Below are 57,671 nucleotides of genomic sequence, written 5' to 3'. Positions count from 1 at the left end.
TTCACGGCCATGATGGAAGTGGATGGCCGGGCGCAGAAAGAAGCGCCAGTGCAGCGGGGCGATCTGTTGCCAGTGATGGGCAATATCCGGCTCGATTTCCCCGTTTTCCTCATTTATCCGTGCCAGCCCGTTGAAGATTTGCCGCGCAAGATGCGTTTCCGAGCGGCGCAGCGGCGTCCCGGGCAGCAGATTCAGTAACGGACGGTAGTAGAGCACGCGCAGAATATGTTTACCCTGGCGGAAACTGCGGCCTAAATGGGAGAGCAGCATCTGACGTACGCGGTTTTTATCCCCCACCAGTTGCACCAGTTGGTCGATGCGGTCCTGTTCCAGTAAGTCCTCTGCCCGTTGTTGCTGTAACGCCAGCCCGGTATAACGGAAAGTGAGGCGTGAACGCTTGCCGCGTCCTGCCTCAGCCTGCCACTCCAGCCAGCCCTGATCCTGCATGGCATTCAGCAGGTTACGCATATGACGCCGGGAACAGCTAAGCTGTACCGCCAGATCGCTGAGCGTGGTTTCCTGTGGCTGGCCGTCGCAACATTGCCAGAGCCGGATAAATTGCTGCTGTAAACGGGGTGAGGACATAAAAGAGGAACCCTGTGTTAAAAGCTGTCTGTTTTTCCTGCCTTATATTACGGCGATAATGGCAACAGATGAAAGAGCGGGAGGCATTCTTCGGAATGGCGTTCAATCATTCACAGTGGCGTAAGCCCTGATTCTGAGTATGGTGCTTTTCACCAGCCAGCGGTAAGCCGCTGGCTTTTTTCGTCGGTTTTCTTCTAAGCTCTGAGTCTGTTCACTCTTATTTCAGCCAGTCGAGGCATCCGTCATGACATCGCTCCAACGCCGTCGTATTCATCCGGTCTATCTGGCTTTTATGGCGGTTTCTTTCATGGTTGGGATTGCCGGTGCGTTGCAGGCCCCCACTCTTAGCCTGTTTCTGAGCCGTGAAGTGGCGGTGCGCCCCTTCTGGGTTGGGCTGTTTTATACGGTGAATGCGGTGGCGGGGATCGTGGTCAGTCTGCTGCTGGCAAAACGCTCGGACAGTCGTGGTGACCGACGTATGCTGATCCTGTTTTGCTGCGTGATGGCGATAGGTAACGCGTTGTTATTCGCCTTCAATCGTCATTATCTGACGTTAATTACCGCCGGGGTCTTCTTGTCTGCGGTCGCCAGCGTGGCGATGCCGCAAATTTTTGCGTTGGCACGCGAATATGCTGACAGCTCTGCCCGTGAAGCGGTGATGTTTAGTTCAGTGATGCGCGCCCAGTTATCACTGGCGTGGGTAATTGGCCCGCCGCTCTCTTTTGCTATTGCGCTGAACTACGGTTTTACCACCATGTTTCTCGTCGCTGCGCTGCTGTTCGTGGTTTGTGTGGCATTAATCTGGTTTACCCTGCCGTCGGTGCCGCGCGTGCAGGCTGCGACAGCAGATGTGCCTATCACCGACGTCAGCGGCTGGAAGAGCCGCGATGTGCGTATGCTGTTTATCGGATCGGTCCTGATGTGGACCTGTAACACGATGTATATCATTGATATGCCGTTGTATATCAGTAGCGTGCTGGGAATGCCGGATACGCTGGCCGGTCTGTTGATGGGGACGGCGGCAGGGCTGGAGATCCCGGTGATGCTGCTGGCAGGGCACTACGTGAAACGCTTTGGTAAGCGTAATATGATGTTGCTGGCGGTGGCCTGCGGGGCGTTGTTTTATCTTGGTCTGGTGCTGTTCCAGAGTCGCACCGCACTGATGATATTGCAGCTGTTTAATGCGGTGTATATCGGCATTATTGCCGGGATTGGCATGATCTGGTTCCAGGACTTGATGCCGTCGCGGCCTGGTGCGGCCACCACGCTGTTTACCAACAGTATCTCAACCGGGGTGATCCTGGCGGGTGTGGTGCAGGGGGCGCTGGCGGAGACGTTCGGCCATCACTCGGTGTACTGGGTGGCGTTACTGCTGGCGCTGGTGGCGTTTGCGCTGTCGTGGCGGGTCAGAGAACAGCGCGTGGTATAAATACGGGCCGCGCATGCCTGGCTCGTACAGAGGTTCCAGGGGCTGACCTTCTTTTTCGGTCAGCCCGCAATATCAACGCAAAAACGCGTGCTGTTTTTGCTCGTACGCGGTGATATCGGCGTCGTGTTGTAAGGTCAGGCCAATCGCATCAAGCCCGTTAATCAGGCAGTGACGGCGGAAGCTGTCGATCTCAAACGGGTAGGTTTTATCCCCGGCCCGCACTTGCTGATTTTCCAGATCAACCGTGAAGCGAATGCCCGGTTCCGCTGCCACTAACTGGAACATCTCGTCGACTTCCGCTTCGCTCAGCGTCACCAGTAGCAGCTGGTTATTGAATGAGTTGTTAGCAAAGATATCGGCAAAACCGGAACCGACAATGGCCTGAATTCCGTAATCCGTCAGCGCCCAGGGGGCGTGTTCGCGTGAGGAACCACAGCCAAAATTTTCCCGCGTCAGCATGATGCTGGCCCCGCTAAACTCAGGCTTATTCAGCACGAATTCCGGGTTGGAAATTTGCCCTTCGGGGTCGGTATAACGCCAGTCATAAAAAAGGTTGCGGCCGAAACCGGTGCGCGTCACCATCTGCAAAAACTGCTTAGGGATAATCGCATCGGTATCAACGTTAGCCGCATCCAGCGGCACCACGATACCGCTGTGCTGCGTGAATTTTTTCGCCATAACAGTTCCTTAAATCAGCTCGCGGATATCAGCAAAGTGACCAGCGACCGCCGCTGCGGCGGCCATGGCCGGGCTGACCAGATGGGTACGTCCGCCACGGCCCTGACGACCTTCAAAGTTGCGGTTGCTGGTGGAGGCACAGCGTTCTCCGGGGCTGAGGCGATCGTTATTCATCGCCAGGCACATAGAACAGCCCGGTAAACGCCATTCAAAGCCCGCATCGATAAAGATCTTATCCAGACCTTCTTCTTCTGCCTGCGCTTTCACCGGGCCAGAACCCGGCACCACGTAGCCCTGCACACCCTGAGCAATCTTATGCCCTTTCACCACGGCTGCGGCCGCGCGTAAATCTTCAATGCGCGAGTTAGTGCAGGAGCCGATAAACACTTTATCCACCGGCACGTCGGTCAGACGGATACCGGGTTTCAGGTCCATATAGGCCAGCGCTTTTTCTGCCGAGGCACGTTCCACTGGATCGCTGAACGAAGCCGGATCGGGAATCGGGTCACTGACGGCAATCACCTGACCGGGGTTGGTTCCCCAGGTGACCTGCGGCGCTATATCTGCTGCATCCAGCGTGACCACTTTGTCGAAGTGCGCGCCTTCATCAGTTTTCAGCGTACGCCAGTAGTCGACGGCCTGCTGCCAGGCGGCATCTTTAGGGGCAAAACGGCGGCCATTGACGTAGTTAAAGGTGGTGTCATCGGGCGCAATCAGCCCGGCTTTGGCACCCAGTTCAATCGCCATATTGCACAGGGTCATACGCCCTTCCATGCTCAGCGCTTCGACAGCTGCACCGCAGAACTCCACAACGTGACCGTTGCCGCCACCGCTGCCGGTTTTACCGATAATGGCCAGCGCGATATCTTTTGCAGTAATCCCTGGCGCAGTCTGACCGCGTACCTCAACCTTCATGGTTTTCGCCCGTGACTGTTTCAGCGTTTGCGTTGCCAGTACGTGCTCCACTTCGGAGGTGCCGATGCCAAAGGCCAGCGCACCGAGTGCACCGTGGGTTGAGGTGTGGGAATCACCGCAAACAATGGTCATGCCAGGCAGTGATAATCCCTGCTCTGGCCCCATCACATGCACAATGCCCTGGAATTGATGGCTGAGGTCAAACAGCTGGACGCCAAAGGCCTCACAGTTTTTGATCAACATCGACATCTGAATCCGTGCCATCTCGCCGCTGGCATTGATGTCACGCGACTGAGTGGAGACGTTGTGATCCATCGTGGCAAAGGTTTTTGACGGCTGGCGCACCGGGCGACCGTGTGCGCGCAGACCGTCAAAGGCCTGCGCTGACGTCACCTCATGGACAAGGTGACGGTCGATATAGATCAGCGGCGTTTCATTGGGTGCTTCGTGCACGACATGCGCATCAAACAGCTTCTCGTACAGTGTTTTCATATTTTTATGCTTCGCGAATAAACCGGGCAATCACGCTGCCCATTTCATCGGTGCCGATCGCCTTGCCGCTGCCTGCCAGATCGCCGGTGCGGAAACCTTCTTCCAGCGCACGGTTAATGGCCTGCTCAATCGCATCAGCGGCATCGGCCGCATTCAGGCTGTAGCGCAGCAGCAGGGCCAGCGACAGGATCTGCGCCACCGGGTTAGCAATATTTTTACCGGCAATATCCGGGGCGGAGCCACCGGCCGGTTCAAACAGACCAAAGCCTTTTTCGTTCAGGCTGGCTGACGGCAGCATGCCCATCGAGCCGGTGATCATGGCACATTCATCGGACAGGATGTCACCGAACAGGTTAGAACACAGCATCACGTCAAACTGTGACGGCGCCTTGATCAGCTGCATGGTGGCATTGTCGATATACATATGGCTTAACTCGACGTCCGGGTAGTCCTGTGCGACTTCATTCACAATCTGACGCCAGAGAATCGAGGATTGCAGCACATTGGCTTTATCAATCGAGGTGACTTTGTTACGGCGTTTACGCGCGGATTCAAAGGCGATACGCGCAATGCGTTCGATTTCGAAACGGTGATACACCTCGGTGTCGAAAGCGCGTTCATGCATACCGCTGCCTTCGCGGCCTTTCGGCTGGCCGAAGTAAATCCCACCGGTCAGTTCACGGACCACCAGGATATCAAACCCCTGATCGGCAATATCACGGCGCAACGGGCAGAAATCTTCCAGCCCCTGATACAGGCTGGCCGGGCGCAGGTTACTGAACAGCTGGAAATGTTTGCGCAGTGGCAACAGGGCGCCGCGCTCAGGCTGCTCGGTCGGTGGAAGGTGTTCCCATTTTGGGCCACCAACAGAACCGAACAGAATAGCGTCAGCCTGCTCACAGCCTTTGACGGTGCCCTCAGGCAAGGGTACGCCGTGGCGGTCAATGGCGATACCGCCAACGTCATACTCGCTGGTGGAGATACGCAGATCAAAACGCTGGCGAATAGCGTCCAGGACTTTACTGGCCTGTGCCATCACTTCCGGGCCGATGCCATCACCGGGTAACACTGCGATATGGTAAGTGCGGGACATGTTATACGGCTTCCTTTTGGTCTTTGATCTGAGACTTACGCTGTAATTCCTGTTCAACCTGACGTGCGCGCCAGATAGTGTTCAGTGCGTTGACCATCGCTTTAGCCGAGGATTCGACGATATCCGTCGCCAGGCCCACGCCGTGGAATTTGCGGCCGTTGTACTGCACCACGATATCCACCTGACCCAGGGCATCTTTACCGTGACCTTGAGCGGTCAGCTGATAGTTGATCAGCTCGGTATCGAAGCTGGTAATGCGGTTAATCGCCTGATACACCGCATCCACCGGGCCGTTTCCGGTCGCCGCTTCAGTCTTCTGTTCTTCACCGCAGCCCAGTTGCACGGTAGCGGTCGCAATCACGCTGGAGCCGGACTGCACGTTGAAGGTATCCAGCGTGAAGTATTCTGGCTCTTCAGACTGTTTGTTGATAAATGCCAGCGCTTCCAGGTCATAATCGAACACCTGGCCTTTTTTATCGGCCAGCGCCTTAAATGCGTCGTACAGCGTATCCATATTGTATTCGCTGTCGGTGTAGCCCATCTCTTCCATGCGGTGCTTCACGGCAGCACGGCCGGAACGTGAGGTCAGGTTTAACTGCACCTGTTTCAGACCGATGGATTCTGGTGTCAGGATTTCGTAGTTTTCGCGATTTTTCAGCACGCCATCCTGGTGGATACCGGAAGAGTGAGCGAAAGCATTGGAGCCGATAATCGCTTTGTGGGCAGGGATAGGCATGTTGCAGATTTTGCTGACGGTCTGGCAGGTACGGTAGATCTCCTGATGATTAATCCGCGTCTGAACGTTCATCAATTGTCCGCGGGTTTTAATCGCCATAATCACTTCTTCCAGCGCACAGTTACCTGCGCGCTCACCCAGGCCATTCATCGCCCCTTCAATCTGACGGGCGCCCGCGTTAACGGCGGCCAGCGCATTACCTACCGCCATCCCCAGGTCGTCGTGGGTATGAACAGACAGAATGGCTTTATCAATATTCGGCACACGATCGCGTAATGCGCTAAAGATGTTGGCATATTCGTACGGCAGCGTGTAACCCACGGTATCAGGGATGTTGATGGTGGTGGCACCGGCATTAATTGCTGCTTCCACTACGCGGCACAGGTCATCAATGGGGGTGCGTCCGCCATCCTCGCACGAGAACTCCACGTCGTCCGTATAGTTACGTGCGCGTTTCACCATTTTGACTGCACGCTCAATCACTTCTGGCAGCGTGCTGCGCAGCTTGGTGGCGATATGCATCGGCGAGGTGGCGAGGAAGGTGTGAATACGGTAGGCATCTGCAACACGCAGCGCTTCATAGGCCGCGTCGATATCTTTTTCTACACAGCGTGCCAGGCCACAGACCCTGCTATTTTTAATCTGGCGGGCGATGGTCTGGACGGATTCAAAATCACCAGGAGACGACACCGGGAAACCGACCTCCATCACGTCAACGCCCATACGTTCGAGTGCCAGGGCAATTTGCAGTTTTTCTTTCACACTCAGGCTGGCCTGTAATGCCTGTTCGCCATCGCGCAGAGTGGTATCGAAAATAATGACTTGGTCGCTCATGGAATAGTTCCTTGTCTGGTTTACGTCGCCTGCTGCTGCGAGCATAAAAAAACCCGCGCATCGGCGCGGGTTTCTTAGGTTTTACAGGCCTGAATCAGTGATTGATTCCGCCCACCAGTCTACCGCGCAAAGAGGATGCGTTTAGTAGTAGACCGAGTAGGCGATGAGTGCGGATCATTGATTCAAACCTCATTAAATTCTGGCAGTGACTTTATTGATACCTGATAAAGACCGGGGCTGTCAACCTTCAATAACAATCCTCAAAGCGTGGGAATTATTTGGCGCGCCGGGCATTAAAGGCCACAAAGTTTTAATAACAAAACGATCACAATGCATATTTCTTCGTCGCAGAATAATCCGCTTTTAGAACGGGAAATCGTCAGTGTAATTGTCGATGGCAGGGGCAGGCGGGCAGAGCCTTAATTATCACTTTCCGCACATGTCGTAAGGTTTGCCGTTTGCCTGCCAACTTTTCTACGGTTATGGTATTTGCCATAACCTCAAAAAACTGGGGCTTCGCCCTGTACCTGGATTTTGGAAATGACTTCCACTATCTGAGCATAAAAAAAACAGGTTTTGACCTTATCTGCCGTCCGGTGACGTTATGCTGTCCGTGCAAGATAAATCAGCACCTTAAGCCTGGAGGCAAAAATGGAGATGTTGTCAGGAGCCGAGATGGTGGTCCGATCGTTAATCGATCAGGGCGTAAAACATGTATTCGGCTATCCCGGCGGAGCGGTCCTCGATATCTATGACGCTCTGCAAACCGTTGGTGGCGTGGATCATATCCTTGTCCGTCACGAGCAGGGTGCTGTGCATATGGCCGACGGCTACGCACGTGCAACCGGTGATGTGGGTGTGGTGCTGGTGACCTCAGGACCGGGTGCAACCAATGCGATTACCGGTATTGCTACCGCTTATATGGACTCCATCCCGATGGTCGTGCTATCCGGCCAGGTCATGTCTTCCCTGATCGGCTACGACGCCTTCCAGGAGTGCGACATGGTGGGTATTTCCCGCCCGGTGGTCAAACACAGCTTTATGGTGAAACGGGTAGAAGATATCCCGACCATTATGAAGAAAGCATTCTGGCTGGCGGCCAGCGGTCGTCCCGGACCGGTGGTGGTTGACCTGCCTAAAGATATGATGAGCCCGGCGAATAAGCTGCCGTATGTCTGGCCTGATGAAGTCAGCATGCGTTCGTACAACCCGACGACTCAGGGCCACAAAGGCCAGATTAAACGCGCGCTGCAAACTCTGCTGGCCGCGAAAAAGCCGGTAATCTATGCCGGTGGTGGCGTGATTAATGCCGTTTGTCATGACGAACTGCGCCAGCTGGCTGAAACGCTGAATATCCCGGTGACCACTTCACTGATGGGCCTGGGTGCATTCCCTGGCACGCACCGCCAGTGTGTGGGCATGCTCGGTATGCATGGCACCTATGAAGCCAATATGACGATGCACAACGCCGATGTGATCTTCGCAGTCGGTGTCCGTTTTGATGACCGTACCACCAACAATCTGGCGAAATATTGCCCGAATGCCACGGTGCTGCATATCGATATCGATCCGACGTCGATATCGAAAACGGTTGCAGCGGATGTGCCGATCGTGGGTGATGCCAAACTGGTTCTACAACAGATGCTGGAACTGCTGGCACAGAGCGATGTGCAGCAGAATTACGACAGCGTACGCGACTGGTGGCAGAGCATCGATCAATGGCGTTCACGTCAGTGCCTCGAGTTTGACCGTACCAGCGATAAGATCAAGCCGCAGGCGGTGATCGAAACCATCTATCGCCTGACAAATGGCGATGCTTACGTCACTTCCGACGTGGGTCAGCACCAGATGTTTGCTGCGCTCTATTATCAGTTTGATAAACCACGCCGCTGGATCAACTCCGGTGGCCTGGGAACGATGGGCTTTGGCCTGCCGGCTGCACTGGGCGTGAAGCTGGCTCTGCCGCAGGAAACCGTCGTGTGTGTCACTGGCGATGGCAGTATTCAGATGAATATCCAGGAGCTGTCTACCGCGTTGCAGTACGGCATTCCGGTACTGGTGCTGAACCTGAACAACCGTGTCCTGGGCATGGTGAAGCAGTGGCAGGACATGATTTATTCCGGTCGCCATTCGCAGTCGTATATGGAATCGCTCCCTGATTTTGTCCGCCTGGCAGAGGCTTATGGTCACGTAGGTATCTCCATCAGCCATCCTGATGAACTGGAATCGAAGCTGGCAGAAGCGCTGGAACATCTGGGCCGCGAGCGCCTGGTGTTTGTTGATGTTAACGTTGACGGCACGGAACACGTTTACCCGATGCATATTCGCGGTGGCGGTATGGACGAAATGTGGTTGAGCAAAACGGAGAGGACGTAACTATGCGTCGTGTATTATCGGTTCTGCTGGAAAACGAATCCGGCGCATTGTCCCGCGTGGTAGGCCTGTTCTCCCAGCGCGGCTACAACATTGAAAGCCTGACCGTGGCACCCACGGACGATCCGACGCTGTCGCGTATGACGATTCAGACCGTGGGTGACCAAAAGGTTCTGGAGCAGATCGAGAAGCAGCTGCACAAGCTGGTTGATGTGCTGCGTGTCAGCGAACTCGGACAGGGCGCTTTCGTCGAGCGTGAGATCATGCTGGTGAAGATCCAGGCCAGCGGCTATGGGCGTGAAGAGGTCAAACGCTGTGCTGAAATTTTCCGTGGTCAGATTGTGGATGTAACGCCATCGCTTTACACGGTTCAGCTTGCGGGCACCAGTGACAAGCTGGATGCCTTCCTCAGCGCCGTACGTGAAGTCGCGGAAATCGTTGAAGTTGCGCGTTCAGGTATTGTTGGTGTGGCGCGCGGCGAACGCATTATGCGTTGATAGCTTCCCACCCGAATCCCGAATGTTTGTTAACCCGGCGTAATGCCGGGTTTTTTTATTTTGTCACAAAGCCCCTGTCGCAGATGAAAAGCGGTTGCTCGCTAAACTATTCTGCGGTTAGATGTTACAAATACTAATCCATAGCGAATTGTGGGGTTATTGTGAAACTGGATGAAATTGCGCGCCTCGCGGGTGTTTCGCGTACGACGGCCAGCTACGTAATTAATGGCAAGGCCAAGCAGTATCGTGTCAGCGATAAAACCGTCGAGAAGGTTATGGCGGTGGTGCGTGAGCATAATTACCATCCGAATGCAGTGGCTGCGGGGTTACGCGCCGGACGCACGCGTTCGATAGGACTGGTTATTCCTGACCTGGAAAATACCAGCTACACAAGGATTGCGAACTATCTGGAGCGCCAGGCCCGCCAGCGAGGCTACCAGTTACTGATCGCCTGTTCGGAAGATCAGCCTGATAACGAAATGCGCTGTGTGGAACACCTGCTGCAACGCCAGGTGGATGCCATTATTGTCTCTACATCCTTGCCGCCGGAGCACCCGTTCTATCAGCGCTGGATTAACGATCCACTGCCTATCATTGCTCTGGACCGTGCGCTGGATCGTGAGCACTTTACCAGCGTGGTGGGTGCCGATCAGGATGATGCCGAAGCATTGGGTGCTGAATTGCGTAAGTTGCCCGCAAAATCAGTGCTTTTCCTGGGGGCGTTACCGGAACTGTCCGTCAGCTTCCTTCGTGAGTTGGGCTTTCGGGATGCATGGAAAGGGGACGAACGGCCGATCGACTACATTTATGCCAACAGTTTTGAGCGCAGTGCCGCAGCAACATTATTTGAAAAATATCTGGAAACCCATGACATGCCTGAGGCGCTGTTTACCACATCTTTCGGCCTGTTGCAGGGCGTAATGGATGTGACGTTGCGTCGGGAAGGGCGGCTGCCGCAGGATTTGGCCATCGCCACATTTGGCGACCATGAGTTACTGGACTTCCTCGATTGCCCGGTGCTGGCCGTGGGGCAGCGACACCGCGATGTTGCGGAGCGTGTCCTTGAGTTGGTGCTTGCCAGCCTTGATGAGCCCCGTAAACCTAAACCGGGTCTGACACGAATCCGTCGTAATCTTTATCGACGGGGTCGTTTAAACCGTAAAACAAACTGAAAACTCAGGGCAGCGAAAGCTGCCTTTTTCTTATCTGTCCAACAGGGTGGGCACAATTTAGCCATGATGGTGGAGAGAGGTCGGGTAAATAAAAGTAAAAAGATAGGCTGAATGTCAGCATCTGATTATAAAGCCTGACGTTTATAAATACTCTGTAACTTGCCAGTCACAGTACCCTGCGCTGTCACTGGGGTTGTGCTGGGAAAATTTTAAGAAATAACTTAAAATGCCGCCCACGTCGCAAAGCGGGCAGCTTATTTTTTGCGATGAATAGGTGGTAAGTTTTTGAGCAATTGACAGGCTTGTGAGAATTTCCTGCCATTATTCATTAGTTTATTTTTAAATTTCCTCTTAAGGTCGTTTGTTTTTAACTTCCCCCTATTTTACCTCACGAAGAAATAGTGCCATTCAGTCATTGCTGCGGCTTGACAATGTTTTCCTCTGCTCCGTACACTCTTTTGGTGGGAATTTGTGGAGTTAAGTGGTGATCTTGGGTAACTGGGGGGTGAGACTGGCATGTTCCGAGGGGCAACGTTAGTCAATCTCGACAGCAAAGGGCGGCTTGCCGTGCCAACGCGCTATCGCGAAACGCTGATCGGGGAATCACAAGGGCAAATGGTTTGTACCATTGACCTCCACCAGCCATGCCTGTTGCTCTATACCCTGCCCGAATGGGAAATTATTGAACAAAAGCTGTCTCGTTTATCCAGCATGAACCCAGCAGAGCGCCGTGTACAACGCCTGTTACTGGGGCACGCCAGTGAATGCCAGATGGATAATGCAGGCCGTTTGTTGCTGGCGAATACCCTTCGTCAACATGCGAGTCTGACAAAAGAAGTGATGCTGGTTGGACAGTTCAACAAGTTTGAGCTGTGGGATGAACAGACCTGGTATCAACAAGTCAAGGAAGATATTGACGCAGAGCAGTCCTCTCAGGCGCCTTTGTCTGACCGGCTGCAGGATTTGTCGTTATAGCTATGCAGGATACTTTTAAACACACCACAGTGCTTTTAGATGAGGCGGTAAACGGCCTCAATATTCATTCTGACGGCATCTACATTGATGGCACCTTTGGGCGCGGTGGACATTCACGCCTGATCCTTTCCCAACTGGGAGAGCAGGGACGTTTGTATGCCATCGACCGCGATCCGCAGGCGATTGCAGCCGCTGCTGAGATCACCGATCCGCGTTTCAACATCATTCATGGCCCTTTTTCCGCACTGGCGGAGTATGTCGAAGAGCGTGGGCTCACCGGAAAAATCGACGGGATCCTGCTGGATCTGGGTGTTTCTTCACCCCAGCTTGATGATGCCGAACGTGGTTTCTCCTTCATGCGCGATGGGCCGCTGGATATGCGTATGGACCCCACGCGCGGTCAGTCGGCGGCCGAGTGGCTGCTGAAAGCAGAAGAAACAGACATTGTCTTTGTGCTGAAAACCTTTGGTGAAGAGCGCTTTGCTAAACGTATCGCACGCGCCATTGTTGAGCGCAACCGCGAACAGCCAATGACCCGAACCAAAGAGCTGGCCGACGTGATCTATGCGGCAACGCCAGTCAAAGACAAGTTTAAACACCCTGCTACGCGTAGTTTCCAGGCAATCCGTATCTGGGTAAACAGTGAGTTGGAAGAAATTGAGCAGGCGCTGAAAGGTGCACTGAGTGCATTGTCTCCGGGTGGACGTCTCTCGGTGATCAGCTTCCACTCGCTGGAAGACCGCATTGTGAAGCGTTTTATGCGTGAACAGAGTCGCGGTCCTCAGGTGCCTCATGGTATCCCGATGACCGAAGCACAGCTGAACAGCCTGGGCGGACGTCGTCTGAAAGCCCTGGGGAAAATGATGCCTGGCGACACTGAAGTTGGTGATAACCCGCGCGCGCGCAGTTCCGTACTGCGTATTGCGGAGCGCACGGCGTCATGATCGGCAACGAACGTCACAGCCTGCCGGGAGTGATCGGCGGGGACCTGCTGCGCCATGGCAAGATCCCTCTGATCCTGCTGGTTGCCTCGCTGGTTTCAGCCGTGCTGGTGGTGACGACGGCACACAAAACTCGCCTGCTGACCGCTCAGCGCGAGCAGCTTGTGCTGGAACGCGACGCCCTCGATATCGAGTGGCGTAACCTGATCCTTGAAGAGAATGCACTGGGCGATCACAGCCGGGTGGAACGCACAGCAACGGAGAAACTTCAGATGCAACACGTTGATCCTTCTCAGGAAAATATTGTGGTACAGCAATAAGGACATACGGACTCAATGAGAGCCGCAACCAAAACGCAGAAGTCGAAACGCACTGAAGATCAGGCCAGCTTTGTAAGCTGGCGTTTTGCGTTGCTGTGTGGCTGTATTTTTCTGGCGCTGGCAGGCCTGCTGTTGCGGGTTGCGTATCTTCAGGTCATTAACCCTGACCGACTGGTGCGAGAAGGGGATATGCGCTCACTGCGCGTTCAGGCCATCCCAACCTCGCGCGGGATGATCAGCGACCGTGCGGGCCGACCACTGGCGGTCAGTGTGCCGGTCAATGCGATCTGGGCCGATCCGAAAGAGCTGCACGACAAAGGCGGTATTACGCTAGACAGCCGCTGGAAAGCCTTATCCGATGCGCTTTCTATCCCCCTTGACCAGTTGGCGGCACGTGTTAATGCCAATCCGAATGGCCGCTTTGTTTATCTGGCGCGTCAGGTGAATCCAGCCATTGGCGATTACATCAAGAAACTCAAACTGCCGGGTATCTTCCTGCGTGAAGAGTCACGCCGCTATTACCCTGCCGGGCAGGTGACCTCCCATCTGATTGGTTTCACCAACATCGATGGACAGGGCATTGAAGGCGTTGAGAAAAGTTTTGATAAGTGGCTGACAGGTCAACCGGGCGAACGTACGGTGCGTAAAGACCGTTTCGGCCGTGTGATTGAAGATATTTCCACGGTAGACAGCCAGGCAGCGCATAACCTGGCGTTGAGCATCGACGAACGCCTTCAGGCACAGGTCTATCGCGAATTGAATAACGCCGTGGCGTTTAACAAGGCGGAATCAGGTACGGCGGTGCTGGTGGATGTGAACACGGGCGAAGTGCTGGCGATGGCGAACAGTCCGGCCTATAACCCGAATAACCTGTCTGGTACCACCAAAGATGTGATGCGTAACCGTGCTATCACCGATATTTTCGAACCGGGTTCCACCGTCAAACCGATGGTGGTGATGACGGCGCTGCAACGTGGCGTGGTTCGTGAAGGTAGCGTACTCAACACGGTGCCTTACCGGATTAACGGCCATGAGATTAAAGACGTGGCGCGTTACAGCGAATTGACCCTGACCGGGGTACTACAGAAGTCGTCTAACGTCGGTGTTTCACGACTGGCGTTAGCGATGCCGTCCAATGCGTTAGTGGATACTTACTCTCGTTTTGGGTTCGGCAAAGCGACCAATTTGGGGTTGGTCGGAGAAAGCAGTGGCTTATATCCTCAAAAACAACGGTGGTCTGACATAGAGAGGGCCACCTTCTCTTTCGGCTATGGGCTAATGGTAACGCCGTTACAGTTAGCGCGAGTCTACGCAACAATGGGCAGCTACGGCATCTATCGCCCATTGTCGATTACCAAAGTTGACCCGCCGGTGGCGGGTCAACGCGTTTTCCCTGAAGCGCAGGTGCGCACCGTGTTGCACATGATGGAAAGCGTTGCTTTGCCCGGTGGCGGTGGCGTGAAAGCCGCGATCAAGGGTTACCGTATTGCGATTAAAACCGGTACGGCGAAGAAAGTCGGTCCGGACGGCAAGTACGTGAACAAATACATTGCTTATACCGCGGGTGTTGCGCCCGCCAGCAACCCTCGTTTTGCACTGGTGGTGGTGATTAACGATCCCCAGGCAGGAAAATATTACGGCGGTGCGGTATCTGCGCCCGTGTTTGGCGCCATCATGGGCGGTGTATTGCGCACCATGAATGTTGAACCGGATGCGCTACCCACCAGTGACAAGAACGAGATGGTAACTAACAAGAATGAGGGATCGAGTGACCGATCGTAATCTGCGCGACTTACTGGCCCCCTGGGTGCCTGGCGCACCGGAGCTCCCACTGCGTGAAATGACGCTGGACAGCCGTATTGCGGCATCCGGCGATCTGTTTGTGGCGATAAAAGGCCACGCGGCCGACGGGCGCCGTTTTATTCCTCAGGCGATTGCCCAAGGCGTGGCGGCAGTGATTGCCGAAGCCGAAGGTGAAGCAGAAGACGGACAGATCGTGCAGATGCACGGTGTGCCGGTGATCTTCCTCGCACAGCTTTCTCAGCGTCTGTCTGCGCTGGCCGGGCGTTTTTATCAGCAGCCAGGTGAGAAACTGAAGCTGATTGGCGTCACGGGAACGAATGGAAAAACCACCATCACCCAGCTGCTGGCTCAGTGGGCGCAGTTGTTGGGCGAAACCGGTGCGGTGATGGGCACGGTGGGTAACGGTGTCTACGGACAACTGGCACCTGCGGAAAATACGACAGGCTCGGCGGTGGATGTGCAGCACCTGCTGGCCTCGCTGGTGAACAAAGGCGCTACGCTGGCAGCGATGGAAGTCTCCTCACACGGCCTCGTACAGCATCGTGTGGCTGCTTTGCCGTTTGCGGCAGCAGCATTCACCAACCTGAGCCGCGACCACCTCGACTATCACGGTGATATGACGCGTTACGAAGCGGCTAAATGGCTGCTGTTCTCCGAACATCAGGTAGGCCAGGCGATCATTAATGCTGATGATGCTGTGGGCCGTCGCTGGCTGGAAAAATTGCCCGATGCCGTCGCGGTCACGATGGAAAATAATTTACAGCCCGGCTGCCGTGGGCGCTGGCTGAAAGCAACAGACGTTAACTATCACGATGGTGGGGCCTCTGTGCGTTTTGAATCCAGTTGGGGGAACGGTGAAATTGAAAGCCGCCTGATGGGGGCATTTAACGTCAGCAATCTGCTGGTGGCACTGGCTACGCTGCTGTCTCTGGATTATCCGCTGGCTGCACTGACCTCAACCGGCCAGCAACTGCTGCCAGTGACCGGGCGTATGGAAGTGTTCAGCGCACCGGGCAAACCAACGGTGGTGGTGGATTATGCCCACACGCCGGATGCTCTGGAGAAAGCGCTGGCAGCCGCGCGACTGCACTGTAAAGGTCAGCTGTGGTGCCTGTTCGGCTGCGGTGGCGACCGTGACAAAGGTAAACGTCCGCTGATGGGGGCCATTGCCGAGCAGTTTGCCGATGTCGTGGTGATTACTGACGACAACCCACGCAGCGAAGATCCGGCGGCGATTGTTGCCGATGTGCTGAGTGGACTGCTGGATGCGGGCCGTGCACGCGTGGTGATGGGACGTGCGCAAGCGGTCACTAACGCGGTAATGCAGGCGCAGGAAGGCGACATTGTTCTGGTGGCGGGTAAAGGCCATGAAGATTATCAGATCATCGGTAACCAGCGCTTTGATTACTCTGACCGTGTGACCGTCGCACGTCTGCTGGGGGTTCTCGCATGATTGCTTTTACGCTACGACAACTGGCAGACATCACCGGCGGCACGCTGTATGGCAGCGACCTGACGATGGATGCGGTCACCACGGATACCCGTAAGGTCACCGCAGGCTGTCTGTTTATCGCCTTGAAAGGCGAACGCTTTGATGCACATGACTTTGTTGCTGATGCACTCACCTCGGGTGCGCTTGCGTTATTAGTGAGTAAGCACTTACCTGTCGCCGTGCCGCAGGTGGTGGTGGCGGATACCCGTATTGCACTGGGCCAGCTGGCAGGTTGGGTCCGTCAACAATCGGGTGCCCGCGTTGTGGCGCTGACTGGCTCCTCTGGCAAGACCTCCGTGAAAGAGATGACGGCCGCTATCCTGCGCGAATGTGGTGAGACGCTGTATACCGCCGGAAACCTGAATAACGACATCGGTGTGCCACTGACGCTGCTTCGTCTGACAACCGATCATCAGTATGCGGTGATTGAACTGGGGGCTAACCACCAGGGCGAGATCGCATACACCACTGAACTGACCCGGCCGGAAACGGCGCTGGTGAATAATCTTGCTGCCGCGCACCTGGAAGGGTTCGGGTCGCTGGCGGGCGTGGCGAAAGCCAAAGGTGAGATTTTTAACGGCCTGCCGCTGCATGGCACTGCGATTATCAACAACGACAGCAACGACTGGCCGCACTGGCAGCAGGCGCTGCATGCCAAAACGGTCTGGCGTTTTTCGCCCGAGCAGCAGGCTGACAGTGATTTTTATGCCACGGACGTGACATTTAGCACTCAGGGCACGCAGTTCACCTTACATACGCCGAAAGGCGATGTGGCGGTGATGCTGCCGCTGCCGGGGCGTCACAATATTGCCAACGCGCTGGCCGCCAGTGCACTGGCGTTATCGGTTGGCGCGCCGCTGAGTGCAGTAAAACAAGGGCTGAGTTCGCTGCAAGCCGTTCCGGGGCGTCTGTTCCCGGTGATCTTGGGTGCGGACCAGTTGCTGCTGGACGACAGCTACAACGCCAACGTGGGTTCGATGACCGCCGCCGCACAGGTACTGGCTGAGATGCCGGGTTATCGCGTGATGATCGTCGGCGATATGGGCGAACTGGGGGCTGAGGCCGCCGAGTGCCACCGTCAGGTGGGTGCAGCCATACAGGCCGCCGGTATCGACAAAGTATTAAGTGTAGGTTCACTCAGCCAGGACATCTCTGATGCCAGCGGTGTGGGTGAGCACTTCCGTGATAAGGCAGCACTCAGCGCGCGTGCGCGTGAGCTACTGTCACAACATCAACAGATTACCGTATTGGTTAAAGGTTCACGCAGTGCTGCGATGGAGCAGGTTGTGCAAACCTTACAGGAGAAAGGCGCATGTTAGTCTGGCTGGCCGAGCATCTGGTCACATTTTATTCCGGCTTTAACGTCTTTTCGTATCTGACGTTTCGCGCCATTGTCAGCCTGCTGACCGCGCTGTTTATCTCCTTGTGGATGGGGCCGCGAATGATTGCCCGCCTGCAGGAAATGTCTTTTGGTCAGGTTGTACGTAACGACGGCCCGGAATCGCATTTCAGCAAGCGCGGCACGCCGACGATGGGCGGGATTATGATCCTCACTGCCATCACGATTTCAGTGCTGCTGTGGGCCTATCCTTCCAATCCGTATGTCTGGTGCGTACTGTTCGTGCTGTTAGGCTATGGCGCCGTTGGCTTTGTGGATGACTATCGTAAAGTCGTGCGCAAAGACACCAAAGGCTTGATTGCCCGCTGGAAATACTTCTGGCAGTCGGTGATTGCGCTGGCTGCGGCTTTCGTGATGTACATGATCGGCAAAGATACCCCGGCGACCGAACTGGTTGTGCCGTTCTTTAAAGACGTGATGCCGCAACTGGGGCTGCTGTATCTGCTGCTGGCTTACTTTGTGATTGTCGGCACCAGCAATGCGGTCAATCTGACGGATGGCCTTGATGGCCTGGCGATTATGCCCACCGTTTTTGTTGCTGCGGGCTTTGCCCTGGTGGCCTGGGCAACGGGTAACGTGAAGTTTGCTGAGTATCTGCATATTCCGTATCTGCGCCATGCCGGTGAACTGGTGATTGTCTGTACCGCGATTGTCGGTGCGGGCTTAGGGTTCCTGTGGTTCAACACTTACCCGGCACAGGTCTTTATGGGTGATGTGGGTTCACTGGCGCTGGGCGGCGCGCTGGGAACCATCGCCGTGCTGCTGCGCCAGGAGTTCCTGCTGGTGATCATGGGCGGTGTGTTTGTGGTGGAAACGCTGTCGGTGATCCTGCAGGTCGGGTCGTTCAAACTGCGCGGGCAACGTATTTTCCGCATGGCGCCGATCCACCATCACTATGAATTGAAAGGCTGGCCAGAACCTCGCGTCATCGTGCGTTTCTGGATCATTTCACTGATGCTGGTGCTGATTGGCCTGGCAACACTGAAGGTGCGTTAATTATGGCTGACTATCAGGGTAAAAAAGTGGTCATTATCGGGTTGGGTCTGACGGGCCTCTCCTGTGTTGATTTCTTTGTCTCACGCGGCGTAACGCCACGCGTGATGGATACCCGTGTCGTGCCACCGGGGTTGGAAAAGCTGCCGGAAAACGTCGAGCGCTGGTTGGGTTCGTTAAATGATGACTGGCTGCAAAGTGCCGATCTGATTGTTGCCAGCCCGGGTATGGCGCTGAGCCATCCTTCGCTGATGGATGCCGCCGATGCGGGGGTGGAAATCGTTGGCGATATCGAGCTGTTCTGCCGTGAAGCGCAGGCACCGATTGTGGCTATCACCGGTTCCAATGGGAAAAGCACCGTCACCACGCTGGTGGGAGAAATGGCGAAAGCGGCGGGCTGGCAGGTGGGTGTCGGCGGCAATATTGGTTTGCCAGCGCTGATGCTGCTGGACAACCCCGCGCAGCTGTATGTGCTTGAGCTCTCCAGCTTCCAGCTGGAGACCACCGTCAGCCTTCGGGCGGCAGCGGCCACGATCCTCAACGTCACTGAAGATCATATGGATCGCTATCCGCTGGGAATGCAGCAGTATCGCGCCGCTAAGCTACGTATTTATGAAAATGCCGCCGTCTGCGTGGTGAACGCTGACGATGCGATGACCATGCCAGTCCGCGGAGCGGATAAACGCTGTGTCAGCTTTGGTGCTGATGTGGGCGATTATCATCTTAATCGCCAGCAGGGCAGTGTCTGGCTGCGCGTGAAAGGCGAGAAAGTCTTAAACACCGACGAAATGCACCTCGTCGGTCAGCACAATTATACCAATGCCCTGGCGGCACTGGCGCTGGCCGATGCCGTGGGCCTGCCGCGAGCCACCAGCCTGAAAGCATTAACCACCTTTGGAGGCCTACCACACCGCTTCCAGCTGGTGCATGAACACAATGGCGTACGCTGGATTAATGACTCCAAGGCCACCAATGTCGGCAGCACAGAAGCTGCGCTGAATGGTTTACAGGTGAAGGGAACGTTGTGGTTGCTGCTGGGCGGTGATGGCAAATCGGCGGATTTCAGCTCGCTGAGCCGCTATTTGCAGGGCGACCGTATCCGTACTTACTGCTTTGGCCGTGATGGTGCGGCGCTGGCCGCCTTGCGTCCGGAGATTTCAGTGCAGACGGAAACGATGGCTGAAGCGATGCAACAGATTGCCGACCAGGTTCAGCCGGGTGATCTGGTGCTGCTCTCTCCCGCCTGCGCCAGCCTGGACCAGTTTAAGAACTTTGAGCAGCGTGGTGACGTCTTTGCTCAACTGGCGCGGGAGGCAAACTGATGCGTGTACCGGGTCTGAGCCTGGCCGGTGGCCTCTCCGAACGCCTGAAATCCTGGGTGATGGGATCGCGTGAAAGCGATACCAACTCTATCGTGTTGTATGACCGTACCCTGCTGTGGCTGACCTTCGGCCTGGCGATTATTGGTTTCGTGATGGTGACGTCCGCGTCGATGCCGGTAGGGCAGCGTTTGTCTGACGACCCATTTTATTTTGCCAAGCGTGATGCCTTCTACATTGCGCTGGCGCTGGGGATGTCGCTGGTCACCCTGCGCATCCCGATGGATTTCTGGCAGCGTTACAGCAACATCATGCTGCTGGCCTCCGTGCTGATGCTGCTGATCGTGCTGGTGGTGGGTAGCTCGGTCAACGGGGCTTCGCGCTGGATCGCTCTTGGGCCACTGCGTATTCAGCCTGCAGAATTATCGAAGCTGACGCTGTTCTGTTACCTCGCCAGCTACCTGGTGCGCAAGGTAGAAGAAGTACGTAATAACTTCTGGGGCTTCTGTAAGCCAATGGGTGTGATGGTGGTGCTGGCTGTGTTACTGCTGGCCCAGCCTGACCTTGGCACGGTGGTCGTGCTGTTTGTTACTACGCTGGCCATGTTATTCCTGGCGGGGGCGAAACTGTGGCAATTCCTGGCGATTATCGGCTCCGGCATTTTTGCTGTGTGTTTGCTGATTGTTGCTGAACCTTACCGAATGCGTCGTGTGACCTCCTTCTGGAATCCCTGGGAAGATCCCTTTGGCAGTGGTTACCAGTTAACCCAATCGTTGATGGCCTTTGGCCGAGGCGAATTCTGGGGGCAGGGATTAGGTAATTCTGTGCAAAAACTGGAGTATTTACCTGAAGCACACACCGATTTTATCTTCTCGATTATCGGTGAAGAACTGGGTTATATCGGTGTGGTTTTAGCCCTGTTAATGGTATTCTTCGTCGCTTTTCGCGCGATGTCCATCGGACGTCGTGCTTTAGAGCTCGATCAGCGTTTTTCGGGCTTTCTGGCGTGTTCTATCGGTGTCTGGTTTAGCTTCCAGGCGTTGGTAAACGTTGGGGCCGCAGCGGGCATGTTACCGACCAAAGGTCTGACGTTGCCGCTGATCAGTTACGGTGGATCGAGTCTGATTATTATGTCGACCGCTATCGTATTTTTATTACGCATAGATTATGAAACGCGCCTGGCGAAAGCGCAGGCGTTTAGCAGAGGGTAGTCGATGAGTGGAAAGCGACTGATGGTGATGGCAGGCGGTACTGGCGGGCATGTTTTTCCCGGGCTGGCGGTCGCACACCATCTGATGGCGCAGGGCTGGCAGGTGCGCTGGCTGGGTACCGCTGACCGGATGGAAGCGGACTTAGTGCCGAAGCATGGTATCGACATTGATTTTATCCGCATTAGTGGACTGCGTGGCAAAGGGATTAAAGCGTTGCTGGCTGCGCCATTGCGTATCTTCAATGCCTGGCGCCAGGCGCGGGCAATTATGAAAGCCTGGAAGCCCGATGTTGTGTTGGGTATGGGCGGTTATGTGTCCGGTCCAGGTGGCCTTGCGGCATGGAGCTGTGGGATTCCGGTGGTGCTGCACGAGCAGAACGGGATTGCCGGATTAACCAACAAATGGCTGGCAAAGATTGCGACCACCGTAATGCAAGCCTTTCCCGGCGCGTTTCCCAAAGCGGAAGTGGTGGGTAACCCGGTGCGGACCGATGTACTGGCTCTGCCGTTACCGGCGGTACGTTTAGCAGGACGCGAAGGCCCAACCCGTATACTGGTCATTGGCGGCAGTCAGGGCGCGCGCGTGCTCAACCAGACGATGCCTCAGGTGGCAGAGTTGCTGGGTGATGACATCAGTTTGTGGCATCAGGTGGGTAAGGGCGCGCTCGACGCGGTCAATCAACATTATGCTCGTGTGAACCAGACGCAACATCGGGTGTCGGAATTTATCGACGATATGGCCAGTGCTTATGCCTGGGCCGATGTGGTGGTGTGTCGTTCCGGTGCGTTGACCGTCAGTGAAGTGGCGGCAGCAGGCTTACCGGCGATCTTCGTGCCATTCCAGCACAAAGATCGTCAGCAGTACTGGAATGCCCTGCCGCTTGAGCAGGCCGGAGCCGCCAAAATTTATGAGCAGCCGGAATTTACCGCCGAGATAGTGGCTGCCACTCTGGCTCGTTGGGATCGTGCAACGTTATTGCAGATGGCTGAAAAAGCGCGTGCGGTGGCGATCCCGGATGCAACTGAGCGTGTCGCAGCTGAAGTCAGCAAAGCGGCAAAATAATTTCCAGGGGTCGGGCATACCCGACCTGATTGAGAATAGTAGGGGCCAGGCATGCCTGGCCCGCAGCAACACAGGTAAGAGATGAATACACAGCAACTGGCAAAACTGCGTTCGATCGTGCCCGAGATGCGTCGCGTCCGGCACATTCACTTTGTTGGCATCGGTGGTGCTGGCATGGGTGGTATTGCCGAAGTGTTAGCGAACGAAGGATATGAAATCAGTGGGTCAGACCTGGCACCGAATGCGGTGACGCAGCATCTGAGCGCGCTGGGGGCGACCATTTACTTTAACCATCGCCCGGAAAACGTCAGTGATGCCAGCGTCGTGGTGGTGTCTACCGCGGTATCGCAGGACAACCCGGAAGTGGTGGCCGCACGTGAAGCCCGTATCCCGGTGATCCGCCGTGCGGAAATGCTGGCTGAACTGATGCGCTTCCGTCATGGCATTGCGATTGCGGGTACGCATGGCAAAACGACCACCACCGCGATGGTGTCGAGCATTTACGCTGAAGGCGGCCTCGACCCGACGTTTGTTAACGGTGGCCTGGTGAAAGCCGCAGGGACGCATGCGCGCCTTGGCAGCAGCCGCTACCTGATTGCAGAAGCCGATGAGAGTGATGCATCGTTCCTGCATTTGCAGCCGATGGTGGCAATTGTGACGAATATCGAAGCCGATCATATGGATACTTACCAGGGCGACTTCGAAAACTTAAAGCAGACGTTTATAAACTTTCTGCATAACTTACCGTTTTACGGGCGTGCAGTGCTGTGTGTCGATGATGCGGTGATCCGCGATTTGATCCCACGCGTTGGCCGCCAGATCACCACCTACGGCTTCAGCGATGACGCTGATGTGCGCGTTGAGAACTACGAACAGCGCGGTGCACGTGGGCACTTTACGCTGGTGCGCCATGATAAGCCGCTGATGCACGTTACGCTCAATGCGCCAGGCCGCCACAATGCGCTGAATGCAGCGGCTGCAGTGGCAGTAGCGACCGAAGAGAACATTGAGGATGAAGATATCCTCAGTGCGCTGGAGAGCTTCCAGGGCACCGGACGTCGCTTTGACTTCCTTGGTGAGTATCCGGTGACGGATGCGAAGGGGCAGAGCGGTACTGCGATGCTGGTGGATGATTATGGCCACCATCCAACGGAAGTGGACGTAACGATTAAAGCAGCACGTGCAGGATGGCCGGATAAAAATCTGGTGATGATCTTCCAGCCGCACCGTTATACCCGTACCCGCGATTTATATGATGATTTTGCTAATGTTTTGTCGCAGGTTGATGTGTTATTGATGCTGGATGTCTATGCTGCTGGTGAGTCACCGATTCCCGGGGCAGACAGTCGCTCCCTGTGCCGTACTATTCGTGGTCGTGGCAAGGTTGACCCTATCCTGGTCTCTAATCACGATGCGGTATTGGAAATGCTGTTGCCAAAACTGTCCGGCAACGATCTGATTCTGGTTCAGGGTGCCGGTAACGTTGGGCGTATTGCCCGCACCTTGTCCGAGCAAAAGTTACAACTGCAGACGATTAATGAGGAACATCATGGCTGAGAAAGTAGCGGTATTGCTGGGTGGAACCTCCGCAGAACGTGACGTATCGCTGTTATCTGGCGCTGCGGTACTGAAAGGTTTGCAGGAAGCGGGTATTGATGCACATCCGGTAGATATCCGCGATGTGCCTGTTTTACAACTGAAAGAACAGGGCTTTGATAAAGCCTTTATCGCCCTGCATGGTCGTGGTGGTGAAGATGGGACATTGCAGGGCGTGCTGGAATTTCTCAACATTCCTTACACCGGCAGCGGTGTGATGGCGTCCGCAATCACCATGGACAAACTGCGCAGTAAGTATCTGTGGCAGGGGTGCGGTTTACCGGTTTCGCCGTTTGTCGCCCTGACGCGTAAACAGATGGATGACGGCCTGACGCCTGAGGAACTGGCAAGCATCGATGCGCTTGGCCTGCCGCTGTTCGTTAAACCGAGCCGTGAAGGGTCGAGCGTAGGTATTTCGCGGGTGAATGAAGCCTGGCAATTCCCTGCGGCACTGGATGAAGCTTTCCGTCATGACGATGAAGTGCTGGTTGAAGCATTTCTTAGCGGGCCGGAGTATACGGTGGGCGTGATTGGTGAAGAAATCTTACCTTCTATCCGTATTCAGACCGCCAGTGAGTTCTATGACTATGAAGCAAAATACATTTCTGACGATACTCAGTACTTCTGCCCATCTGGGCTGAGTGCGGAGCAGGAAGCGGAATTAAGTGAACTGGTGATCGCGGCATGGCGTGCACTGGGTTGCAGCGGCTGGGGCCGTGTTGATGTGATGATGGGTGGCGACGGGCGTTTCTATCTGCTCGAAGTCAATACTTCCCCGGGAATGACCAGCCACAGTCTGGTTCCGATGGCGGCCAAACAGGCTGGCATGAGCTTTTCACAGCTGGTGACGCGCATTCTGGAACTGGCCGACTGATATGTCTCAGGCTGCTCTGAATGTCCGCAACCGTGAAGCGCAAGAAAAAGCACGCCCCGGTACCGGGCGCAGCAACGGTTCGCGCCTTGCTGGGATCGTTTTCCTGCTGATGGTCATGGGTGTGATGCTGGCTGGCGGTTTTGTGGTGTTGAAGTGGATGAACGATGCCTCCAGGCTTCCGTTGTCGAAGCTGGTGGTCACCGGGCAGACGCATTACACCACGAACGATGACATCCGCCAGGCGATTTTGTCGCTGGGTGAACCCGGCACATTTATGTCGCAGGATGTGGATGTTATTCAGCAACAGATTGAACGCTTGCCGTGGATTCAGCAGGTGAGCGTACGTAAGCAGTGGCCGGACGAATTAAAAATTCATCTGGTTGAGTATGTCCCGGTTGCACGCTGGAATGATGTGCATATGGTTGATGCAGAGGGTAAATCGTTTAGCGTTCCAGCCAGTCATCTCGGCAAAGAAGTGATGCCAATGTTGTATGGCCCTGAAGGCAGCGAGTCCGAAGTGTTAACCGGCTTCCACCAGATGAGTGATGTTCTGGCGGCCAGTAAATTGAAATTGAAAGCGGCATCCATGACCGCACGGCGTTCATGGCAGTTGGTGCTAGAGAATGATATCCGGCTTGAGCTGGGGCGAAACGAAGACATGAAGCGGCTGCAACGCTTTATCGAGTTATACCCCACCCTGCAACAGCAGGCCCAGTTGGATAACAAGCTTATTACCTACGTTGATCTGCGTTACGACTCTGGCGCAGCAGTAGGATGGGCACCAGCACCTATCGTGGCCGCTGACAGTAATCAGCAACAGCAACAAACTCAGGCACAGGCACAGGCTAAACAACAATGATCAAGTCGACGGACAGAAAACTGGTAGTTGGACTCGAGATAGGCACCGCGAAGGTGGCCGCCCTGGTAGGGGAAGTTCTGCCTGATGGCATGGTGAATATTATCGGGGTGGGCAGCTGCCCGTCTCGTGGGATGGATAAAGGCGGGGTCAATGACCTGGAATCGGTAGTCAAATGCGTTCAGCGTGCTATCGACCAAGCCGAACTGATGGCTGATTGCCAGATTTCGTCTGTTTACCTTGCATTATCGGGCAAACATATCAGTTGTCAGAACGAAATAGGGATGGTTCCTATTTCCGAAGAGGAAGTGACACAGGAAGATGTGGAGAATGTGGTACACACCGCAAAATCCGTCCGTGTTCGTGATGAACACCGCATCCTCCATGTTATTCCGCAAGAATATGCGATCGACTATCAGGAAGGGATCAAAAACCCGGTCGGATTATCCGGGGTGCGCATGCAGGCGAAAGTGCATCTGATCACCTGTCACAATGATATGGCGAAGAACATCGTCAAAGCGGTAGAACGCTGTGGCCTGAAAGTGGATCAGTTAATTTTCGCCGGGCTGGCCTCCAGCTTTGCCGTATTGACTGAAGATGAACGCGAGCTGGGCGTCTGCGTGGTTGACGTGGGTGGCGGCACAATGGATATCGCTGTGTATACCGGTGGCGCGCTGCGCCATACCAAAGTGATCCCGTACGCGGGTAACGTGGTCACCAGCGATATCGCCTACGCCTTCGGCACGCCGCCGACAGATGCTGAAGCGATTAAAGTTCGCCACGGCTGTGCACTGGGTTCCATTGTCGGCAAAGACGAAAATGTGGAAGTCCCCAGTGTGGGTGGCCGTCCTCCACGCAGCCTGCAACGTCAGACGCTGGCAGAGGTTATTGAACCGCGTTACACCGAGCTGCTGAATCTGGTGAACGACGAAATCCTGCAATTGCAGGAGCAGTTACGCCAGCAGGGCGTTAAACATCACCTCGCGGCCGGTATCGTACTGACGGGTGGCGCAGCACAGATTGAAGGATTGGCGGCTTGCGCCCAGCGTGTATTCCACACGCAGGTGCGCATCGGACAGCCGTTGAATATCACGGGATTAACGGATTACGCGCAGGAGCCGTACTACTCAACAGCGGTTGGCTTACTGCACTACGGAAAAGAATCTCACCTTAACGGTGAGGCAGAAGTAGAAAAAAGAGCCTCAGTGGGTAATTGGTTCAAGAAAATCAACAGCTGGCTGAGAAAAGAGTTTTAATTTTTACCAAAGGGGATCATGCTGTACCTAAGCAATTTTTACGTTGCAGGTATAGACTTATTGGTGATCTCCAGGCGAACAGGCACATAACGGAGAGAAATTATGTTTGAACCTATGGAATTAACCAACGACGCGGTGATTAAAGTCATCGGCGTCGGCGGCGGCGGCGGTAACGCTGTTGAGCATATGGTGCGTGAGCGTATTGAAGGCGTTGAGTTCTTCGCGGTAAATACCGATGCACAGGCACTGCGCAAAACGGCAGTAGGCCAGACCATTCAGATTGGTAATGGCATTACTAAAGGCCTGGGTGCGGGTGCAAACCCGGAAGTGGGCCGTAACTCTGCAGAAGAAGATCGTGAAGCACTGCGTCAGGCACTGGAAGGTGCAGACATGGTGTTCATCGCCGCAGGTATGGGTGGTGGTACCGGTACAGGTGCTGCGCCGGTTGTGGCGGAAGTGGCTAAAGAACTCGGCATTCTGACCGTTGCTGTAGTGACTAAACCCTTCAATTTTGAAGGGAAGAAGCGCATGGCGTTTGCCGAGCAGGGGATTGCCGAGCTGTCGAAGCACGTCGACTCACTGATCACCATTCCAAACGACAAGCTGCTGAAAGTACTGGGTCGTGGTATCTCTCTGCTGGACGCATTCGGTGCGGCTAACGACGTGCTGAAAGGTGCAGTGCAGGGTATCGCAGAACTGATTACCCGTCCGGGCCTGATGAACGTCGACTTTGCTGACGTGCGCACCGTGATGTCCGAAATGGGCTACGCGATGATGGGTTCAGGCGTGGCGTGTGGCGAAGACCGTGCTGAAGAAGCCGCTGAAATGGCGATCTCAAGCCCACTGCTGGAAGATATCGACCTGTCAGGCGCACGTGGTGTGCTGGTTAACATCACTGCAGGCTTTGACCTGCGTCTGGATGAGTTCGAAACCGTGGGTAACACTATCCGTGCTTTCGCTTCTGATAATGCCACCGTTGTTATCGGTACATCGCTCGATCCAGAAATGAATGACGAACTGCGCGTCACCGTGGTGGCAACCGGTATCGGCATGGACAAACGTCCAGAAATTACCCTGGTGACCAGCAAACAGCCGACTCAGCCGCTGATGGACAACCGTTATCAGCAGCACGGAATGGCCCCGCTGCCGCAGGAACAAAAACCTGCTGCGAAAGTGGTTAATGATCCGGGTGCACAGACGAACAAAGAGCCTGATTATCTGGATATTCCGGCCTTCCTGCGTAAGCAGGCAGACTAAGAATAACCTGAGAAATTGGGATTCTTCGCTCTTTGTGTTAAAGTGTTTGCCCGTCAGTGAAGTAAACTGACGGTCGGATGACTAATTTTTGCGAGATAATACGATGATCAAACAACGGACATTAAAACGTATTGTTCAGACGACTGGCGTCGGTTTACACACCGGCAAGAAAGTCACGCTGACGTTACGCCCTGCGCCGGCTAATACCGGGGTCATCTATCGTCGCACTGACTTGAATCCACCGGTTGATTTCCCGGCTGATGCCAAATCCGTGCGTGATACCATGCTCTGTACTTGCCTGGTTAATGAGCATGACGTACGTATTTCAACGGTCGAACATCTGAATGCAGCCCTTGCGGGACTTGGCATTGATAATATCGTGGTGGAAGTGAACGCGCCTGAAATTCCTATTATGGATGGCAGCGCCGCACCCTTTATCTATCTGCTGATGGACGCGGGTATTGAAGAACTGAACAGCGCCAAGAAATTTGTTCGCATCAAGCAGCCTGTCCGGGTTGAAGATGGCGACAAGTGGGCTGAGCTTTCGCCGCACAACGGTTTCTCACTGGATTTCACCATTGATTTTAACCACCCGGCAATTGACTCCAGTTCACAGCGCTACCGCATGGACTTCTCTGCAGAAGCCTTTGCGCGTCAGATCAGCCGTGCTCGTACGTTTGGCTTTATGCGCGACATCGAAGCATTACAGTCCCGTGGCCTGTGCCTTGGCGGCAGTTTTGACTGTGCAATCGTGGTGGATGATTACCGCGTATTGAACGAAGATGGTCTGCGGTTTGAAGACGAATTCGTCCGTCACAAAATGCTGGATGCGATCGGTGACCTGTACATGTGTGGCCATAACATTATTGGTGCGTTTACCGCATTCAAGTCTGGCCATGCGCTAAACAACAAGCTGTTACAGGCTGTTCTGGCGAAACAGGAAGCCTGGGAATGGGCAACGTTTGAAGACGAAGCTGCACTCCCGGTGAAATTCAAGGCACCAAATCTGGTTCTGGCGTAAGCCTGAACTTACTTATTACGACTGGTTGAGCTGGTACCCTCTCCGGCCAGCGAGGCCAGTCGTTCTAATATTCTCTTCAGTTTTTCCGGGCTCTGGCTCGCGACACTTCGCAACATTTCTGCACTGTGCTCACTAATCTGTCGTAACGGCGGTTTTTCTGCGTCCTTTGCCTGATTGCTTCTTTCTTGTACAGATTCCTGACCTTTTGCCGCCAGCGAAGGATTTATCCTGATGTCGATTGACGTCAATGATGGTAATATTTGCGCACGTAAAGCTGACAGCAGACTGGATTGTTCATAGCGTAAGCGCATCAACCAGCTGGCATTAGCCGTTTCGATGACCAGAATCCCCTGACGGAAGTTTGCCACACGGCACCAGGGATGCAGTTGAGCGGGGATGACACCCTGCACTGCGCGATTCAATTTGTTCAGGGCAATGGCACGTTGCTGCACGTTTTGCAGCACGCTCTGGTCCTGGGCCATATCGAAAAAACTTTCAATTGATTGTGGGCGACTATCTCGCATAGCAAGCTCCGGCGGAACACAGTGATCGGTATTCTTAATCGTTGGCGACAATTTGGCAGACGCTATTTCTGGCCGCATCTCCTTTTGGGGATGGTCGCGGCGAGTCTTGGGCTGCCTCAAGCGTCAGCGCACGAGCGTACTACCTTAGCAGAAACCTCGTCACGAAGCCTGAATATTGGCACCGCCGCACGCTTTGACAGCCTGGCATTGCTCGAAAGTGCTCGACGCCCATCATTCAGCGTAGACTACTGGCATCAGCATGCTATCCGCACGGTCATCCGCCATCTGTCGTTTACGCTGACACCATCGGTGTCACCCGCAGCGGTTGCCGAACAGCCCCACGAAGCGCATAAACTGGCGCTGCTGGATACGCTCAACGCGCTGCTGACTCACGAAGCCAAACCGCCGGTCATTATTCGCTATACAGCCCAACGTCAGGTCGAAGCTGCACCCCGTCATCAAACCGGCCTCTGGCTGGCTCAGGTTCAGGGCATTCGTGCCGGACCCGTTCTCATCTCTTAATTCATAAAAAACAGTCTGTTTAAAATCAAACGTTAAGTGCCCATCATGAACAATGATGGCTGAGAGAAATTATTTATTATGTTAATCAAATTATTAACCAAAGTTTTTGGTAGCAGCAACGACCGTACACTGCGCCGTATGCGTAAATCTGTAGAACAGATCAACAAGATGGAACCGGATTTCGAGAAGCTGTCTGACGACGAGCTGAAAGCGAAAACCGTCGAGTTCCGTGCGCGTCTGGAAAAAGGCGAAGAGCTGGATAGCCTGATCCCTGAAGCCTTTGCAACCGTACGTGAAGCCAGTAAGCGTGTGTTTGCCATGCGTCACTTCGACGTACAGCTGCTTGGCGGTATGGTGCTGAACGATCGCTGCATCGCGGAAATGCGTACCGGTGAAGGTAAAACCCTGACCGCAACGCTGCCAGCCTACCTTAACGCGTTGAGCGGTAAGGGTGTTCACGTGGTGACCGTCAACGACTACCTTGCCCAGCGTGATGCGGAAAACAACCGTCCTCTGTTTGAGTTCCTCGGTCTGAGCATCGGCATCAACTTGCCAGGTATGCCCGCTCCAGCAAAACGTGCCGCTTATGCTGCTGATATTACCTACGGCACTAACAACGAATACGGTTTTGACTACCTGCGCGACAACATGGCATTCAGCCCGGAAGACCGTGTACAGCGTAAGCTGAACTATGCGCTGGTGGATGAAGTTGACTCCATCCTGATTGATGAAGCACGTACACCGTTGATTATCTCCGGCCCTGCTGAAGACAGCTCTGAGCTGTATATCAAGGTCAATAAAATCATTCCTAACCTGATCCGTCAGGAAAAAGAAGATTCTGACAGCTTCCAGGGGGAAGGCCATTTCTCTGTTGATGAAAAATCGCGTCAGGTTCACCTGACCGAACGCGGCCTGGTGGCCGTTGAAGAATTGATGGTCAGTGAAGGGATTATGGCTGAGGGAGAGTCTCTCTACTCGCCAGGTAACATCATGATGATGCACCACGTGACCGCTGCACTGCGCGCCCACGTGCTGTTTACCCGTGACGTTGACTACATCGTTAAAGATGGCGAAGTGATCATCGTCGATGAACACACCGGCCGTACCATGCAGGGCCGTCGCTGGTCTGATGGTTTGCATCAGGCCGTTGAAGCTAAAGAAGGCGTGGAAATCCAGAACGAAAACCAGACGCTGGCTTCAATTACCTTCCAGAACTATTTCCGTCTGTATAACAAACTGGCCGGAATGACCGGTACTGCCGACACTGAAGCGTTTGAGTTCAGCTCTATCTACAAGCTGGATACCATTGTGGTGCCAACCAACCGCCCAATGGTTCGTAAGGATCTGCCGGATCTGGTCTATATGACTGAAATGGAGAAGATCGGCGCGATCATCGAAGACATCCGCGAGCGCACCGCTAACGGCCAGCCAGTGCTGGTCGGGACCATTTCGATTGAGAAATCGGAAGTGGTGTCTAATGAGCTGACCAAAGCGGGCATCAAGCACGAAGTGCTGAACGCCAAGTTCCACGCACGCGAAGCGGATATCGTCTCTCAGGCGGGCCAGCCAGCAGCGGTTACCATTGCAACCAACATGGCGGGTCGTGGTACTGACATCGTGCTGGGCGGTAGCTGGCAGTCAGAGATTGCTGCCATCGAAGAACCAACGGCTGAACAAATTGAGGCAATCAAAAGCGCGTGGAAAATTCGCCATGATGCTGTGCTGGCCTCCGGCGGTCTGCATATCATCGGTACTGAGCGTCATGAATCACGCCGTATTGATAACCAGCTGCGCGGCCGTTCAGGCCGTCAGGGTGACCAGGGTTCTTCCCGCTTCTACCTGTCAATGGAAGATGCCCTGATGCGTATCTTCGCCTCAGACCGCGTCACCAATATGATGCGTAAACTGGGTATGAAGCCTGGCGAAGCGATTGAGCACCCATGGGTGACCAAAGCCATTGCCAACGCTCAGCGTAAAGTAGAAAGCCGTAACTTCGATATCCGTAAGCAGCTGCTGGAATACGATGACGTTGCCAGCGATCAGCGCCGTGCTATCTATACACAGCGTAATGAACTGCTTGATGTGTCTGACGTGTCAGAAACCATTGCCAGCATTCGTGAGGATGTGTTTAAAAGCACCATTGATAGCTACATACCGCCGCAGTCTCTGGAAGAGATGTGGGATGTTGCTGGTTTGCAGGAGCGCCTGAGCAACGATTTCGACCTCAATCTGCCGATTCAGGAATGGCTGGATAAAGAGCCAGAGTTGCATGAAGAGACGCTGCGTGACCGCATCATGGAGCAGGCGAAAGAACAGTATCAGCGTAAAGAAGAAGTGGTTGGCGTTGAAATGATGCGCAACTTCGAGAAAGGCGTGATGCTGCAAACGCTGGATTCCCTGTGGAAAGAACACCTGGCGGCAATGGACTACCTGCGTCAGGGCATCCATCTGCGTGGCTATGCGCAGAAAGATCCTAAGCAGGAATACAAGCGTGAGTCCTTCGCTATGTTTGCGGCAATGCTGGAATCACTGAAGTATGAAGTGATCAGCACCCTGAGCAAGGTTCAGGTGCGTATGCCGGAAGAAGTTGAACAGATGGAAGAACAGCGTCGTCTGGAATCTGAGCGCCTGGCACAGCAACAGCAGTTAAGCCATGTGGATGCCGATACCGAAGCGGCCCAGTCTCTGGCTGATCAGACCGGCGAACGTAAAGTCGGACGTAATGATCTGTGCCCGTGCGGCTCGGGTAAAAAATACAAGCAGTGTCACGGTCGCCTGGCGTAGTCAGCCACGAACGATAACACCAGGGGCCGGAAATTTTCCGGCCCTTTTTTTATGTGTTTTGCCAAAGGAACAGTATCCAGATCGCCGCTGCCAGCGCCGGGCCAAAGGGCAGTCGTGCCGACAGTGAGCGCTTAACCACCAGACGCGCCAGCATGAAAACAGTGATACCCAGAGATGAAGCCAGTAGTAGTAATGGCGGAAGGGTTTGCCAGCCCAACCATGCCCCTCCGGCAGCCAGTAATTTCGCATCGCCCCTTCCCAGACCTTCTTCACCACGCACGATCTGATAACACCACGCGAGTAGCCAAAATAACCCATAACCTAGCACGGCGCCGGCAATCCCCTGTTCCAGAGACACTGATGGCATCACTCCGGCAAGATGGCACAGCAGACCTACCCATAACAAAGCAAGCGTCAGGCTGTCCGGTAATAAAAAATGCATACTGTCGATGATCGCCAGCGCCAGTAATAGCCAACTCAGCAGCAGAGCGGCCAACAGCAGCAGTCCTGCAGGCAGGAGGCAGGCGACCAGTAATGTGATCAGCAGTGACAGACTTTCGATGGCGGGGTAACGCCAGGAAATGGTTTCCTGGCATCCTCTACAGCGCCCGCGCAGCCACAGCCAGCTAAACAGAGGAATGTTATCGCCCATCGTCAGTGTTATCTGACAGTGTGGGCAATAAGAGCGTGGAAATCCCAGGTTGAACCGGTGAGGGTCGTTTCGCTGTATCATTAGCGGAAGCCTGAAAACCACCACATTCAGCAGACTGCCTGCACACAGTCCAGACATCACCAGCAATGCCCAGTAAATCCATACTGATTCCGTCGCAAATTGCAGCATTATTTTCTCCCTCTCTCATCCATGATGCTGCGCACTATAGCGCCGGATACCGGGTGAAGGCAGGGCTGAATGCATTTGCACCATGTTACATTTCAGCCATGCGGCGAGGCTCGATCTTTCCGATCTTACCCGCATAACAACTTGTCATTGGGGGGCAACGCTGGAATAGTGGCGGGAAAAATAAGTCAGCCAGTGAAGTGAGGAAAACATGAAGCACCTGCAAGTGGCCGTTGGCATTATTCGTAAAGATGGAGAAATTTTTTTAGCGCAACGCTCCGCAGACTCCTATATGGCCAACCGCTGGGAGTTTCCTGGGGGGAAAATGGAAGAGGGTGAAAGCCCCGAACAGGCGCTGAAACGTGAGTTGCTGGAGGAAACCGGCATCGAGGTGGTGAATGCCACGGCGTACGATACTGTCGATCACACCTATGACGATTTGCGCGTTACGCTGCACTTTTTCATTGTCGATCGCTGGAATGGCGAGCCGTGGGGGCGTGAAGGGCAGCCACAGCGCTGGGTCAGGCAGAGCGAACTGGATGCGGAGGCATTCCCCCCCGCAAACGTTGAGATTGTTGCGCGACTGAAAGCCAGCGCTTAATCATTAATCGCGATCAAATGGCTGCTCACTCCAGTCATCGCTGTCAGTCTGGTCACCGCTGCTGGGAATACGTTTCTCTTCAGCGGCCCATTCACCCAGGTCAATTAACTGACAGCGCTTGCTGCAGAATGGCCTCCAGGTACTGAGTTCATCCCAGATAACCTGTTTACTACAGGTCGGGCAGTTCACTACGGTTACATCATTCATTACACTTACCTTAACAACAGGCCAGCTCGAAATCGAAGCGGGCAGGAACTTCACCACGTTCGCTGTCCAGTGGCAGAAAACGGATGGCATAACGGCTTTTATGGCCAGAAATCTGAGGATATAACGCATCATCCAACCGGAGTTGCATACGCAACAGGTCAGCTCCTTCCGCATTATCCTGGAAGAAACCATTCAGGCTGGTGTGATTACGGAATATCCCTGACTGGCGAATCAGATCGAGGATCATTGTCAGCGCCTGTTGTATCGGTACGAGCGATGCCATCCAGGTGGTCACCTGCTGGTCACGCAGGTGCTGTTCAATATGAAGCCAGATATGTAGCGTAGGCAGATCAAAGCTACAGCAGCCTCCTGGAATGCTCAGGCGCTGACGCACCAGGGCTATCAGCCGTTCTTCGCGTAAAATCTGGCCCATGCGGGGGGCGGACATCAACGTAGCACCGAAACTTTTAAGATCGCTGCGCAGTGTGTTAATACGCGCCATATCTACGCCAGGCACTTCCGCCCAGCCCAGCAGTTTCTGCTGCTGACGTTCAAGTTCTTTCAGGATATCTGTACGAAGCTCGCCGCGCTCAAAGACGTCCAGGAGTTCGGCAGCATTACGGAAAAAGGTCAGGGCACCCAAATGGTCGGTGATTTTCTGGCTGGCAGTCAGCTGTTTTAGTAAAAATTCGATACGCAGCCAGGTGCGCATTTTCTCATTCAGAGGGTGCTCAAATAGAACCATTGTACTCATACTGTTAATCCCGATAGCGTGTCGCAGCCAGCGCCAGATAACGCTGGTTGAGTTCGGCAACGTGCGCTGTCACCGTCTCAAGCGACCCGCAGTTATCAATAATATCATCCGCTACTGCCAGACGCGCTTCGCGTGTTGCCTGTGCAGCAAGAATATTCTCAGCCTGTTCACGGCTAATGTTATCACGGCTCATGGTCCGGGCCAGTTGCGTTTCACGGTCTACATCGACCACCAGTACCCGGTCAGCCAGATGCTGCAAATTATTCTCCACCAGTAGAGGAACCACCCACAGACACCATAGTGACTGGGTTAATGCTAGCTGCTGTCGGGTTTCTGCATGGATAAGAGGATGTAACAAATTATCAATCCAGCGTTTTTCCGCTGGAGAGCTGAAAATTTTCTGGCGTAATGCCGGCCGGTTTAACGAGCCATCCGGGTGCAGCACATCGTCGCCAAATCGGGCGTGAATAGCGGCTAGCGCGGGCTGGCCCTTTTCCACCACCTGACGTGCGATAATATCCGCATCGACAATATCAACGCCCAGTGAGGCAAAGGCATTCGCAATGGTACTTTTTCCGCTGCCGATACCACCGGTCAGCGCTACGGTATAGCGCATAGGTCTTGATTCTCTCTGCCTTGTCGTACTGGAATTTGCGCGTTGAAGGCAAATTTGAGGCACAGATCACAAGACAAATTCACAGGTAAATTTCTCGAATTGTAGCCTAAATAAATCAAATTTCGCAGTCTTGTCGGCGCGTTTTTAGCGCGTATGATAGCGTCACTGGAGCGGGCAATTTGCTTATGACCAAAAGTGTTGCCCGCAGAGTGCGTTATTGCACCAACGCCATCAACCAGGAAATCTGTTATGCGTATCGAAGAAGATATTAAGTTAGGCTTCAAAGATGTTCTTATCCGGCCAAAGCGTTCAACGCTGCAAAGCCGTTCTCAGGTTGAGCTGGAGCGTCAGTTTACCTTCAAGCATTCAGGTATTGCCTGGTCAGGCGTACCGATCATTGCCGCGAATATGGATACCGTCGGTACTTTCAGCATGGCACAAGCACTGGCCTCATTCGATATCCTCACCGCAGTGCATAAGCATTACAGCGTTGAGCAGTGGCGGGCATTTGTTGAGCGTTCCACGCCTGCGGTGCTTCAGCATGTCATGGTGTCGACCGGCACGTCTGAGGCAGATTTCCTGAAGTTACAACAAATCCTGGCGTTATCACCGGCACTCAATTTTATCTGTATCGATGTGGCTAATGGCTACTCTGAGCACTTTGTGGCTTTCCTGCGGCGGGCACGCGAAGCCTGTCCGGGGAAAACCATCTGTGCCGGCAACGTCGTGACGGGCGAAATGGTCGAGGAACTGATCCTTTCCGGGGCAGATATTGTGAAAGTCGGTATCGGCCCGGGTTCTGTTTGTACTACCCGAGTGAAAACGGGGGTTGGCTACCCGCAGCTGTCTGCCGTTATTGAGTGTGCCGATGCGGCGCATGGATTGGGCGGCCAAATCGTGAGTGATGGTGGTTGTTCGGTGCCTGGCGATGTTGCAAAAGCTTTCGGCGGCGGAGCCGATTTTGTCATGCTTGGCGGTATGCTGGCGGCCCATGATGAATGTGAAGGGACGCTGGTCGAAGAGAACGGCGAACAGTTTATGCTGTTCTACGGCATGAGTTCAGAGTCGGCCATGAAGCGTCATGTAGGCGGTGTTGCGCAATACCGTGCAGCTGAAGGAAAAACCGTTAAATTGCCGCTTCGTGGGCCTGTTGAGTTTACCGCACGCGATATTCTCGGCGGCCTGCGTTCAGCTTGTACTTATGTGGGCGCTGAGCGCTTGAAAGAACTGACCAAGCGCACGACGTTTATTCGTGTTAATGAGCAGGAAAACCGCATTTTTAACCGATAAGAATAGCCTTTAACGCCACAAGTGCTCCCGCCCAACCGGGCGGGGACATGGTTTTTAGCCGAGCGCATCCCCTAACCGGAACACGGGCAGATACATCGCCACCACCAGCGTGCCCACAATTCCCCCAATGACCACCATCATTAATGGCTCTAGTGCGGCGGCCAACTGGTCTGCCAACTGATGGGTCTGTTGTTCATGCCAGCTTGCCAGTCTTTCCAGTAACGTATCCAGTGACCCTGACTCTTCGCCCACCTTGACCAACTGATAACACAGTGGGGTGAACAACGTATGCGACTTCAGCGCCTGATGCAGCGGATTACCGGCAGCGATATGTTGCTGTAACTGCATGATGGCCTCACGCCAGAGTAGGGGCGAAAGCGTTTTCTCAACCGCCTGAAGGCTTTGCAGCAGAGTCAGCCCGGCACGCTGAGTCATGGAGAGCGTGGTAAATATCTGGGTCAACAGACTGCCCTGATACAGCGTGGCAATCAGCGGCAATCTGAGTAACAGACGCTGTTCTCGCCGCTGCCAGGCTTGGGATGTCCTGCGCTGAACGTTCCAAAAAACACCGATACTCACAATAAACACCATAAATATCAGTGCCTGTTGCTGTAGTAGCTTAGAAAATGCAATGACCGCGGAGGTAAAGGCGGGGAGTGGCGCGTTGAAGGTGCGGTAAATTTCGACGAACTCCGGTAACACAAATACCAGCATACCGATGCTGACCAGCAGGGCGACCGCCAGAATAAAGAGTGGATAGCGTAGTGCTTTTTTCACTTTCAGCTGTAGCTGTTGCTGCCGTTCTTGCTGGCTTGCCAGTTGCTGGCAGCACTCATCCAGCTCCCCTGTCAGTTCGCCAATGTGCACCAGTGCCGGAAACAGCGGTGGGAAAACATCCGGCCATGCAGCCAACGCCTGCGAGAAAGGTTCTCCGGCGGAAATGCTCTGCTTGAAGCCGCAACAACAGCGCCTGCCAGCCGGGTTCAGGGTGATCTTCGCCCAGCAGCTGTAAACTGCCCGTCAGGGGAATTCCCGCTTTCAGTAACGTTGCCAACTGGCGGACAAATGCGTTCTTCTGTTGCCACTGCCAGTGACGCGGAGCATAGCTGCGGCCACGGGCGATCTTTAACGGGAGCTGATGAACAGCCGCAAGATCCTCAATAATCTGCCCGGCGCTGGTGGCAAAACTGCTTCCCTGATGTAACTGCCCGTCGTCGTCAATCGACTGCCAGCGGAAAAGTGTTCGTTTATTCATCACTACCACCCGCTACACGGGTTAACTCTTCCAGAGTGGTATCGCCACGATTCACGCAGTGAAGCCCCTCAACAAACAGTGAGTTCAGTCCTTGTTGACGTGCAATATCTGCCAGCTCTTCCGGGCGTGCCGATTTTGCCAGCGCATTTTGCAGCCGCGCAGTGATGGGTAGTAGCTCAAACAGTGGCAGACGCCCATAGAAACCAGAAAAACAGTGTTCACAACCCACCGCACGCCAGTTCTGCACGGTACCCGGCCAGATATGAGGCGGAAAATGGGCCGTTGCTTCTGCGGGCTGGCGGCAGTGTTTGCACAGCCTGCGAACCAGACGTTGAGCAATCACCAGTTTGAGCGCAGAGGCCAGCAGATAGCCTGGCACCCCCATTTGCCCCAAACGTACCAGCGTTTCAGTGGTGGAGTTAGTATGCAGAGTCGATAGCACCAGATGTCCAGTTTGAGCGGCTTTAACGGCGATCTCAGCGGTTTCTCCATCGCGGATCTCACCGATCATAATGACATCGGGATCCTGGCGCAGCAGGGCGCGTAATACGCGATGAAAATCGAGCCCGGATCGGGCATGAATCTGGGTTTGGTTCACGCCTGCCAGGGGGATCTCCACCGGATCTTCCACGCTGCAAAGATTACGTGTGGCGACATTTAGCCAACTGAGGCCACTGTAAAGCGTGAACGTTTTTCCACTTCCAGTGGGGCCGGTGACCAGAATCATTCCCTGAGGGCGGGATAATGCATCACGGTAGCGCTTGAGAAGCGGGCCAGGCATACCGATATTCTCCAGTGCAATTGCCCGCGTATCGCTTTGCAACAGGCGCACCACCGCCTTTTCACCAAAGCGGGTGGGCAGCGTCGACAGGCGAAATGATTCCGTCGTATTGTTCAGCGCCAGTGAAAACTGCCCGTCCTGTGGGACGCGGCGTTCCGCAATATCGAGGCCCGCAAGAATTTTAAGTCGTGCGATGAGTGCTGCGCTATTTTCACAGCCTGTTGCCGGCAGCAGTTGCATGACGCCATCGACGCGCAAGCGCAGACGTAACCCATTTTCCTGTGGTTCGATATGCAGGTCAGAGGCACGTTTTTGCAGTGCCTGGGCCAGCAGATAATCCACTTTTTCTACCGCTGTACCGCTATGCTCTTCCGGGGCAGGTTCTTGCGCGGCTGTTGTCATTGTCTGTCGGGAAAACTGCTCCAGCCTTGCCTGTGGCCAGCATTCGACATTAATTGCGCTATGCGTAGCGAAGCGTAATTCAGTCATCATTTCATGACTGGGTGAGTCTGCCAGCGCAATGTGAAGCCGTTGCGGATTGCATTCAATAATTACGGCTTGGTAACGGTGGCAGATAGCCTCCAGCGCCCGCTGTGTCTCTACTGTCATGGCGTCTCATCCTCATCAAAACGGAATACATCCTGACAGGCGTCCTTCAGTCCGCTATTGGTGCTGCTACAACTGCGCTGCCAGCTTAACTGGCCATCATTGCTATTCCACTGGGGGCTCAGTTTCACACTCAGCCCTTTGAGGCTCTCCTGGCCGGTAAGCGTGATGACTCCTGCATTGGTGGTCAGTGCCGAAACATAGCGTGAGGTCCGTTGAGCCGGAACCCCGTTACTCCCCGCGCTACAGTTTCCACTGCCACCGCGTTCAATGGCGCACAGCTCTACGGCGGTTTTATACGGCATCGCCGTTTGCAGCATATCGGTGAGTGCGGCTTTTTGCAGATAGCCCTGGTAAGCGGGCAGGCCGATGGCGCTGAGAATGGCAATAATCGCGATGACAATCATCAGTTCGATCAGGGTAAAGCCCTCTTGGTAGTTCATGGTAAACCTCCTTGTGTATTGAGGCTGGCAACATAAACCCGGGATGTGCGGTCAGCCAGCGGCAAACGGCAGCTTTCAGAGGAGGGACGTAAAGAGTTTTGGGCGTTACAGAGAGTTGCGGGTAACCAGGAAGCCATCTCGCAAAACCGAAACGCAGGCAGAAAAAAGGCCAGCATGTATGGCTGGCCTGGGGTACAACGAGGACATTGTCTGACGCGATGTCTCTTAAGCGTCGTTACCTTTTAGCGAAAGCGCATCGACAGGTCGAGGGCACGCACATGTTTGGTCAGAGCACCTACGGAAATATAGTCCACGCCAGTTTCGGCAAAGGTCCGCAGGGTTTTATCCGTCACATTACCCGACACTTCCAGCAGTGCACGGCCATCGCTCAACGTGACGGCTGCACGCATCTGTTCAACGGTAAAGTTGTCCAGCATCACGATGTCAGCACCGGCCTGCAACGCCTGTTCCAGCTCGTCCAGCGATTCAACTTCCACTTCTACCGGTACATCAGGGCGCAGCCAGGAGGCTTTCTCGACCGCCTTGGCAATCGAGCCGCAGGCAATAATGTGGTTCTCTTTGATCAGAAACGCATCGGACAAACCCAGGCGATGGTTCGCTCCACCGCCGCACAGAACGGCATACTTCAGCGCAGTGCGCAGCCCCGGCAGGGTTTTACGCGTGTCGAGCAACTGTGTGCGTGTGCCTTCCAGCAGGGCAACATAGCGGCTGACTTCTGTCGCCACGCCCGAGAGCGTCTGCACAAAGTTCAGCGCGGTGCGTTCAGCCGTGAGGATCAACGGCGCCGGGCCGGTGACTTCAAACAGGATTTGATCGGCGGTGATCGCATCACCATCTTCAACGTGCCAGGTCACTTGCGCGTTGTCGCCCAACTGGATAAACACCTCTTCTACCCAGCGTTTACCACAAAAAACACCGGGTTCACGCGTGATGACTACCGCATGAGACAGGGTGTCGGCAGACAGCAGGCTGGCGGTGATGTCTTTACAGGGATCGATTTCCCCGCCCAGATCTTCACGCAGCGCCTGGGCAACGCCAGGGGGAATATCATCTTCAATACGGCCCATCAATTCAGCTCGGCGGCTGTCCGGATCGTAACGGCGGGAGGTCATGATCAAACTCCGAAAGGTCGGATAACAGAGGCTGACATGCTAGCGCGTTTACTGCACCCATACCAGCCAGCGCCACGTGATCATCCGTCATTCTCCACCGGCCAGTGAAAGGCGTTACCGCTGGCAAAAGACCAGTCCTCTGGCTGCGTAAAGCTCAGGGTGACCATCACATCCTCCGGGCGCACCGACAGTTCAGAGGCCAATCGGTGTGCCAGATGATGATAGAACTGATGTTTTTGCTGTGTCGAGCGGGGCCGGCCGGCAGTGATATGGAACCAGATAAATCCCTCCGAGCGTGGGCCGCCAAGATAGTGACGCGGGAACACGCGCTGGCCTGGTGCATATTCATCCAGTAGCTGAAAACAGTCGTCGGTGGGGACGTCGAAGAAGTCCACCAGGGTGCGGTGCAGAATCTCAGACAACGCCTGACGGAAAACAGGCGTTGTGCCTGCGGGCAGGGCAATACGGCTGAAAGGCATGTCGGTTACTCCTGAGGTTGATGACCGGGCTGGGTTAAATGGCCGAGGGCTGAGACGGCAGCGGGCCAGCCGCAGTAGAACGCCAGGTGCGTCATCACTTCGGCCAGTTCGGCGTTACTCAGGCCATGTTGCCGGGCAAAATCCAGGTGCCAGGGTAACTGCTGGTCTCGGCCGAGGGCGATTAACGCCGCCACCGTGATCAGGCTGCGCTCGCGCTTACTCAGTTCGGGTCTCTGCCAGATCGTGCCGAACAGTGTCTGCTCAGTTATCGCTGCCAGCGTGGGCGCGACGCTGGCCAGGCTGTGACGGTCAAGAGGGGTGGTCATGTTGCTGTTCCTGTAGTGAGGAAGAAGTCAGCAGCATAGAACGCGAAAATAGTTTATAAAATCGCATAGATTGGTATCAATAATCCCGAAAAACAGGATGATTAATGCAACCGTTTAAACGTATGACTTTCGATCTGGATGCGTTACGCACGTTTGTTCTCGGTATTGAACTGGGAAGTTTTGCGCAGGCGGCCGATCGCCTGAACCGCTCGACATCTGCCGTCAGCGCACAGCTTAAAAAACTGGAACAGCAAACGGGGTTACTCCTGTTGCAGAAAAGCGGGCGACGCCTGATGCTCACCGATGATGGAGAGTTACTGATGGCTTACGGGCGGCGCCTGCTGGCGCTCAATGATGAAGCGTTTAGCGCATTGTCCGGGCGGGATATTGCTGGCAACGTGCGCATTGGGTTACAGGAAGATTTTGGCGAGACGTTGCTGCCAGCGCTGCTGGGGCAGTTTTCCCGGGCACACCCTCTGATACAGATCTCCGCGCGCATCGGGCGTAACAGCGAACTACTTCAGGGGATTCGTCAGGGAGAGCTGGATCTGGCACTGTGCTGGCAGGGTGAGGAAACCTCACGTTTTATGCAGCCACTACCCGCTGCACCGCTGTGCTGGATAGGATGTGATGAGTCGCCGTTTACGCAATGGATGGAACAAGGTGATGTTTTACCGCTGCTGCTGTTTGATGCACCTTGTGTGATGCGGACCCGTGCTATTGATGCACTGGACCATGCTGCAATTCCGTGGCGGGTGGCATTTACCAGCCGGAGTCTGAGTGGAATCTGGGCCGCCGCTGCCGCCGGGTTGGGCGTGACGCTACGTAGCGGGTTTGGCCTGCCAGTCGGACTACAGCGACTGCAGCATCCGCTGTTGCCGCAAGTGGCCGATTTAGGCCTGGTGCTGCATCTGGGGCAGGAGATTTTACCTCCTGCCGCCGCTCGTTTACGCGAAATACTGCTTGCACAGCTGGCCCCGGTGTTGCCGCAGGCCAGCCTCGCTACAGCGGGATAACTTTACCGCTGTACAGTACGGGGCCGGTCGGCTGCCCGGTTGGGGAGCCACCGCGCGGTTCAAGACTGATAGCAAGCGTTGGCAGGCTGGCCAGCTGAATTTCCTTCACGGCCACCTGCTGAAGAGCTGAATGATCAATCAGCCCAAGCGATTGCGGTTTTTCCCCTGGCGGGATCAGCCACAGCTGCAAGCTGCGATCGGACTGCACGGCAGAGGCATTGATGGCCTGGACTGTGAGCTGCGTTTTATCCGGGCTGAGGCTGACCACCCAGGATCCTTGCTGGCTGTCACCGTTAAGGACCGCCACGGTCTGCGGTGCCGGAGGCACAGTAAACTGGTTATACAGCAATGCCCCGGCAAACGAGGCGGCCAGCGCCCAGCCGAGCCATGGCCAGCGCACACTGCTCTTACGCATTTTATCGGCAGGAAGCCCACGGGCGATGCGTTGCCACACCGCTTCCGGCGGGATAACAGGCGTAACCCGCTGATCCAGCTCAGAGAGTGAATTCTGCCAACGGCTGACTTCTGCCGCCAGCTCAGGTTCCTGCGTCAGGCGACGGGCAAAACGCTGGCGTGCTGCACCACGCAGGGTGCCAAGGGCATATTCTGCGGCCAGTGCTGAGTCAAAATCGCGTCTGCTTTTCATATGCCCACACACTCTTTTAGTTGAGTTAATGCACGGCGGATCCAGCTTTTAATGGTTCCGGCAGGCTGCTCCAGGTGCAGGGCAATTTCACTGTGCGACAGCCCCTGGTAATACGCCAGCGTGATGCTTTGCCGCTGTTCAGACGTCAACTGCGTCATACAGTCTGCCAGCCTGCGCGACTCCGAGCCTGAAGGTAACTCTGCTGGTGAACGGTCAACATCGAAAAGGGTGTCATCCTCTTCCAGTTCTTCAACGCGGTTGTCCTGCAGGCGCAGATAATCAATAGCGCGATTGCGCACAATATTGGTGAGCCAGGTCTTGGGGGCACTGAGCGCCGGGTCGAAGCTGCCAGCACGCTGCCAGACAGTAAGGAAACTGTCGTGCAGAACCTCTTCTGCCCAGTCGCGTCGGCGTAACATCCGCAATGCGATGGCAAAAAGGTAGGGTGAATAACGGTGGTAGGTCGCTTCAAAAGCCCGTTTATCGCCGGCCGCAATGGCCTTCATTAACAAAATCTGGCTATCTGTTACGTCGTCCGTCATGAAACGTCCTGAAAAAAAAGAGGTGCAGAAGGAGTATGAAAAAAACCTGCTGCACCAATTATATACCCTTTATTTTTACATCAGCGGGTATATTTAATTTTTCCCTTGGTGTTGGCACACGATGGATTAAGGCATCAGTACCGTATCAATTACATCAATCACGCCATTTTTTTGTTGCACGTCATAGGTGCTGATATTGGCAACATTGCCTTTATCATCTTTTACCTGAATATTGTGTGGGCCATTCATCATCAGCCACAACGGGGCGCCATTCACGGTTTTCAGCTCAGTGCTGCCGTTGCCTTGTTTGATTTTTTTCACCAGCGTCTTCATATCATACTTTCCGGCCACCACATGGTAGGTCAGCACGCTGGTCAGCGTTGCTTTGTTTTCCGGCTTCAGCAGGTTATCCACCGTGCCAGCGGGCAGCTTGGCGAAAGCGGCATTGGTGGGGGCGAAGACGGTGAAGGGGCCAGGGCCTTGCAGTGTATCCGCGAGGCCTGCCGCTTTTACAGCAGCGACCAGCGTGGTGTGATCTTTCGAGTTCAGGGCATTCTCAACGATATTATGGGAAGGGAGCATAGCGGCCCCACCCACCATCACGGTATTCTTGGACATCTCAGCCATTGATGCGGCACTGAACAACACTGAGAGACACAGAGCGGTACGGATGAACGTTTTCATGATGAATTCCTTTGGGTAAGAGAAGGCATTTTTGCCTTACATAGTCCCGTCATGTTTGAAGCGGCAACGGCATGAGCATCATCGGATGCTGGCCTGCTGTAACCCCAATTATGCTGGTTATATCTATCTACGGTTGAGAGTGGAAATCGGATGCAAAAAGATGAAAATATTTTTTGCCACAGTAAAAAGGCCGACAGATAAGTTTGATTAAGCTGAAAAAAACCATGTTAATCTGCGAGAGTCTGAACACAGGAGATCGGTATGCAGTTGCAAGATGGGTGGATCGCTGGCGTGCGGCATGTTCCGTCGCCGCATGTTAATCAGCGACCTGACGATGAAGCACCTTCACTGCTGGTGGTGCACAATATCAGTTTGCCGCCCGGTGAGTTTGGTGGCCCCTGGATCGATGCGCTGTTTACCGGTCAGCTTGATCCTGGCATTCATCCCTATTTCGCTGATATCTGTCATTTACAGGTGTCTGCGCACTGTCTGATCCGCCGCGACGGCGAGATCGTGCAGTATGTGCCTTTTCATCTGCGGGCATGGCACGCCGGGGTTTCTCGCTATCAGGGGCGTGAAGTCTGTAATGATTTCTCCGTAGGTATCGAGCTGGAAGGCACGGATACGCTGCCCTATACCGATGCGCAATATCAGGCGTTGCAGGCCGTGACGCAGCTGTTAATTGAACACTACCCGATGATGGCGCAGCACATCACCGGGCACAGCGATATTGCACCTGAACGTAAGACGGACCCTGGACCCTCTTTCGACTGGGCGCGTTTTCGCGCCGACCTTGGGCATAACACCCTGACCACACTCAATGGGAGTTAAGGCATGACGTTATTCAGCCTGTTGCTGGTTCTCGGATGGGAACGATTATTTAAAATGGGTGAACACTGGCAACTGGATCATCATCTGGTGCCACTGTTCCGCGCTCGTCAGCGTTTTTCTCTGGTGCGTACGCTGTTGATGGTTGTGATGATCATGGCTATCGTCGCTCTGTGCTTACTGGCGCTAAAAGGGCTGTTTTTTGGAGTGCCTAAGCTGCTGTTCTGGATACTGATCGGTCTGCTCTGTATTGGCGCCGGGTCGGTGCGTCTGCACTATCACGCTTATCTGAAGGCGGCCAGCCATAACGACACTGATGCTCATAACGCCATGATTGAGGAATTGACGTTGATCCACGGCGTACCCGGCGAGTGTAGCGAACGTGAGTTTTTGTCTGAACTGCAAAATGCGCTGCTGTGGATTAACTACCGTTTCTATCTGGCACCGCTATTCTGGTTCGTGGTGGGGGGGCCTTGGGGGCCGGTGCTGCTGGTGGGCTATGCGTTCCTGCGTGCCTGGCAGAGCTGGCTGGCGCGGCAGCAGAATCCGCTGGCGCGCGCACAGTCCGGTGTTGATGCCATTCTGCACTGGGTTGACTGGATCCCGGTACGGTTGGTGGGCGTAGCTTATGCCTTGCTGGGGCACGGTGAGCGTGCATTACCCGCGTGGTTTGCGTCTCTGGGCGATCGCCACACACCGCAGTATCAGGTGCTGACACGTCTGGCCCAGTTCTCACTGGCGCGCGATCCCCACCTGGATAAGGTGGAGACCCCGCGTGTGGCAGTGATGCTGGCGAAAAAAGTGTCGCTGGTCCTCGTGGTGGTGGTGGCGTTACTGACTATTTACGGCACGCTGGTGTAACACGCTGTCTGCAGGTGGTGTGCCGAACTGCGGCATGCCATCGGCACTCCAGCTGAATGTTTTCACCCGAGTATGGCGGTTAGGGTCGTATAGCGGGTCACCTTCAATTTCGGTGTAATTGCGTGCGTGATACACCAACACGTCTTCGCCGTTCTCCCCGACCGTAAAACTGTTGTGGCCCGGACCATATTGATGGTTCTCCCAGTCGGTGGTAAACACGGGCGCAGCAGATTTGTGCCAGTTTTCTGGCTGTAGCGGATCCGCATCGACATCAATCCACAACAACCCCATACAGTAATTCTCATCGGTGGCGCTGGCCGAGTAGCTGACAAACAGGCGCCTGCCGTGATGTATTGCCGCCGGGCCTTCATTGACGCTAAATCCTGCACACTCCCATTCATACTGCGGGCGGCTGAGCATCACCGGCTCGCCTTTTATCTGCCAGGGGGTAGCCAGCTCTGCCAGGTAGAGGTTGGAATTACCGGGGATGGCCGGATCTTTCTGCGCCCACAGATACCAGTTTTTCCCCTGATGGACGAAGTGTGTGGCATCCAGCGCGAAGCTGTCGATGGGGGTCAGGATCTGTCCGCGTTCGACCCATTCTCCTTTCAGTGGATCGATATCATCGCAGGTGAGGGCAAACATGCGGTGCTGGAACAGACCTTGTTTAATCTCCTGTGATGGCGCTGCCGCAAAATAGATCACCCACTGGCCGTCAATCAGATGCAGTTCCGGTGCCCAAATCAGGGCGCTCATGGGGCCATGCTCAGGTTTGCGCCAGACGACGACGGCATCGGCCTGTGCCAGTTCTGCCAGGGTAGCGGCGCGGCGGATCTCCAGCCTGTCGTACTCCGGTACCGACGCGATAAAATAGTAGCTCCCCTGATGGCGCAGAATAAAGGGATCGGCGCGCTGTTCAATCAACGGGTTAGGCCAGTGGTTCATCGTGCGGCTCCTTGTGGTTTGGTTTTCAGTTCTTTGTGTTCGTGATAGTCGTTCAGCTCCTGATAGTTTGTACGGCGCTGTTCAAGGTCACTCTGGATTTGCAGCATCAGCGTGCGGTCCACTTTCAGCAGGCGAACCACGCCAGCCGTAATCAGGTATCCCACCGCAGGGATAACGGTAAACAGCAGCACGATACCGTTCAGCGCAGCGGGGCTTTGTTGTTTCGCGCCAGCATTGTAACCGTACCAGGAGAGCAGGAAACCGACCATGGCACCGGCCACCGCCAGCCCGACTTTGAGGAAGAACAGGTTGCCGGAGAAGCTGATACCGGTAATGCGTTTACCGGTTTTCCACTCACCGTAGTCATCAACGTCGGCCATCAACGACCAGTGCAGTGGTGACGGGATTTGATGCAGGATGTTCAGCAGGAAGTACATCACCAGCACCAGCATCGTTGCCTGCGGGTCAAGGAAGTAAAAGCCACCGGAGAATGCTGCCAGCACGATGTTGGTCCAGAAGAACACTTTCAGCTTGCACCAGCGGTCGGTCAGGATCTTCGCCAGCGTACTGCCGATCATCATGCCTACCACGCCAAGGCTGATAAACAGCGTGGCGAAGTGAGTCGATTGCTGCATCACCCAGGTGACGTAATACATGGTGGCAGCCATACGAATAAAGCCAGGGCAGACGTTGCAGAAGGTCAGCAGCAATATGCGTACCCACTGATCGTTCTTCCACACGTCGCGCAGGTCAGCTTTCAGGTCGTCATTGCTGGGCACTGCCGGACGAATACGCTCGCGTACCGTGGCAAAGCTGAACAGGAACATCAGCAGTGCCACCAGCGCCATCACACCCATAGCCATCTGGTAGCCGCGCGCCTTGTTGTCACCGCCAAACCACTCTGCCAGCGGCAGCAGCGTCAGTGACAGGATCAGCGTGGCAATCCCGACCATCACAAACCGGTACGACTGGCAGGAGACGCGTTCGCCGGGATCGTTGGTGATCACGCCACCCAGGGAACAGTAGGGGATATTGATCGCGGTATAGGTCAGCGACATCAGGAAGTAGGTCGCAAACGCCCATATGACTTTGCTGTTATAGCTCCAGTCTGGAGTGGTGAACATCAGCACACTGAACAGCACATAGGGTACGGAGACCCACAGTAACCAGGGGCGGAAACGACCCCAGCGACTCTGAGTCCGGTCGGCAATCGCACCCATAATCGGGTCCGTGACTGCATCCAGCACCCTGACAGATAACAGGAGAACGCCCACCAATGCAGGCGCCAGTCCGAAGACATCCGTATAAAAATAGTTAAGAAAGAGCATGATGGCGCCGCCGATCATATTGCATCCGGCATCGCCCATTCCGTAACCAATTTTCTCTCTGACTGAGAGTTTTGAGCCCTTCATGGATAATTCTCCCGCGTGTCTTTAGTGCTTGAGAGTATTCACGCTTATCGGATGCGGTGCGCAGGTGCAAAACGTCGCAGAGATGGACAAAACGCCTGGAGAGGGGAAAGTGTGAAGCAGATAACAATTCGGCCAGCAAGTGCTGGCCGAATCAACAGCGGGCGTGATGATTACGCGCGCTGTGTGCGGTTTTTAATCCAGTAACCCACGGCGAGGATCAGTACCCATACCGGGATCAGCCAGACAGAGATCGCCATGCCTGGGGTCATTGCCATCAGTACCAGAATTCCCGCGAGGAACAGCAGACAAATCCAGTTACCCAACGGATAAAGCAGCGCCGGGAAGCGGGTGGTGACACCCTGCTGATCTTTCTTACGGCGGAACTTCATATGCGCGAGGCTGATCATCGCCCAGTTGATCACCAGAGCTGAGACCACCAGCGCCATCAGCAGACCAAACGCCTCACCCGGCATCAGATAGTTGAGCAGTACGCACAATGCCGTCGCAATCGCGGAGAACAGGATAGAGATCACCGGCACGCCGCGGCTGTCGACTTTTAACAGCGCTTTAGGGGCATTACCCTGCTGCGCCAGGCCAAACAACATACGGCTGTTACAGTAAACGCAGCTGTTGTATACCGACAGCGCAGCCGTCAGGATCACCACGTTAAGGGCATTCGCCACCAGCGCATCACCCAGCTCGTGGAAAATCAGAACGAACGGGCTGGTATCAGACGTCACGCGGGTCCATGGCATCAGCGACAGCAGGACCGCCAGGGAACCAATGTAGAAAATCAGAATGCGGTAAATCACCTGATTGGTGGCTTTTGGAATGCTGGTTTCCGGGTTATCCGCTTCCGCAGCGGTAATGCCGACCAGTTCAAGACCCCCGAAGGAGAACATGATAATCGCCATCATCATGATCAGCCCGCTAAAGCCATTGGGCAGGAAGCCGCCCTGTTCCCAAAGGTTACGCACGCTGGCCTGTGGGCCACCCGTGCCGCTGAACAGCAGCCAGCAACCGAACAGGATCATAGCCACCACGGCAACGACTTTAATAATCGCGAACCAGAACTCCATCTCACCAAACACTTTCACGTTGGTCAGGTTGATGGCGTTGATGAGCACAAAGAACACCGCTGCCGACATCCAGGTAGGAATATCCGGATACCAGAACTGAATATATTTGCCTACGGCTGTCAGCTCTGCCATCGCCACCAGCACATACAGTACCCAGTAGTTCCAGCCAGAGGCGAAACCGGCAAAGTTGCCCCAGTATTTATAAGCAAAGTGGCTGAAGCTTCCGGCTACCGGCTCTTCTACCACCATCTCGCCCAGCTGGCGCATGATCAGGAAGGCAATAAATCCGGCAATAGCATAACCCAGTATGACGCCTGGTCCTGCGGATTGGATGACCGATGCGCTGCCCAGAAACAGACCGGTACCAACGGCACCGCCTAATGCGATCAGCTGAATATGGCGGTTTTTCAAGCCACGTTTCAGCGTTTCGCCCTGCTGATGTTCCATGTATGACCTCATGATGTTTTATTATTTTTTATGTCTACGGCTGGCCCTGTTATCCAGGTGTATTAAAAACTTTACGACACTGTGTAAGTAAATATAATTCAAGGCGTAGCCTCAGGATGAGAATAGTGCTATGTGCAGAGGTTTGCACTCGCTTTCTGATAAACATGCGCAGGAACGACTAAAAAAGCAGCGCGGCGTCTCATTTATCGCTGTATTTGTTTTGTCATAAATTATCGAAAATGACGAATAACATTGTCTTATGACGGGGCGTTACGAGTGGGGCTGAAGAACGTTCCGGCCGTAGGCTGCCGGAACGTGGATAAAGGAGAGGGAGATCAGGTGCGCGAAGTGCGGCGCTTAACCTGGTAGCCGATAGCCAGGATGCCAATCCATACCGGGATCAACCACACCGAAATAGCCATACCCGGCGTCATTGCCATAATAACCAGCACCCCAGCCATAAAGACCAGGCACAGCCAGTTGCCAAACGGATAAAACAGGGCCTTAAAGCGAGGCTGAACCCCCTGCTCGACGAGGCGTTTGCGGAACCGCAGGTGGGAAAGGCTGATCATGGCCCAGTTGATCACCAGCGTGGAAACCACCAGCGCCATCAGCAGCTCGAAAGCAGAAGCGGGCATCAGATAGTTGAGCAGCACGCCGAAGGCGGTGGCAGTGGCAGACATCAGGATAGCGGCGACCGGCACACCTCGTGAATCAACTTTTAGCAGGGCTTTTGGTGCATTACCCTGCTGCGCCAGGCCAAACAACATGCGGCTGTTGCAGTAAACGCAGCTGTTATAGACCGACAGTGCCGCGGTCAGGATCACCACATTCAGTGCGTTAGCCACCAGAGCATCACCCAGCTCGTGGAAAATCAGTACAAACGGGCTGGTATTTGCTGTCACACTCGTCCATGGCATCAGCGACAGCAGCACGGTGAGTGAACCGACATAGAAAATCAGGATGCGCCAGATCACCTGATTGATTGCCGTCGGGATGCTTTTTTCCGGGTTCTCTGCTTCTGCGGCGGTCAGGCCGATCATTTCCAGCCCGCCAAAGGAGAACATGATGATGGCCATCATCATCACCAGCCCGCCCATGCCGTGCGGCATAAAGCCACCCTGGCTCCACAGGTTACTGATGCTTGCCTGTGGGCCGCCTGTGCCGCTGAACAGTAGCCAGCCGCCAAAGGCAATCATCGCGACAACGGCGATAACCTTAATAATGGCAAACCAGAACTCCAGTTCGCCAAACACCTTCACATTGGTCAGGTTGAGCGCATTGATGATCACGAAGAACACCGCCGCTGTCATCCAGGTCGGAATGTCCGGATACCAGAACTGGATATATTTGCCCACGGCGGTCAGTTCAGCCATCGCCACCAGCACGTAGAGCATCCAGTTGTTCCAGCCGGAGGCCAGGCCCGCAAAAGCGCCCCAGTATTTGTGGGCGAAGTGACTGAAACTGCCGGCAACTGGCTCCTCGACAACCATCTCACCCAACTGACGCATAATCAGGAAGGCGATAAACCCGGCAATGGCATAGCCCAGAATGACTGCCGGACCGGCGGATTTGATCACCGATGCACTGCCCAGAAACAGTCCTGTGCCCACGGCCCCGCCTAATGCGATCAGCTGAATATGGCGGTTTTTTAATCCGCGCTGCAGCGTCTCTCCCGGTTGTTGCTCCATAATAATCCTCGTAATGCGCTTTCTGTGTATGACTGCATCGGCTAAAAAACCAATAACGTACTGATATATTTACACTTATGTCAGTACGAAAATGCGTATGAGTCTGGTATGGCGCAGAGAATAATGTTAGGAGCGGTACTTTGCACTTTCTTTCTCATTATGTGTGCTGGGTTGGATAAAAAACCACCGATCGCACCGGGTGCGATAAGGTAAATAACAAGATGCAGAAAAGGGTAATAACGCCTTATCTGCGAAGGTATGGGTATCGTATTCTATCCACTAAGCTGCTGCCTGCTTTCGAAAAAGTGACGAAATTTAACATTTGTCGTCAGGTAAATTCGCGTGTCAACGGCGTGCCTGTGCCCTGACAGAGAAGGAGACGGCGGTCTGGTTTCGGGCAGTTGCCATATGGACATCAGGTGAATACTTTGTTACTTTACGGGCACCTTTTTGCAATTGGTATTACCAATTTACTCTGGCAAATCGAAAAGAAGGGATGATGGCCTACAGCAAGATCCGCCAACCTAAGCTCTCTGATGCTATTGAGCAGCAGCTTGAGTCCCTGATTATGGAAGGGACACTGCGTCCCGGAGAAAAACTGCTGCCTGAGCGAGAGCTGGCCGTGCAGTTCGATGTCTCCCGTCCCTCCCTGCGCGAAGCTATTCAGCGTCTGGAAGCTAAGGGCCTGCTATTACGCCGTCAGGGCGGTGGTACCTTCGTCCAAACCAATTTGTGGAAAAGCCTGAGCGACCCGCTCGTAGAATTACTTGCCGGCCATCCTGAATCCCAGTTCGACCTGCTCGAAACACGTCATGCACTGGAAGGGATTGCTGCCTATTACGCCGCATTGCGCGGCACTGACGACGATCTGGAACGCATCCGCGACTGCCATCTGCATATTCAGACCGCCCAGCAAAATGGCGATCTCGACGCAGAAGCGGGCGCGGTGATGCAGTATCAGATCGCTGTAACAGAAGCGGCGCATAATGTGGTGTTACTGCATTTGCTTCGTAGCATGGGTCCGATGCTGGAACAGAACGTCAGACAGAACTTCGAAATGCTCTACACGCGTCGTGAGATGCTGGAGAAAGTAAGTAGCCACCGCGCCAGTATTTTTGAGGCGATTGTGGCACGTGAGCCAGAGCAGGCACGCGAGGCTTCACACCGCCACTTGGCGTTTATCGAGGAAGTATTGCTGGACAGAAGTCGGGAGCAAAGTCGTAGAGAGCGCTCCTTGCGACGTTTACAGCAACGTAAGGATTAACGCGTAAATATAACGCGGCACGTACCTATAAAGGTATAAACGACGGGCCTGTCTCTTTGTGTTTTGCCCACAGAGCACAAAGAGACAGGCTCCAGACAATTCAACGTAATTAGACACAGATAAGGAATACCCCCCATGTCAGAACGTTTAAATAATGACGTGGATCCGATCGAAACTCGCGACTGGTTAGAAGCGATCGAATCGGTCATCCGTGAAGAAGGTGTTGAGCGCGCACAGTATCTGATTGACCAGGTATTGAGCGGTGCACGCAAAGGTGGCGTTAAAGTGGCTGCCGGCGCGGGAGCCAATAACTACATTAACTCTATTGCTGTTGAAGATGAGCCGGAATACCCGGGCAACACGTCTTTAGAGCGTCGTATCCGTTCCGCTATTCGCTGGAACGCCATCATGACCGTTCTGCGTGCTTCCAAGAAAGATTTGGATCTGGGCGGCCATATGTCTTCCTTCCAGTCTTCTGCCACCGTGTATGAAGTGTGTTTCAACCACTTCTTCCGTGCGCGCACTGAAAAAGACGGCGGCGATCTGGTTTACTTCCAGGGCCACATTTCTCCGGGCGTTTACGCGCGTGCCTTCCTGGAAGGTCGTCTGACCGAAGACCAGATGAACAACTTCCGTCAGGAAGTTGATGGTAAAGGCCTGTCCTCTTACCCGCATCCTAAACTGATGCCTAACTTCTGGCAGTTCCCGACCGTATCTATGGGCCTGGGCCCACTGGGTGCGATCTATCAGGCTAAATTCCTGAAATATCTGGAACACCGTGGCCTGAAAGATACCTCTCAGCAGACCGTTTACGCCTTCCTGGGCGACGGTGAGATGGATGAGCCGGAATCCAAAGGGGCGATCACTATCGCGACCCGTGAAAAACTGGATAACCTGGTCTTCATCATCAACTGTAACCTGCAGCGCCTGGATGGCCCGGTGACGGGTAATGGCAAGATCATCAACGAACTGGACGGCATCTTCGGTGGCGCTGGCTGGGAAGTGATCAAAGTGATCTGGGGTGGTCGTTGGGATGAGCTGCTGCGTAAAGATACCAGCGGTAAACTGATCCAACTGATGAACGAAACCGTTGACGGTGACTATCAGACCTTCAAATCCCGTAACGGTGCCTACGTTCGTGAGCACTTCTTCGGTAAATATCCGGAAACGGCTGAGCTGGTGAAAGATCTGACCGACGACGAGATCTGGTCTCTGAACCGTGGTGGTCACGATCCGAAGAAAGTCTTCGCTGCACTGAAAAAAGCGCAGGATACCAAAGGTAAACCTGTGGTGATTCTGGCACATACCATTAAAGGTTATGGTATGGGTGAGACTGCTGAAGGCAAAAACATTGCGCACCAGGTGAAGAAAATGAACATGGATGGCGTACGCTATATCCGTGATCGTTTCAACGTGCCGGTCAGCGATGAAGCCATCGAAAAACTGCCGTACGTGACCTTCGATAAAGGGTCTGACGAATACAACTACCTGCATGGTCAGCGTGAAAAACTGGGCGGCTACCTGCCAACCCGTGAGCCGAACTTCAGCGAGAAGCTGTCCATGCCTGTACTGGAAGATTTCCGTCAGCTGCTGGATGAGCAGAACAAAGAAATCTCAACCACTATCGCCTTCGTACGTGCCCTGAACGTGATGCTGAAGAACCCGTCGATCAAAGATCGTCTGGTGCCAATCATTGCCGATGAAGCGCGCACCTTCGGTATGGAAGGTCTGTTCCGTCAGATCGGTATTTATAGCCCGAATGGCCAGCAGTACACCCCGCAGGACCGTGAGCAGGTTGCTTACTATAAAGAAGACGAGAAAGGTCAGATCCTGCAGGAAGGCATCAACGAACTAGGTGCAGGCGCATCATGGCTGGCGGCGGCAACGTCTTACAGCACCAACAACCTGCCAATGATTCCGTTCTACATCTACTACTCCATGTTCGGTTTCCAGCGTATCGGCGACCTGTGCTGGGCAGCAGGTGATCAGCAGGCTCGCGGCTTCCTGGTCGGCGGGACTTCCGGTCGTACCACCCTGAACGGTGAAGGTCTGCAGCACGAAGATGGTCACAGCCACATTCAGTCTCTGACTATCCCGAACTGTATCTCTTACGATCCAGCTTACGCTTACGAAGTCGCGGTCATCATGCATGACGGTCTGGTGCGTATGTACGGCGATGCTCAGGAAAATATTTACTACTACATCACCACACTGAACGAAAACTACCACATGCCAGCAATGCCGGCCGGTGCAGAAGAAGGTATCCGTAAAGGTATCTACAAACTGGACAGCAAAGAAGGTAGCAAAGGTAAAGTTCAGCTGCTGGGTTCAGGTTCTATCCTGCGCCACGTGCGTGACGCGGCAGAGATCCTGGCGAAAGATTACGGTGTCGGTTCTGACATCTACAGCGTGACTTCCTTCACCGAACTGGCCCGTGATGGTCAGGACTGTGAGCGTTGGAACATGCTGCATCCAACAGAAGAAGCCCGCGTGCCGTACATCGCTCAGGTGATGAACGATGCACCTGCTGTGGCATCGACTGACTACATGAAACTGTTCGCCGAGCAGGTTCGCAGCTATATCCCTGCCAGCGATTATCGCGTACTGGGTACTGACGGCTTCGGTCGTTCAGACAGCCGTGAGAATCTGCGTCACCACTTCGAAGTGGACGCATCTTACGTGGTGGTTGCAGCCCTGGGTGAACTGGCTAAACGTGGCGAAATCGACAAACAAGTGGTGGCAGACGCTATCGCTAAGTTCGATATCGACGCTGATAAAGTCAACCCACGTCTGGCATAAGAGGTAATAGAGTAATGGCTATCGAAATTAATGTCCCGGACATCGGTGCAGACGAAGTTGAAGTCACCGAGATTCTGGTCAAAGTGGGCGACACTGTAGAAGTTGAGCAGTCACTGCTGGTCGTTGAAGGCGATAAAGCCTCAATGGAAGTGCCGTCCCCACAGGCTGGTGTGGTTAAAGAGATCAAAGTCGCTACCGGCGATAAAGTCGAAACCGGCAAACTGATCATGATCTTCGAAGCGGCAGGCGGTGCAGCAGCACCGGCAGCAGCCGAAGAGAAGAAAGAAGAAGCGGCTCCGGAAGCCGCACCTGCAGCGGCCCCGGCGGCCAGCGCAGCAAAAGAGGTTAACGTACCGGATATCGGCGGCGACGAAGTTGAAGTCACCGAGATCATGGTGAAAGTGGGCGACAAAGTTGAAGCTGAACAGTCGATCCTCACCGTTGAAGGCGACAAAGCCTCAATGGAAGTGCCTGCACCATTCGCGGGTACGGTTAAAGAGATCAAAATCAGCACTGGCGATAAAGTCAGCACTGGCTCTCTGGTGATGGTCTTTGAAGTGGAGGGCGCTGCGCCAGCCGCCGCTCCTGCCGAGACCACTGCTGCCGCTGCACCTGCTCCGGCTAAACAGGAAGAGAAAGCGGCTCCGGCTGCTGCGCCTGCAAAAGCGGATGCGAAGTCAGAATTCGCAGAAAATGATGCTTACGTTCATGCCACCCCGGTTATTCGCCGTCTGGCACGTGAATTCGGTGTAAACCTGGCGAAAGTCAAAGGCACCGGACGTAAAGGCCGTATTCTGAAAGAAGACGTGCAGAGCTATGTGAAAGACGCGGTGAAACGCGCTGAAGCACCTGCTGCTGCTGGCGGCGGTCTGCCAGGCATGCTGCCTTGGCCGAAAGTGGACTTCAGCAAGTTCGGTGAAATCGAAGAAGTTGAACTGGGCCGTATCCAGAAAATCTCTGGTGCGAACCTGAGCCGTAACTGGGTGATGATCCCACACGTGACTCACTTCGACAAAACCGACATCACTGAGCTGGAAGCGTTCCGCAAACAGCAGAACACCGAAGCTGAGAAGCGTAAGCTGGATGTGAAGTTCACCCCGGTGGTGTTCATCATGAAAG

Annotated in this window: 52 protein-coding genes and 1 pseudogene (2 of these 53 running past the window's edge); 30 read left to right on the top strand and 23 right to left on the bottom strand. The window is 54.5% G+C overall.

Annotated elements, in window-relative coordinates; all coding sequences use genetic code 11:
- Window positions 1-585, bottom strand: partial view of an HTH-type transcriptional regulator SgrR gene (sgrR, locus tag HHI26_RS13380; protein WP_159336884.1) — the start only. 1,077 nt of this gene lie to the left of the window's left edge; only the first 585 of its 1,662 coding nucleotides appear in the window; its start codon is at window positions 583-585; the stop codon falls past the left edge of the window.
- A 244-nt stretch (window positions 586-829) separates the two neighbouring features.
- Here sgrR and HHI26_RS13375 point away from each other — a divergent pair, with 244 nt between their 5' ends.
- A complete protein-coding gene (locus HHI26_RS13375; RefSeq protein WP_133842318.1) occupies window positions 830-2,014 on the top strand; it encodes an MFS transporter in 1,185 nt (394 codons plus the stop codon).
- 72 nt (window positions 2,015-2,086) lie between these two features.
- Here the strand turns inward: HHI26_RS13375 and leuD are convergent, their stop codons facing one another.
- Genes leuD through leuA form a run of 4 tightly spaced genes read right to left on the bottom strand, consistent with a single transcriptional unit; the run spans window position 2,087 to window position 6,762 of the window.
- Window positions 2,087-2,692, bottom strand: a complete 606-nt coding sequence (gene leuD, locus HHI26_RS13370; RefSeq protein WP_133842317.1) for a 3-isopropylmalate dehydratase small subunit — start codon at window positions 2,690-2,692, stop codon at window positions 2,087-2,089.
- 9 nt (window positions 2,693-2,701) lie between these two features.
- The gene (gene leuC / locus HHI26_RS13365; RefSeq protein WP_133842316.1) at window positions 2,702-4,099 is read right to left on the bottom strand and encodes a 3-isopropylmalate dehydratase large subunit; all 1,398 of its coding nucleotides are present in this window, start codon (window positions 4,097-4,099) and stop codon (window positions 2,702-2,704) included.
- Window positions 4,100-4,103: 4 nt separating this feature from the next.
- Window positions 4,104-5,192 carry a 3-isopropylmalate dehydrogenase gene (leuB, locus tag HHI26_RS13360; protein ID WP_133842315.1) on the bottom strand — a complete coding sequence of 363 codons (1,089 nt, stop codon included), beginning with the start codon at window positions 5,190-5,192 and terminating at the stop codon, window positions 4,104-4,106.
- 1 nt (window position 5,193) lies between these two features.
- Complete coding sequence (gene leuA / locus HHI26_RS13355) at window positions 5,194-6,762, bottom strand: 2-isopropylmalate synthase (protein WP_133842314.1); 1,569 nt, start codon at window positions 6,760-6,762, stop codon at window positions 5,194-5,196.
- 651 nt (window positions 6,763-7,413) lie between these two features.
- Here leuA and ilvI point away from each other — a divergent pair.
- The 19 genes from ilvI (at window position 7,414) to lpxC (ending at window position 29,179) form a co-directional block, all read left to right on the top strand.
- Window positions 7,414-9,138 (top strand): acetolactate synthase 3 large subunit, encoded by a 1,725-nt coding sequence (ilvI, locus tag HHI26_RS13345; RefSeq protein WP_133842313.1) that lies wholly within the window; start codon window positions 7,414-7,416, stop codon window positions 9,136-9,138.
- Between the two features lie 2 nt (window positions 9,139-9,140).
- Window positions 9,141-9,632 carry an acetolactate synthase small subunit gene (gene ilvN / locus HHI26_RS13340; protein ID WP_133842312.1) on the top strand — a complete coding sequence of 164 codons (492 nt, stop codon included), beginning with the start codon at window positions 9,141-9,143 and terminating at the stop codon, window positions 9,630-9,632.
- A 161-nt stretch (window positions 9,633-9,793) separates the two neighbouring features.
- Entirely contained in the window at window positions 9,794-10,804 is a 1,011-nt protein-coding gene (cra, locus tag HHI26_RS13335) for a catabolite repressor/activator (RefSeq protein WP_133842311.1), read from the top strand.
- A 516-nt stretch (window positions 10,805-11,320) separates the two neighbouring features.
- Window positions 11,321-11,779, top strand: coding sequence for a division/cell wall cluster transcriptional repressor MraZ (gene mraZ / locus HHI26_RS13330; protein ID WP_133842310.1), 459 nt, complete (start codon window positions 11,321-11,323; stop codon window positions 11,777-11,779).
- Between the two features lie 2 nt (window positions 11,780-11,781).
- Window positions 11,782-12,723 carry a 16S rRNA (cytosine(1402)-N(4))-methyltransferase RsmH gene (gene rsmH / locus HHI26_RS13325; RefSeq protein WP_133842309.1) on the top strand — a complete coding sequence of 314 codons (942 nt, stop codon included), beginning with the start codon at window positions 11,782-11,784 and terminating at the stop codon, window positions 12,721-12,723.
- Window positions 12,720-13,040 (top strand): cell division protein FtsL, encoded by a 321-nt coding sequence (ftsL, locus tag HHI26_RS13320; protein WP_133842308.1) that lies wholly within the window; start codon window positions 12,720-12,722, stop codon window positions 13,038-13,040. Before rsmH ends, ftsL begins: the two co-directional genes overlap by 4 nt.
- A gap of 15 nt (window positions 13,041-13,055) precedes the next feature.
- Window positions 13,056-14,822, top strand: a complete 1,767-nt coding sequence (locus tag HHI26_RS13315; RefSeq protein ID WP_133842307.1) for a peptidoglycan glycosyltransferase FtsI — start codon at window positions 13,056-13,058, stop codon at window positions 14,820-14,822.
- Complete coding sequence (gene murE / locus HHI26_RS13310; RefSeq protein ID WP_171149230.1) at window positions 14,809-16,296, top strand: UDP-N-acetylmuramoyl-L-alanyl-D-glutamate--2,6-diaminopimelate ligase; 1,488 nt, start codon at window positions 14,809-14,811, stop codon at window positions 16,294-16,296. The genes HHI26_RS13315 and murE overlap by 14 nt, the downstream gene beginning before the upstream one ends.
- Window positions 16,293-17,654, top strand: a complete 1,362-nt coding sequence (murF, locus tag HHI26_RS13305) for a UDP-N-acetylmuramoyl-tripeptide--D-alanyl-D-alanine ligase (protein WP_133842305.1) — start codon at window positions 16,293-16,295, stop codon at window positions 17,652-17,654. Before murE ends, murF begins: the two co-directional genes overlap by 4 nt.
- Entirely contained in the window at window positions 17,648-18,730 is a 1,083-nt protein-coding gene (gene mraY, locus HHI26_RS13300; RefSeq protein WP_133842304.1) for a phospho-N-acetylmuramoyl-pentapeptide-transferase, read from the top strand. The genes murF and mraY overlap by 7 nt, the downstream gene beginning before the upstream one ends.
- A 2-nt stretch (window positions 18,731-18,732) precedes the next feature.
- Window positions 18,733-20,049, top strand: a complete 1,317-nt coding sequence (murD, locus tag HHI26_RS13295) for a UDP-N-acetylmuramoyl-L-alanine--D-glutamate ligase (RefSeq protein WP_133842303.1) — start codon at window positions 18,733-18,735, stop codon at window positions 20,047-20,049.
- On the top strand, window positions 20,049-21,257 hold the full coding sequence (gene ftsW / locus HHI26_RS13290) for a cell division protein FtsW (RefSeq protein WP_133842302.1): 1,209 nt from the start codon (window positions 20,049-20,051) through the stop codon (window positions 21,255-21,257). Before murD ends, ftsW begins: the two co-directional genes overlap by 1 nt.
- A 3-nt stretch (window positions 21,258-21,260) precedes the next feature.
- A complete protein-coding gene (murG, locus tag HHI26_RS13285; protein WP_133842301.1) occupies window positions 21,261-22,319 on the top strand; it encodes an undecaprenyldiphospho-muramoylpentapeptide beta-N-acetylglucosaminyltransferase in 1,059 nt (352 codons plus the stop codon).
- Between the two features lie 81 nt (window positions 22,320-22,400).
- The gene (murC, locus tag HHI26_RS13280) at window positions 22,401-23,876 is read left to right on the top strand and encodes a UDP-N-acetylmuramate--L-alanine ligase (protein ID WP_171149229.1); all 1,476 of its coding nucleotides are present in this window, start codon (window positions 22,401-22,403) and stop codon (window positions 23,874-23,876) included.
- The gene (locus HHI26_RS13275; RefSeq protein WP_133842299.1) at window positions 23,869-24,789 is read left to right on the top strand and encodes a D-alanine--D-alanine ligase; all 921 of its coding nucleotides are present in this window, start codon (window positions 23,869-23,871) and stop codon (window positions 24,787-24,789) included. The genes murC and HHI26_RS13275 overlap by 8 nt, the downstream gene beginning before the upstream one ends.
- 1 nt (window position 24,790) lies before the next feature.
- Window positions 24,791-25,648 carry a cell division protein FtsQ gene (gene ftsQ / locus HHI26_RS13270; protein WP_167863365.1) on the top strand — a complete coding sequence of 286 codons (858 nt, stop codon included), beginning with the start codon at window positions 24,791-24,793 and terminating at the stop codon, window positions 25,646-25,648.
- Window positions 25,645-26,901: a cell division protein FtsA gene (gene ftsA, locus HHI26_RS13265; RefSeq protein ID WP_048914885.1), complete on the top strand. Its 1,257-nt coding sequence runs from the start codon at window positions 25,645-25,647 to the stop codon at window positions 26,899-26,901. Before ftsQ ends, ftsA begins: the two co-directional genes overlap by 4 nt.
- Before the next feature lie 102 nt (window positions 26,902-27,003).
- Window positions 27,004-28,158 (top strand): cell division protein FtsZ, encoded by a 1,155-nt coding sequence (gene ftsZ / locus HHI26_RS13260; protein WP_133842297.1) that lies wholly within the window; start codon window positions 27,004-27,006, stop codon window positions 28,156-28,158.
- A 103-nt stretch (window positions 28,159-28,261) separates the two neighbouring features.
- Window positions 28,262-29,179 carry a UDP-3-O-acyl-N-acetylglucosamine deacetylase gene (gene lpxC, locus HHI26_RS13255; RefSeq protein WP_133842296.1) on the top strand — a complete coding sequence of 306 codons (918 nt, stop codon included), beginning with the start codon at window positions 28,262-28,264 and terminating at the stop codon, window positions 29,177-29,179.
- Window positions 29,180-29,187: 8 nt separating this feature from the next.
- On the opposite strand, the gene HHI26_RS13250 is transcribed toward lpxC, so the two are convergent.
- Complete coding sequence (locus HHI26_RS13250; protein WP_133842295.1) at window positions 29,188-29,703, bottom strand: DciA family protein; 516 nt, start codon at window positions 29,701-29,703, stop codon at window positions 29,188-29,190.
- 21 nt (window positions 29,704-29,724) lie between these two features.
- Between HHI26_RS13250 and secM the strand changes: the two genes are divergently transcribed.
- Complete coding sequence (gene secM / locus HHI26_RS13245) at window positions 29,725-30,225, top strand: secA translation cis-regulator SecM (protein ID WP_159336885.1); 501 nt, start codon at window positions 29,725-29,727, stop codon at window positions 30,223-30,225.
- Window positions 30,226-30,303: 78 nt separating this feature from the next.
- On the top strand, window positions 30,304-33,009 hold the full coding sequence (gene secA / locus HHI26_RS13240) for a preprotein translocase subunit SecA (RefSeq protein ID WP_159336886.1): 2,706 nt from the start codon (window positions 30,304-30,306) through the stop codon (window positions 33,007-33,009).
- Window positions 33,010-33,058: 49 nt separating this feature from the next.
- Here the strand turns inward: secA and HHI26_RS13235 are convergent, their stop codons facing one another.
- Window positions 33,059-33,850 carry an A24 family peptidase gene (locus HHI26_RS13235; RefSeq protein ID WP_133842292.1) on the bottom strand — a complete coding sequence of 264 codons (792 nt, stop codon included), beginning with the start codon at window positions 33,848-33,850 and terminating at the stop codon, window positions 33,059-33,061.
- A 208-nt stretch (window positions 33,851-34,058) separates the two neighbouring features.
- Between HHI26_RS13235 and mutT the strand changes: the two genes are divergently transcribed.
- Window positions 34,059-34,448 (top strand): 8-oxo-dGTP diphosphatase MutT, encoded by a 390-nt coding sequence (gene mutT, locus HHI26_RS13230; RefSeq protein WP_133842291.1) that lies wholly within the window; start codon window positions 34,059-34,061, stop codon window positions 34,446-34,448.
- 3 nt (window positions 34,449-34,451) lie between these two features.
- Here mutT and yacG read toward each other — a convergent pair whose 3' ends face one another.
- Genes yacG through coaE form a run of 3 tightly spaced genes read right to left on the bottom strand, consistent with a single transcriptional unit; the run spans window position 34,452 to window position 36,025 of the window.
- Window positions 34,452-34,655 (bottom strand): DNA gyrase inhibitor YacG, encoded by a 204-nt coding sequence (yacG, locus tag HHI26_RS13225; protein ID WP_133842290.1) that lies wholly within the window; start codon window positions 34,653-34,655, stop codon window positions 34,452-34,454.
- A 10-nt stretch (window positions 34,656-34,665) separates the two neighbouring features.
- Window positions 34,666-35,409, bottom strand: a complete 744-nt coding sequence (zapD, locus tag HHI26_RS13220) for a cell division protein ZapD (protein ID WP_133842289.1) — start codon at window positions 35,407-35,409, stop codon at window positions 34,666-34,668.
- 4 nt (window positions 35,410-35,413) lie between these two features.
- Window positions 35,414-36,025, bottom strand: a complete 612-nt coding sequence (gene coaE / locus HHI26_RS13215; RefSeq protein ID WP_133842288.1) for a dephospho-CoA kinase — start codon at window positions 36,023-36,025, stop codon at window positions 35,414-35,416.
- A 249-nt stretch (window positions 36,026-36,274) separates the two neighbouring features.
- On the opposite strand from coaE, the gene HHI26_RS13210 reads away from it, so the two are divergent.
- Window positions 36,275-37,315, top strand: a complete 1,041-nt coding sequence (locus tag HHI26_RS13210) for a GMP reductase (RefSeq protein ID WP_133842287.1) — start codon at window positions 36,275-36,277, stop codon at window positions 37,313-37,315.
- Window positions 37,316-37,369: 54 nt separating this feature from the next.
- On the opposite strand, the pseudogene hofC reads toward HHI26_RS13210, so the two are convergent.
- The 6 genes and pseudogenes from hofC to HHI26_RS13180 all read right to left on the bottom strand — a co-directional run bounded on the left by hofC (window position 37,370) and on the right by HHI26_RS13180 (window position 42,338).
- A pseudogene (hofC, locus tag HHI26_RS13205) lies at window positions 37,370-38,570 on the bottom strand (protein transport protein HofC).
- Window positions 38,563-39,960, bottom strand: coding sequence for a type II secretion system protein GspE (gene gspE, locus HHI26_RS13200; protein ID WP_159336887.1), 1,398 nt, complete (start codon window positions 39,958-39,960; stop codon window positions 38,563-38,565). The pseudogene hofC and the gene gspE overlap by 8 nt, the downstream one beginning before the upstream one ends.
- Window positions 39,957-40,400, bottom strand: a complete 444-nt coding sequence (gene ppdD / locus HHI26_RS13195) for a prepilin peptidase-dependent pilin (RefSeq protein ID WP_171149228.1) — start codon at window positions 40,398-40,400, stop codon at window positions 39,957-39,959. The genes gspE and ppdD overlap by 4 nt, the downstream gene beginning before the upstream one ends.
- A 242-nt stretch (window positions 40,401-40,642) precedes the next feature.
- Window positions 40,643-41,533, bottom strand: coding sequence for a carboxylating nicotinate-nucleotide diphosphorylase (gene nadC / locus HHI26_RS13190; RefSeq protein ID WP_133842283.1), 891 nt, complete (start codon window positions 41,531-41,533; stop codon window positions 40,643-40,645).
- Window positions 41,534-41,613: 80 nt separating this feature from the next.
- Window positions 41,614-42,012, bottom strand: coding sequence for a tautomerase family protein (locus HHI26_RS13185; protein WP_133842282.1), 399 nt, complete (start codon window positions 42,010-42,012; stop codon window positions 41,614-41,616).
- A 5-nt stretch (window positions 42,013-42,017) separates the two neighbouring features.
- Window positions 42,018-42,338 carry a carboxymuconolactone decarboxylase family protein gene (locus tag HHI26_RS13180; RefSeq protein ID WP_159336889.1) on the bottom strand — a complete coding sequence of 107 codons (321 nt, stop codon included), beginning with the start codon at window positions 42,336-42,338 and terminating at the stop codon, window positions 42,018-42,020.
- A 104-nt stretch (window positions 42,339-42,442) separates the two neighbouring features.
- Between HHI26_RS13180 and HHI26_RS13175 the strand changes: the two genes are divergently transcribed.
- Window positions 42,443-43,354, top strand: a complete 912-nt coding sequence (locus HHI26_RS13175; protein ID WP_133842280.1) for a LysR substrate-binding domain-containing protein — start codon at window positions 42,443-42,445, stop codon at window positions 43,352-43,354.
- On the opposite strand, the gene HHI26_RS13170 is transcribed toward HHI26_RS13175, so the two are convergent.
- From HHI26_RS13170 to HHI26_RS13160, 3 genes are all read right to left on the bottom strand, one after another.
- Complete coding sequence (locus HHI26_RS13170) at window positions 43,341-44,000, bottom strand: anti-sigma factor (RefSeq protein ID WP_159336890.1); 660 nt, start codon at window positions 43,998-44,000, stop codon at window positions 43,341-43,343. The genes HHI26_RS13175 and HHI26_RS13170 overlap by 14 nt on opposite strands.
- Window positions 43,997-44,542: a sigma-70 family RNA polymerase sigma factor gene (locus HHI26_RS13165; protein ID WP_133842278.1), complete on the bottom strand. Its 546-nt coding sequence runs from the start codon at window positions 44,540-44,542 to the stop codon at window positions 43,997-43,999. The genes HHI26_RS13170 and HHI26_RS13165 overlap by 4 nt, the downstream gene beginning before the upstream one ends.
- 126 nt (window positions 44,543-44,668) lie before the next feature.
- Window positions 44,669-45,226 (bottom strand): fasciclin domain-containing protein, encoded by a 558-nt coding sequence (locus HHI26_RS13160; RefSeq protein WP_133842277.1) that lies wholly within the window; start codon window positions 45,224-45,226, stop codon window positions 44,669-44,671.
- Window positions 45,227-45,487: 261 nt separating this feature from the next.
- On the opposite strand from HHI26_RS13160, the gene ampD reads away from it, so the two are divergent.
- Together ampD and ampE are read left to right on the top strand one after the other, a co-directional pair.
- Complete coding sequence (ampD, locus tag HHI26_RS13155; protein WP_159336891.1) at window positions 45,488-46,057, top strand: 1,6-anhydro-N-acetylmuramyl-L-alanine amidase AmpD; 570 nt, start codon at window positions 45,488-45,490, stop codon at window positions 46,055-46,057.
- A 3-nt stretch (window positions 46,058-46,060) separates the two neighbouring features.
- Window positions 46,061-46,915 carry a beta-lactamase regulator AmpE gene (gene ampE / locus HHI26_RS13150; protein WP_133842275.1) on the top strand — a complete coding sequence of 285 codons (855 nt, stop codon included), beginning with the start codon at window positions 46,061-46,063 and terminating at the stop codon, window positions 46,913-46,915.
- Here ampE and HHI26_RS13145 read toward each other — a convergent pair.
- From HHI26_RS13145 to aroP (HHI26_RS13130), 4 genes are all read right to left on the bottom strand, one after another.
- Window positions 46,886-47,860: a family 43 glycosylhydrolase gene (locus HHI26_RS13145; RefSeq protein ID WP_167863370.1), complete on the bottom strand. Its 975-nt coding sequence runs from the start codon at window positions 47,858-47,860 to the stop codon at window positions 46,886-46,888. The genes ampE and HHI26_RS13145 overlap by 30 nt on opposite strands.
- Window positions 47,857-49,272, bottom strand: a complete 1,416-nt coding sequence (locus HHI26_RS13140) for an MFS transporter (protein WP_159336894.1) — start codon at window positions 49,270-49,272, stop codon at window positions 47,857-47,859. Before HHI26_RS13140 ends, HHI26_RS13145 begins: the two co-directional genes overlap by 4 nt.
- Window positions 49,273-49,442: 170 nt before the next feature.
- A complete protein-coding gene (aroP, locus tag HHI26_RS13135) occupies window positions 49,443-50,798 on the bottom strand; it encodes an aromatic amino acid transporter AroP (RefSeq protein WP_133842272.1) in 1,356 nt (451 codons plus the stop codon).
- Window positions 50,799-51,133: 335 nt separating this feature from the next.
- Window positions 51,134-52,489 carry an aromatic amino acid transporter AroP gene (gene aroP / locus HHI26_RS13130; protein ID WP_171149227.1) on the bottom strand — a complete coding sequence of 452 codons (1,356 nt, stop codon included), beginning with the start codon at window positions 52,487-52,489 and terminating at the stop codon, window positions 51,134-51,136.
- Between the two features lie 499 nt (window positions 52,490-52,988).
- Between aroP (HHI26_RS13130) and pdhR the strand changes: the two genes are divergently transcribed.
- The 3 genes from pdhR to aceF form a co-directional block, all read left to right on the top strand.
- Window positions 52,989-53,753, top strand: a complete 765-nt coding sequence (gene pdhR, locus HHI26_RS13125) for a pyruvate dehydrogenase complex transcriptional repressor PdhR (RefSeq protein ID WP_133842270.1) — start codon at window positions 52,989-52,991, stop codon at window positions 53,751-53,753.
- 135 nt (window positions 53,754-53,888) lie between these two features.
- On the top strand, window positions 53,889-56,552 hold the full coding sequence (gene aceE, locus HHI26_RS13120; RefSeq protein ID WP_159336895.1) for a pyruvate dehydrogenase (acetyl-transferring), homodimeric type: 2,664 nt from the start codon (window positions 53,889-53,891) through the stop codon (window positions 56,550-56,552).
- A 14-nt stretch (window positions 56,553-56,566) separates the two neighbouring features.
- Window positions 56,567-57,671, top strand: the 5' portion of a protein-coding gene (gene aceF, locus HHI26_RS13115) for a pyruvate dehydrogenase complex dihydrolipoyllysine-residue acetyltransferase (protein ID WP_171149226.1). It continues 497 nt past the right edge of the window; 1,105 of the gene's 1,602 nt are visible here — the first part of the coding sequence; the start codon lies at window positions 56,567-56,569; the stop codon falls past the right edge of the window.

Origin of the sequence: Erwinia sp. JH02, assembly GCF_013074405.1 — a bacterium.
Lineage (GTDB): Bacteria > Pseudomonadota > Gammaproteobacteria > Enterobacterales > Enterobacteriaceae > Erwinia > Erwinia rhapontici.
This window is presented reverse-complemented; position numbering and strand designations above follow the sequence as displayed.

Excerpts from the sequence above, each read along its gene's own strand:
- HHI26_RS13185 (WP_133842282.1), bottom strand. The coding sequence starts at position 42,012 with ATGCCTTTCAGCCGTATTGCCCTGCCCGCAGGCACAACGCCTGTTTTC.
- ilvN (WP_133842312.1), top strand. The coding sequence starts at position 9,141 with ATGCGTCGTGTATTATCGGTTCTGCTGGAAAACGAATCCGGCGCATTG.
- HHI26_RS13175 (WP_133842280.1), top strand. The coding sequence starts at position 42,443 with ATGCAACCGTTTAAACGTATGACTTTCGATCTGGATGCGTTACGCACG.
- yacG (WP_133842290.1), bottom strand. The coding sequence starts at position 34,655 with ATGAATGATGTAACCGTAGTGAACTGCCCGACCTGTAGTAAACAGGTT.
- ftsA (WP_048914885.1), top strand. The coding sequence starts at position 25,645 with ATGATCAAGTCGACGGACAGAAAACTGGTAGTTGGACTCGAGATAGGC.
- aceE (WP_159336895.1), top strand. The coding sequence starts at position 53,889 with ATGTCAGAACGTTTAAATAATGACGTGGATCCGATCGAAACTCGCGAC.
- aroP (WP_171149227.1), bottom strand. The coding sequence starts at position 52,489 with ATGGAGCAACAACCGGGAGAGACGCTGCAGCGCGGATTAAAAAACCGC.
- mraY (WP_133842304.1), top strand. The coding sequence starts at position 17,648 with ATGTTAGTCTGGCTGGCCGAGCATCTGGTCACATTTTATTCCGGCTTT.
- rsmH (WP_133842309.1), top strand. The coding sequence starts at position 11,782 with ATGCAGGATACTTTTAAACACACCACAGTGCTTTTAGATGAGGCGGTA.
- secA (WP_159336886.1), top strand. The coding sequence starts at position 30,304 with ATGTTAATCAAATTATTAACCAAAGTTTTTGGTAGCAGCAACGACCGT.
- murG (WP_133842301.1), top strand. The coding sequence starts at position 21,261 with ATGAGTGGAAAGCGACTGATGGTGATGGCAGGCGGTACTGGCGGGCAT.
- HHI26_RS13315 (WP_133842307.1), top strand. The coding sequence starts at position 13,056 with ATGAGAGCCGCAACCAAAACGCAGAAGTCGAAACGCACTGAAGATCAG.
- HHI26_RS13275 (WP_133842299.1), top strand. The coding sequence starts at position 23,869 with ATGGCTGAGAAAGTAGCGGTATTGCTGGGTGGAACCTCCGCAGAACGT.
- ilvI (WP_133842313.1), top strand. The coding sequence starts at position 7,414 with ATGGAGATGTTGTCAGGAGCCGAGATGGTGGTCCGATCGTTAATCGAT.
- leuD (WP_133842317.1), bottom strand. The coding sequence starts at position 2,692 with ATGGCGAAAAAATTCACGCAGCACAGCGGTATCGTGGTGCCGCTGGAT.
- HHI26_RS13165 (WP_133842278.1), bottom strand. The coding sequence starts at position 44,542 with ATGACGGACGACGTAACAGATAGCCAGATTTTGTTAATGAAGGCCATT.
- leuB (WP_133842315.1), bottom strand. The coding sequence starts at position 5,192 with ATGTCCCGCACTTACCATATCGCAGTGTTACCCGGTGATGGCATCGGC.
- mraZ (WP_133842310.1), top strand. The coding sequence starts at position 11,321 with ATGTTCCGAGGGGCAACGTTAGTCAATCTCGACAGCAAAGGGCGGCTT.
- gspE (WP_159336887.1), bottom strand. The coding sequence starts at position 39,960 with ATGACAGTAGAGACACAGCGGGCGCTGGAGGCTATCTGCCACCGTTAC.
- ftsZ (WP_133842297.1), top strand. The coding sequence starts at position 27,004 with ATGTTTGAACCTATGGAATTAACCAACGACGCGGTGATTAAAGTCATC.
- nadC (WP_133842283.1), bottom strand. The coding sequence starts at position 41,533 with ATGACCTCCCGCCGTTACGATCCGGACAGCCGCCGAGCTGAATTGATG.
- HHI26_RS13210 (WP_133842287.1), top strand. The coding sequence starts at position 36,275 with ATGCGTATCGAAGAAGATATTAAGTTAGGCTTCAAAGATGTTCTTATC.
- ftsQ (WP_167863365.1), top strand. The coding sequence starts at position 24,791 with ATGTCTCAGGCTGCTCTGAATGTCCGCAACCGTGAAGCGCAAGAAAAA.
- lpxC (WP_133842296.1), top strand. The coding sequence starts at position 28,262 with ATGATCAAACAACGGACATTAAAACGTATTGTTCAGACGACTGGCGTC.
- zapD (WP_133842289.1), bottom strand. The coding sequence starts at position 35,409 with ATGAGTACAATGGTTCTATTTGAGCACCCTCTGAATGAGAAAATGCGC.
- leuA (WP_133842314.1), bottom strand. The coding sequence starts at position 6,762 with ATGAGCGACCAAGTCATTATTTTCGATACCACTCTGCGCGATGGCGAA.
- murF (WP_133842305.1), top strand. The coding sequence starts at position 16,293 with ATGATTGCTTTTACGCTACGACAACTGGCAGACATCACCGGCGGCACG.
- ftsW (WP_133842302.1), top strand. The coding sequence starts at position 20,049 with ATGCGTGTACCGGGTCTGAGCCTGGCCGGTGGCCTCTCCGAACGCCTG.
- HHI26_RS13180 (WP_159336889.1), bottom strand. The coding sequence starts at position 42,338 with ATGACCACCCCTCTTGACCGTCACAGCCTGGCCAGCGTCGCGCCCACG.
- HHI26_RS13140 (WP_159336894.1), bottom strand. The coding sequence starts at position 49,272 with ATGAAGGGCTCAAAACTCTCAGTCAGAGAGAAAATTGGTTACGGAATG.
- HHI26_RS13145 (WP_167863370.1), bottom strand. The coding sequence starts at position 47,860 with ATGAACCACTGGCCTAACCCGTTGATTGAACAGCGCGCCGATCCCTTT.
- HHI26_RS13250 (WP_133842295.1), bottom strand. The coding sequence starts at position 29,703 with ATGCGAGATAGTCGCCCACAATCAATTGAAAGTTTTTTCGATATGGCC.
- HHI26_RS13160 (WP_133842277.1), bottom strand. The coding sequence starts at position 45,226 with ATGAAAACGTTCATCCGTACCGCTCTGTGTCTCTCAGTGTTGTTCAGT.
- HHI26_RS13375 (WP_133842318.1), top strand. The coding sequence starts at position 830 with ATGACATCGCTCCAACGCCGTCGTATTCATCCGGTCTATCTGGCTTTT.
- pdhR (WP_133842270.1), top strand. The coding sequence starts at position 52,989 with ATGGCCTACAGCAAGATCCGCCAACCTAAGCTCTCTGATGCTATTGAG.
- mutT (WP_133842291.1), top strand. The coding sequence starts at position 34,059 with ATGAAGCACCTGCAAGTGGCCGTTGGCATTATTCGTAAAGATGGAGAA.
- HHI26_RS13170 (WP_159336890.1), bottom strand. The coding sequence starts at position 44,000 with ATGAAAAGCAGACGCGATTTTGACTCAGCACTGGCCGCAGAATATGCC.
- ftsL (WP_133842308.1), top strand. The coding sequence starts at position 12,720 with ATGATCGGCAACGAACGTCACAGCCTGCCGGGAGTGATCGGCGGGGAC.
- coaE (WP_133842288.1), bottom strand. The coding sequence starts at position 36,025 with ATGCGCTATACCGTAGCGCTGACCGGTGGTATCGGCAGCGGAAAAAGT.
- leuC (WP_133842316.1), bottom strand. The coding sequence starts at position 4,099 with ATGAAAACACTGTACGAGAAGCTGTTTGATGCGCATGTCGTGCACGAA.
- murC (WP_171149229.1), top strand. The coding sequence starts at position 22,401 with ATGAATACACAGCAACTGGCAAAACTGCGTTCGATCGTGCCCGAGATG.
- ppdD (WP_171149228.1), bottom strand. The coding sequence starts at position 40,400 with ATGAACTACCAAGAGGGCTTTACCCTGATCGAACTGATGATTGTCATC.
- ampD (WP_159336891.1), top strand. The coding sequence starts at position 45,488 with ATGCAGTTGCAAGATGGGTGGATCGCTGGCGTGCGGCATGTTCCGTCG.
- murD (WP_133842303.1), top strand. The coding sequence starts at position 18,733 with ATGGCTGACTATCAGGGTAAAAAAGTGGTCATTATCGGGTTGGGTCTG.
- aroP (WP_133842272.1), bottom strand. The coding sequence starts at position 50,798 with ATGGAACATCAGCAGGGCGAAACGCTGAAACGTGGCTTGAAAAACCGC.
- HHI26_RS13235 (WP_133842292.1), bottom strand. The coding sequence starts at position 33,850 with ATGCTGCAATTTGCGACGGAATCAGTATGGATTTACTGGGCATTGCTG.
- ampE (WP_133842275.1), top strand. The coding sequence starts at position 46,061 with ATGACGTTATTCAGCCTGTTGCTGGTTCTCGGATGGGAACGATTATTT.